This window comes from Clostridium sp., assembly GCF_051278035.1.
Classification (GTDB): Bacteria; Bacillota; Clostridia; order Clostridiales; family Clostridiaceae; genus Clostridium_AD.
In genome coordinates this window covers 1-40,643 of record NZ_JBNMNU010000011.1, presented here as the reverse complement: position 1 = coordinate 40,643, position 40,643 = coordinate 1, and the positions used below count along the sequence as shown (strand labels likewise).

Genomic DNA, 40,643 nt, shown 5'->3' with positions numbered 1-40,643 from the left:
TAGTCCATGTTTTCTCGTTTGCTTATATTCCTTTTGAAGCTAGCTTTCTTCATTCCCTCATAAGCCTGCGGCTTTATAAATGTGTTTTGATCATTTTTATCTAAATAAACATAGTTTTCTTCACTTTCATATCCGGCGTCAGCCACTATGTTACTATACTTTTCAGGTAACCCCTTGTTTAATTTTTCAAGAAAAGGTATCAGCGTGAGTTGATCGGATCTTTCACTGGATATGTCTATTCCCACAACATATTCTGCCTCTACACCAATTTGAACATTATATCCTGGCTATTTATATTCTATTTCTCCAAACTCTCCGAGTTTTATAACTAGTTGATTAAACAAATAATCTATAACATGGGCAAGTCTTTTAGTCCTGAATCTTGCAATTGTATTATGATCAGGGGCCTGACGGCCTTGAAGAAGCCAGATGAAATTTATATCTCTTTTACAAGCCTGCTCAATTTTTCTGCTTGAGTAAATATCATTCATATATGCATAAACTAATACCTTAAAAAGTATCTGAGGTGGAACTGCTGAATTTCTACCTTTTGTAGAGTAAGCCTTTATTAAAATCGTATAATCTAATTCCTCCATTACTTGGCTTAGCAATCTCACTGAGTCATTTTTCGGTATTAAAATCCCTGTATCAAGAGGTAAAACCAGTTGATAAAAGTTATAATTACTGTTATAATCTTTGTGTGTAATTTTGTTATTTGTCATATATAAATTATACAACAAAAGCGAATTCTTTGGAATTCGCTTTTTCATTTAAAAGATGAAAAAGGGCTATCTCAAAATAGAAAGTAATTTCTATTTTGAGACAGCCCCTTTTTAGAGTGAATTCTATAAATTGCGGTTCCACATAATTACTGCATCTTCACCATTATCTTCATAGTAATGGGGTCTAGTGCTTACCTTCTCGAAGCCATGTTTTTCATATAAGTTTATAGCAATAAAATTAGAACTTCTAACCTCTAGAGTTATTGCTGTAACCTTTTGCTTTCTGCAAAATCTAAATAGTGCTTCCATAATTATGTCACCAGCACCAAGACCACGAGCCTTGGGGTGAACTGCAATATTAGTAATATGTGCTTCATCTATAATTATCCACATTCCTCCATAACCTACTATAGAATCACCCTTTTTTAATATTACATACTTAGCAAATTTATTATCTAATTCACTTTGGAGTGATTCTAAACTCCAGGAAATAGGAAAGCTTAATTGATTAATGTTTATTATGGATTTAACAGATGAAGCATCCATTGGGAATATTTTAAAATCACTATTCATTTTGTTTACGCCTCATTTTTTCTTCGTATTCTCTTTCGGCTTGAGGCTTTCTAAGGTAAATAGGTACTGATGCGTATATATCGTCCTCGATGCCACTTAATAGAAGGTTAAGCCCTAATTCTCCAAGTGAAGAAGCCTTAGCTAAATTTAAATGTGTTGGCGCAAAGGTTACGTCGGATAATTGTGATATAAGTCTTTCTTTGAATTTTAAAGTCCCGGCACCTACAAAGGATATACTGCATTTTTTTTCCTTGAGCATATTTATTAGTTCATCTAAAGATACATTTATATAATCGCTTATTCTATTAAGTTTGTTATCAGAAAATGTATATAATGCTGTATAAACATTATCTCTTAAAGCATCTAGTATAGGACAAATAATTCCATCTGTATATGCTAAATTATATGCTAGCGAATCTAAGGTTGAGACAGTTACAAAGGGTTTATTTGAACCTTGGCATAAACCTTTAATTGTAGCAAGTCCTATTCTAAGGCCTGTAAAAGAACCGGGACCTTTCGATGCTACAAATCCATCAATATCACTTATGCTAATGCTAGTGTTTTTAAGTAATTCATCAATAATTGGCAAAAGTAGCGCGGCATGCTGTTTTTTACAATTAAAAGTTATTTCAGAAAGTACTGTGCTATCATCAAGAATAGCACAGGTTGCTGATTCTGTAGCGGAATCTAAACTTAAAATTTTCATTATTTTATCTCCTTTATGTAATCATATCTTATATGGTCATATTGGATGTTGATTTTTCTATAATCATCTCCAAATTCAATTGATTTTTCAATGGTAATAGTTAAATTATCAGGTGGAATCAATTCTTCAATATAATTAGCCCACTCAATAATGCTGACCGCATCGCTAAATATATATTCATCAAAGCCTATAGCGGCTATTTCATCAGGGTCATTTACTCTATACACATCAAAATGATACAATTTTAAACGACCTGCGTACTCATTTACAATTGTAAAGGTAGGGCTTGTAATATGCTCTTCAATACCTAAACCTTTTGCAATTCCTTTAGCTAAATGAGTTTTGCCGGTGCCTAAATCACCAATTAAGCATATTATATCACCAGAATTTACAAGTGATCCTATTTGTTTTCCTATTCTATAAGTGTCATCTACTGACGTTACTATAAATTCCATAAGTTTCACCTCACTAGTTAGTTTATCCTAAAAAATAAAAAAAGAAAAGGCAATCTGGTTAAAATTAAAAAATACTTGCATTACTTAAAAATACATGATATAATTTGGATGTATTTTAGGGGTATAGCTCAGTTGGTAGAGTAGTGGTCTCCAAAACCATTGGTTGTAGGTTCGAGCCCTACTACCCCTGCCATTTTAAAATTTAATACGCAAATAAAGGGGTATGGCTCAATTGGTAGAGTAGTGGTCTCCAAAACCATTGGTTGTAGGTTCGAGTCCTACTACCCCTGCCAAACAAAACCCGTGAAATTAATTTCACGGGTTTTTGCGTTTTTAAATTTGAATCATAATAGATTGGTCTAATTTAATACTATAACACTGGAGGGTATGTAATGCAGCAATATGATATAGTGGTAATTGGCGGAGGCCCAGCAGGGCTTGCAGCAGCCATATCAGCTAAAGAGCATTATGATGGTAAGGTTTTGATTTTAGAAAGAGAAGAGGAACTCGGTGGTAATTTAAATCAGTGTATTCATAATGGATTTGGCATGAATATTTTTAGTGAAGATTTGACGGGACCTGAATTTGTGCAAAAATTTACAGATAAAATAAGAGAGCTAAATATTTCGTATAAATTAAATACTACTGCATTAAATCTAAGTCATGATAAAGAAATCGATGCTGTTAATGCAGAGGATGGAATTTTTAAAATAAAAGCGAAATCTATAATAATCGCTACAGGTGTAAGAGAAAGACCAAGAGGATTTTTAAATATACCTGGTAGTAGATGTGCAGGTATATATACTGTAGGGACAGCACAAAAATTTATAAATATAGAAGGATATATGCCAGGTAAGGAAGTAGTTATATTAGGTACTGGCGATATTGCATTAACAATGGCTAGTAGGCTTTCTATTGAAGGAGCTAATGTTAAAGCGGTAGTTGAAAATAAAGAAAGTATTGTTGCAACTGATAGAAAACTAGGAGCTATCCTGAATGATTTTAATATACCATTACGAACAAAGCATAAGATAGCTGCTATTATGGGGAAAAGTAGAATTAAAGGCGTTACTTTAGTAAAGCTCGATAATAATAATGAAGCTATTGAAAATAGCGAGGAATATATTACTTGTGATGCATTACTTTTATCTGTAGATTTATACCCTGATAATGAACTGGCGATTAAAGCAAATATATTAATTAATCCACTTACAGGTCGAATTACATTAAATGAAAAGTTTCAAACTAATATAGATGGATTTTTCGCCTGCGGTAATGTAGCTTATGGGTATAATTTTTCTGAAGATGTAGTAACTAAAAGCATTAATGTTGGTATTAGCACTTCACAATACTTAAAGGGTTGTGAACTGAAAATTTGATAGTAAAACATTAAAAAGTATTGACATATCTTAATGCTGGGAATATAATATAATAAAGTAAAAGTAATTCATACTAAAATACTAGGAAATACTTAGAAGAAGGAAAGTAATATAAGAAGAGCATACAGAGCGAGAGTCTAAAGCTGAGAAGATTCTTATGAAAAACTTATATGAAGTGCCCTTTGGAGTTATGCACCGAATTTAGTAGGCTGCATCGGGATTCGCCCGTTATCGTGATAGAGTATACAGTTGTACTCGAAAAAGTGGCTTTATAATCATAAAAGTGGTTATGAATTAGAGTGGGACCACGAAGCAAAACTTCGTCTCTAAAATAGAGGGAGTTTTTTTTGTATCCAAAAATATTTAAAATAAAATATAAATGTTGTTTTAAATATTTTAATAGGTAAGACTAACTTAAAAGTAAAAACAGATATTATAAGATGAAATATAAATTTGGAGGGATATTATTATGATGTATAACAATGTTTTAGACATGATAGGAGCTACACCGGTTTTAAAATTAAATAAATTAGTTAAGGGTAACATGGCTGATATTTTTGTTAAACTGGAGAAGTTTAATCCAGCTGGTAGCATAAAAGATAGGGCGGCTCTTGGGATGATAGAAAAAGCTGAATCTATAGAGTTATTAAAAGAGGGGTATACTATTGTTGAACCAACTAGTGGAAACACAGGAATAGCGCTTGCTATGATTGGAAGAATTAAAGGATACGCGGTAATTATTGTTATGCCGGATACTATGAGTGTTGAAAGAAGAAATTTAATTAAGGCATATGGAGCACAACTTGTCCTTACAGATGGATCAAAAGGTATGAAGGGTGCTATAAATAAGGCGAAGGAAATAGCAGATGGAAAGCCGGGATTTTTTATTCCTCAGCAATTTGTTAATTTGGCAAACCCAGAAAAACATTATGCGACTACTGCAGAAGAAATTATGCATGATGTAGAAGACGTAGACGTTTTTGTAGCAGGAGTAGGTACTGGTGGAACAATTACTGGTGTAGGTAAAAGGCTTAAAGAAATTAAGAGTGATATTAAAGTAGTTGCAGTTGAACCAGAAAAATCTCCAGTGTTATCAGGTGGAGAACCTGGCCCGCATAAAATACAAGGAATAGGAGCAGGATTTACACCAGATATTTATGATAGCGGTGTGGTTGATGAAATAATGAAAATATCTGATGAAGAATCTTTTGAAATGGCAAAACTAATGGCAAAAGAAGAAGGTGTATTAGTTGGAATTTCAACAGGTGCGAATGTTGCGGTAGCTATAAAAATTGCTAAAAGACTAGGGAAGGGTAAAAATGTTGTTACAGTTTCTCCTGATGGAGGAGAAAAATACATTTCCATGGGAATATATGAATAAAGTAACGTCACTTTATAGGGGGAACTGATTTGAATGCTTAAAATGCTAAAATATGAGATAAAAAATATATTAGATAAGGATCCAGCAGCTAATAATTGGCTTGAAGTAATATTATTGTATCCCTCCATTCATGCTATAATAATATATAGAATAGCGCATTCTCTATATAAACGTAAATGTTATTTTATCTCAAGAGCTATCTCCCAATCAGCTAGGTTTTTTACTGGAATAGAAATTCATCCAGGGGCTACAATAGGCAAAGGATTATTTATAGATCATGGAACGGGGGTAGTTATCGGAGAAACTACAGAAATAGGAGATAATGTGACTTTGTATCAAGGAGTTACGCTAGGTGGAACAGGTAAGGATAAAGGGAAAAGACATCCTACTATTGAGAGTGATGTAGTGGTAGGAGCTGGAGCAAAGATTCTTGGCCCTATTAGAATTGGAGCTGGTAGTAAAATTGGTGCTAATGCTGTAGTACTAAAAAATGTATTAGCTAGGTCAACTGCTGTAGGTATACCAGCTAGAGAAATTTTCGAAAAAACTGTCACTATAATAGAAATTAAGGATTACATGGGGAATACTAAAAGAATGTACAATGATATGATAATATAAAAAGGACTGACGATATGAGTATCAAGGAAGAAATAATTGAGTTTTGTAGAATACAAGGCTTGGACACAATTGGATTTAGCGAATGTAGAATTTATCATGAGCTAAATCCTTATTTTGAGAAAAGAAAAAATCTTGAGCTAGAGAATGAGTTTGAGGAACATAATATAGATAAAAAAATAAATCCGTTTTTTTATATGAAAGAGGGAAAAACTATAATTTCTATAGCGTTTCCATATCTATATAAATATGATTTTAATGAAAATGCTAGTTTTTCTAAATATACTCTTGGTAGAGATTATCATGATGTTACAACGGAGTATATGAATAAAATCTGTGAATTCATTAAGTCAAAGGGCGGGAAAGCTATAAGTTTTGTGGATAGTAATGCACTGCCAGAGAGATACATTGCATGGAGCAGTGGGGTGGGGTTCATAGGAAAAAATAATACACTAATAACAGAAAAGTATGGATCCTATGTTTTTTTAGGAGAAATTATAACTGATTTAATAATGGAGCCAGATAAAAAAAACATGCAAAAATGTGGTGATTGTGAATTGTGTTTAAAGGCGTGTCCTACAAATTCTATAGTTGAAGGTCCCTTTGGAATTAATAACAATTCAAATATATGTCTAGCATATATTACTCAAAAAAAGGATATAGAAGACTCTTGGTTTGAAAAATTAAATGGTAGATTATTTGGTTGCGATACTTGTCAGGAAGCCTGCCCGTATAATAGTGGAAGAAAATTTAGTAATCTTAGTGAATTAAAACCTTATGAACATATGATGCACATTAATCTTAAAGAGTTAATGGAAACTAATAATCAAGAATTTAAGGATAAATATAAATTAACTTCTTGTGGCTGGAGAGGTAAAAATATTCTTAAAAGGAATGCGATTATTAATGCCATTTCTGTCGAAAAAGTTAGAAATAAAATGGTAGAGAAGGATACATCTCCTTATATAAAGGATTATTATTATAGACTTTTAAAGATTTTCAAACTATAATACTTTTATAAAGATTTTTTTATGAAAGGTGGAATTTTGATGATTTCTAAACGATTATTAAAAATAATAGACGTTTTGCCAGATAAAGCAGTAGCCTTTATAGCAAATAAATTAATCGACTCATATATTAATAAATATGCAAACATAGAAACTAGCGGAATGGATAAAATAAAGGAAATAAATTCTCCTATAATTTTCATATGCAATCATTTAAGTAATGCGGATGGTATAGTTATGAATAAGTTATTAAAGGAACATCATGTAACCTTTGTTGCAGGCCTAAAACTGACGGATAATAAGCTTACTAAATTAGGGTTTCATGTGGCAAAGACTATAAATATAAAACCTAATTCTGCCGATAAGGATGCTATATCTAAAATTGTGAATACGCTAAAGCAAGGTAATAATATTATGATTTTTCCAGAAGGAACTAGGAGTAGAAATGGAAAAATGATAGAGGGTAAGAAGGGCCTTATATTAATGGCTAAATTATCAAAGGCGACAATAATTCCAATGGGTATTTGGGGAACAGAAAAATTATTACCTATTGATGCAAATGATATGGCCTCTGAAAGATTTCATCATGCGGATGTACATGTAAACTTCGGTGACCCTATTCTGCTTCCAAGTAAAAGTGTAGATGAAGATAAAAATCAGTATCACGATAGGACTATGCATGAAATAATGCGCAGTATCGCTATACTGCTACCAGAGCAGTATAGAGGAGTATATTTGGACTAATACTTTAAAACAAGAATTCTAGTGTAAAAACTGAAATCTTGTTTTTTTTATCGAAATATGTAAATACTAAAATGAATAAATAATTATTAAAAATGGTGGTAAAATTTCATTGAACAATAACAATAAAGGAATTAATTCTCTTTATATGTAATTTTAATAGAAATAAAACAAATATAATTATCAAATACAATAAAATATGACGAATTTTATAATATAAATAAGTAAATTGTACTTAAGTAAGTTATAATAGAAGTATGTTTAAATATAAAATTCTCATAAATCTTATGAGAATTTACAAAATAAAAGGTTGGAGGTATGTTATCATGGGAAGTAAAATGCTGGGAAAATACTTAAAAGAAAATTTAGAAGATTTAAAAAGTAAAGGTTTGTATAATGAAATAAATGTTTTAAAAAGTTCGAATGGGCCTGTTATTACAATAGGTGATAAAAAATTAATAAATCTTTCTTCAAATAATTATTTAGGTCTTGCAACCAATTCTAGACTTATTGAAGCTACCATTGCAGCAACTAAGAAATATGGTGCAGGAGCAGGTGCTGTTAGAACAATTAACGGTACTTTGGAAATTCACACAGACTTAGAACAAAAACTTGCTAAATTTAAACATACTGAAGCAGCTATTGCATTCCAGTCAGGATTCAATTGTAATATGGGTGCAATTTCGGCAGTAATGAGTAAAAAAGACGCAATTCTTTCGGACTCGCTAAATCACGCATCAATAATAGATGGATGTAGATTATCAGGTGCGAAAATTATAAGAGTGGAGCACTCTGATATGCTAGATTTAAGGAATAAGGCAAAAGAAGCAGTAGAATCAGGTTTATATGAAAAAATCATGGTAATTACTGACGGTGTATTCTCTATGGACGGTGACATAGCTAAACTTCCGGAAATTGTTAAAATAGCTGAGGAGTTTGACTTAATTACATATGTAGATGATGCTCATGGTTCAGGAGTGCTTGGGAGTGGTGCAGGTACTGTACATCACTTTAACTTATCAGATAAAATAGATTTCCAAATTGGAACATTATCGAAGGCAATTGGAGTTGTAGGCGGATATGTAGCCGGATCAAAAGATTTAATCGATTGGCTTATGGTTAGGGCAAGACCGTTCTTATTCTCAACATCATTAACTCCTGGATCTGCAGGTGCAGCTATAGAGGCTATTAACATTCTTACAGAAAGTACTGAGCTTAATGATAAACTTTGGGATAATGCTAATTATTTGAAAAAGGGCCTAAAAGAACTTGGTTTTGATATTGGAAATAGTGAAACTCCGATTACTCCATGCATAATAGGAGATGAAGTTAAAACTCAAGAATTTAGTAAAAGACTTTTTGAAGAAGGCGTTTACGCAAAATCAATAGTATTCCCAACTGTTAGAAAAGGAACTGGAAGAGTAAGGAATATGCCTACAGCAGCTCATACAAAGGAAATGTTAGATGAATCATTATCTATTTATGCAAAAGTTGGTAGAGAAATGAAAATAATAAAATAAATACGTTATTATACTATTAATGGTATAAGACATATATTATAGATGGAGGGAATAGGATGAAAAAAATATTGGTAACAGGTGCCTTAGGACAAATAGGGTCAGAACTCGTAATGAAGATGAGAGAAGTTTATGGTAGTGACAATGTAATAGCTACAGATTTAAGGAAAATAGAGGAGAGCCCAGTAGTTACAAGTGGGCCTTTTGAGATACTGGATGTAACTGATCATAAAACTATGCTCTTTCTTTGTAAAAAGCATAAAGTAGACACTCTCGTACATTTAGCGGCTCTATTATCAGCAACGGCTGAAACAAAGCCACTACTTGCTTGGAATATAAATATGGGTGGGCTTGTAAATGCTTTAGAAGTTGCTAGGGAACTTAAGCTTAAGTTCTTTACACCAAGTTCTATAGGTGCATTTGGACCAACAACTCCTAAAGATAATACTCCTCAAGATACGATACAAAGGCCTACAACTATGTATGGCGTAAATAAAGTTGCAGGAGAATTATTATGTGATTATTACTTTAAGAAGTTTGGAGTTGACACAAGAGGAGTACGTTTTCCAGGGCTAATTTCTTATGAAGTTCTTCCAGGTGGAGGAACTACTGATTATGCTGTGGATATATATTATGAAGCATTAAAGTCAGGTAATTACACTTCCTTTATTGATAAAGGGACTAAGATGGATATGATGTATATGCCAGATGCAATAAACGCAATAATTGATTTAATGGAAGCTGATGGATCAAAATTAATTCATAGAAATGCATTTAATATTGCAGCTATGAGTTTTAAACCAGAAGAAATAGCAGCTGAAATAAAAAAACATATACCAAAATTTAAAATGAAATATGATGTGGATCCAGATAGACAAGGAATTGCTGATTCATGGCCAAATTCGATTGATCCAACGTGTGCTAAGGATGAGTGGGGCTTTGATGCTAAATATGATTTAGCAAAAATGACTACTGATATGCTCCAAAAATTAAGGGATAAAAGAATAGGCACTAAATGAACAAAAAAAACATCAAAGCAGTGCTAGAAATTCTTAATGAGACATATGCTGGAGCGAAGTGTGGACTTGATTTTACAAATCATTATGAGCTTTTAGTTTCTACCATACTATCAGCGCAATGCACAGATGAGCGAGTAAATATTGTTACAAAAGAGCTATACACTAAATACAATACGCCAGGAACTATGATTACATTATCCCAGGTGGAACTTGGAGAAAAAATCAAGAGTTGTGGTTTTTATAATAATAAGAGTAAAAATATCTTAGCTGCTACAAAACTTATATTAGAAAAGCATAAGGGAGAAGTACCTAGCACTATGGAAGAATTAACAGAACTTAATGGTGTAGGTAGAAAAACCGCTAATGTTGTATTATCTAATGCTTTCGGGATTCCTGCAATAGCTGTAGATACCCACGTTTTTAGAGTTTCAAAAAGAATTGGTTTTGCCTCAGGGAAAAACGTAGAAGAGGTAGAACAGGAGCTTATGAAAAACATTCCTAAAAAAATGTGGAGTGATGCTCATCATTATATTATATGGCATGGGCGAAAAATATGTAAAGCTAGGAAGCCTAATTGCGGCGAGTGTCCTATAGCCCCTTATTGTGAATTTTTAAACGGTAAAAGTAGCTGCAATAAGCCCCAAAAGAATACGACTAAACTCGCTGGAGTTTAGTCGTATGTTTAAGCAATTTTAAAATAAACACTCTTAATATTTTCAAAATATTAAGAGTGTTTATTTTTTTGAGGATTAATTATATTAATATATCTAAAAGTGATTCTTCAATCATGTGATTATATTTTCCTTGCCTATAGTCATTGATTAGGTTTTTCTTTTCTTCAATTTTTAATGTATCCATTTTATCTAACATATTCTTCGGGAACTCTACATAAGCGCCCTTTGGATTCATTTCATTATCGAAAGTTAAAATAGTCGGAATTCTAGCATTCCCAGTACATTCTTCTAAAAAATTTTCGTACCCAGTTTTAGGGAAACAGTATAAGGTTATGTTTTTGTTTTCCTCTGCCATTCTTTTAATGAAGGGTAAGGTAACAATGCAATCAGGACAGTATCCTTCAGAAAAAACAGCTACATTAACAGTAGAATTTATACTCTTTAGAGACTCTTTGGTAATTAAAGATAGATTAGTAGAATTATATGAAGTGAGTTGAACATCACCATATTTAAGTTTTGATTGTTCTAAATAGGTTTCAAAAGTCGTGCCCTCGGATAAGTTTATCATTATTAACATCCCTGCCTTCTGTAAAATTATTACTTGTAATTCTACCATTGAATAATAAGTATTGCAAACTAGTTAATGTACATTATATATTTGAACATAAGTATAAAATGACATAGACTCCCTAACATAATGAAGATGTGAAATATCTCATGAAACCCAAAGAACTTTAGATTTATTTTGGGGCGTTTAGTTGCATATATTATAGCGCCTATAGTATAAAAGAGACCACCAGCTAGTAGCCACATAAAACCACCTAAGGAAATAGCTTTTATTATGGGTACAATAGCAAAAACAGAAATCCACCCCATTAAAATATAAAATAGAGTGTATAGCCATCTAGGGGCGTCAAACCAGATTATCTTCAAAAGAATCCCTATAAAAGCTAAAAGCCATATACCTAAGAAAAGGAAGTTTCCAATGCTACCTTTTAAAGCAATTAGGCATATAGGAGTATATGTTCCTGCAATTAGAACATATATCATAGAATGATCTACTCTCCTAAGTATTTTTATAACCTTTCGTGATGATGTGGATTTATGATAGGTAGAGCTTGCAGAATAAAGTAATATTGAACTTATCCCGAATACTGCAAGTATAACAGTGTTGTACCAATTTGAAGTATCTAGGGAAAATTTAATTAGAAGTATTAACCCTATTGTGGACAAAAGGGCACCAACTAAATGTGTAAGGCTACTTATAGGCTCTCTAAATTTTGATAACAAATGGATCACCCCTTGTAATATATCGTTAACAAGGTATAAAAGTCCTCGCCATGGATATAATTTATTATGTAACTACTAAATATATTGCGCTAATTATAACATTCTTATACGTAGTTATTAAAACTACTTGATGCATATATTAATACTACAATATAAAATAGCATATATCAATAACGAAAATAGCTATCTTTATAGTGAATAAAGGCGATAGACCCAATCGTTAGCGAATTACTTCATATAGCTCTAAAATGCTAGAAATTTTTAAATTATATATTATTGGTATAGTGTAGATTACAAGTTATCTATACTATATAATGGATGTGAGGTGAAATAAATGGATTATAACAAGGAAACTTTAGATGAATTAGTGAGAGAAATTATAGGAGCAAAAGATGTTAGTTTAACAGAAATACCTTGCGTAGATTTATATATGGATCAAGTCACAACCTTTTTCGATGAAAAACTTTCAAGCCTTAAAAGAAATGACGAAGATAAAATTCTTACAAAAACAATGATTAACAACTATACCAAAGGTAAGGTTTTAATGCCCGCAAAAAATAAAAAGTATACTAATGAACACATGATATTGTTGACTCTTATATATAATTTAAAGCAGACCATATCAATTAGTGATATTAATACAATATTTAATTATATCATTAATGTAAAAACCTCTAAAGATACAAGTATTTCATTAGAGAATTTATATAACAATTTTTTGGATATAAAGGAAGTTCAGAATCAAGATTTTGCACTTGATGTAGATAAATATTCTGAATATATAAAAGTTAAAATTAAAAAAATGGGAAAAGAAGACGGTGAATTAACAGAACTTATACTAATGGTATTATTACTTATTAATAAAGCGAATATGCAAAAAAGAATGGCAGAGAAATTAATTGATAATTTTTTAAAGACAACTTAATTATGAATGAGGAGATGAGCATATGTCAAAGGCTGTAGAAAAGTTTTTAAAATACGTAAGTTACTCAACTAAATCTGATGAGGAATCAACTACTGTGCCTAGCACAGAGGGTCAAATGGTGCTTGCAAGGGTTCTAGTAGCAGAACTAAAATCAATGGGTATACAGAAGGCTAGTGTAGATGATAATGGGTATGTTATGGCAACTATTCCATCTAACATAGAAAACCCCGTGCCAACTATAGGATTTATAGCTCATATGGATACTGCACCAGATATGTCTGGTGAAAATGTTAAACCTAAATTTATTGAAAATTATGATGGAAAAGACATAATATTAAATGAAGAGAAAAACATAATACTATCTCCAGTGGATTTTCCTGAATTAAAGAATTATATAGGGAAAACTCTTATCACCACGGATGGAACTACTTTACTTGGTGCTGATGATAAAGCGGGAGTTGCTGAGATTATGGCGGCAGCAGAATATTTAATGGAAAATCCTCAAATACAACATGGTATAGTACGTATTGGATTTACACCAGACGAAGAGGTAGGGCGTGGTGCAAACCTATTTGATGTAAAGAAATTTGCCGCTGATTTTGCATACACTATGGATGGAGGAACTATTGGGGAATTGGAGTATGAAAATTTTAATGCGGCAGGACTAAAAGTCTATATTCATGGACGAAATGTTCATCCTGGTTCAGCAAAAGGAAAGATGATTCATTCTACACTTATAGCAAACGAATTCATGAACTGTATGCCACAAAATGAAACACCGAGTACTACGGAAGGTTATGAAGGTTTCTATCATTTGACTAATATTAATGGCGAAGTTGAAGAGACGAAACTTCAATATATTATAAGAGATTTTAATAGTGAAAACTTCGAAAATAGAAATATATTCATAAAAAATATATTAGATAAACTGAATAATAAATATGGAAAGGATACAGTTGAAATAGAAATTGTAGATCAATATTTTAATATGAAAGAAAAAATAGAACCTGTTAAGCATATTGTGGATACGGCATTTTTAGCTATGAAGGAAGTAGGAGTAAATCCTATAATGGTACCTATTAGAGGTGGCACAGATGGTGCAAGGCTTTCATTTATGGGGCTTCCAACTCCAAATATATTCACAGGTGGGCAGAATTTTCATGGTAAATATGAGTTCATTCCTACATATGCCATGGAGAAAGCTGTGGATGTAATAGTCAAGATAGTTCAGCTATATGCTGGTAAATAAATTTTCTGTAATATTATTTAATAAAATTATTGGCTTATCTTAAAAGGGTAAGCCGATTTTATGTGTAATAATATAAAGCATTATTTAACATATATTCAATATATTGTTAATTGGTTAAAGGTTTGTTAATAAATTTGACATCTAACTGTAACAGAGATGTATTAATATATAATTAAAGATAAAAGAAAAGGCGGAGTTTAGAAATAAATATAAGTATTTCGCTATAGTTTAGTAGAATAACTCTTATCTGATTAACGAAAATAAAAGGAGGGAAATTATATGAATGAAAATAAGGAAAATAATAAAATAAATGAAACAGATGAAAATACAATCAGTTTTGAAAATAGTAATCTGAATGAGAACATGGATGGGTCAAGGGGAACCAGAAACGATGGAGATAACGAAAATATTATACAAGATGAACCTGTTTGCGGGGTTACGGAAAAACAAAATGAGACTCAACCTATTATATTGCAAAATAGCGATTATACAGAAATAAACCACGAAAAAGTGAAAAAGAATAAAGGCGGTATGAGAAAAAGAATAATGTCCTATATAATAGTAGGTGCAATATGCTCTACACTTGGAGGTATAGGATCAGGTATTATTACAATGAAAATGATGAAAAATTCAGATACTACTAGCACACCAAGAGCGACCACTACTAAGAGTGATAGCGAAACGAGTGCTAAACTTATTAATACGAATAGTACAGAAAAGTTAAGCGTACCTGAAATTGTAAAAAAAGTGAGTCCTTCAGTAGTTGCAATTTCTACTCAAACTTCTGTAGGTGAAGGGGTAGGAACTGGAATGATTTTTAGTAAAACTGGAAATATTTTGACTAATTATCATGTTATTAAAGGCGCAAAGAGTATTAAAGTTATGCTTAGTGATGGAAATGAAGTTTCCGCAAAAGTAGTAAATTTTGATGAAGCAGCTGATGTAGCTGTAATAAAATTACCTGACAATACTAAAATTCCAGGAGTGGTAGAATTCGGTGATTCTGATAAGCTTGAAGTAGGGGAATCAGTAGTGGCTATAGGAAATCCACTAGGGAAAGAACTTATAGGGTCTGTTACTACGGGCATTGTTAGTGCGGTTAATAGACAAGTGAGTATTGAAAATAAAGAATTGAAATTTATTCAAACGGATGCAGCAATTAATCCTGGTAATAGTGGTGGACCACTTGTGAATTCTAAAGGTCAAGTTATAGGGATAAATACTGCGAAGATAAGTTCTACAGCGGGTCAGAAAGACGTGGGCGTAGAAGGATTGGGTTTTGCAATACCAATTAATACAGTGGATCCTAAAATGGATAGTTTAACCAAACAAATTCTTAGCATAGGGATTTTAGGTAAAGCTATTCCAGAGGGTAATAATAATTTTCCGGTAGGAGTAGGTGTTGTAGAAGTTCAAAAGGATAGTTCAGCAGAAAAATATGGTATAAAGCCTCGTGATATTATTACAAAGTTTGATGGCAAAGATATTAAAACGGTGGAGCAATTGAATAAGTTAAAAAATACCCATAATGCCGGCGATATAGTTAAAGTAGAATTAGTTAGGAATGGAAAAACAATAGAGATAGATTTAACACTTTCAGAATAAATTCAATATGTAAAAAAACTTAGAATGCGATAATTCTAAGTTTTTTTATTGTTAATTATAAAATTGAATACATAAAAACTCATCTTTTGTGAAAAAACAATAATGAAGAGGTGATGAAAATGGAAATGGGTACTAGAGATACAATTATGAAAAAATTATTAGATGCACAGGAAAATACTAGAGACTATAAATCATTTGCAAAAGAAATATCTGATGAGGCGGTAAGTAATACATTTAGGGAATTTGCAGAACAATCTGCAATGCAAGCTCACACGCTGCAAGAATTATTATCCACGTATAATCAAAAATAATAAAATTATTCAAGTATGATTATGGTTGTTGTAGCCTATAGATTAAACTTTTAGAAACCACTTGGAGCTCCAAGTGGTTTCTAAAAGTTTAATAAATGTTACCGTTGTTCTTTAATAAGACCTTTTCTATATGCTGTAAGGAGTAACTCCAGATCCTTAATTTGGTCCTTGATCTCTAGGCCCACATCCGTATCTATTACGCGTTTGCGATTTGTGGATGTTTCTAGAACTATAGTAGAAGATAGGATATCCTTACCTTCATCGATAGCCCTTTGCCTAGATTCAAAAGGAGCATGGGACGCTAGAAGTAGTCCATATGAATTATAAATAAGGGTATATCCTGCTATGCCAGTTTCTGGTTGGTATGCTTTAGAAAAACCTCCATCAATAACTAAAAGTTTGCCATTAGCTTTTATAGGACTCTCCCCTTGTTTTGTCTTTACGGGAATATGACCATTTATAATGTGTGAATCAGCTATACAAAGGCCAAATTCAGTTAATATATGGTTGCATATTGTTTCATTATCCCTATATTCATAGTATGGATTTTTAATTTCTATATGAGCACTTTTATCGTCTATAAAATATCTCTCAAAGGTAGTCATTTTATCTTTACCAAATAAGGGCGAATTAGAGCCACACCACAAATACCATATGGAATCTAAAGCATAAAGTTTAGATTCAGAATTCGTTTTGCCAAAATATGCTTCTCTTGCTACTCGTTCAGTTCTATCTATATACGATTTTCCACTATAAGTAATATTATCTATTTTCATTTTCTTAAAACTACCATCTTGGTTTAATGCTATGCAACCATGATAAAGTAAATTGGAGTTGTACTTTAAATACATACTACCTTTAGAATATAAGAAGCGTACATGTTTTTGGAGCTTTTCACTGTTTGAAAAAGAAGATTTTAGTTTGTCAATAAGTTCTCTTTCATATTCAGTCAAATTGTAAGGGTTAGTGGGGTCAATAGTTGGGAAATTAGTATCATTTAGCTTATAATCTTTCCCATCAATGTTTATAGTGCCAAATTCGTGGTCTATTTCATGTAGAAGTAGCCTATCTTGCATTTCGTAATGTGGGCGCCTTTTTATTATTTGACCCTCAAGTTTAAATTGAATTATAGAAATGGCTTTATGCATTTGTGACATTAAATTAAGGTCTTTTTCTCTATAATTATTTTCTGGAAGGATTTTCGGCTTAAAAGATATGCAGGCGTCATTCTCATAAAAATCTAAAGCAAAAGTTGCTAGCGGCAATAAGTTAATACCATAACCTTCCTCAATAGTGTCCAAATTTGCATACCTTGTTGATATGCGAAGAACATTTGCAATGCAACTCTCAGAGCCAGCGGCAGCACCCATCCATAATATATCATGATTACCCCACTGTATATCAATAGAGTGGTATTGCATAAGAGTATCTAATATTATATGTGCCCCAGGACCTCTGTCATAAATGTCTCCTAAAATATGAAGTCTATCTATAGTTAGTCTTTGAATTAGGTTGGCAATAGCAACTATAAATTCTTTAGCTCTACCAGTTTTAATTATGGTCTGAATAATCTCGTTGTAGTATTCCTGTTTGTTAAAGGTGTTCTGTTGTTCATGGAGTAATTCTTCAATAATATATGCAAAATCTGCAGGTAGTGCTTTTCTGACTTTAGATCTAGTATATTTAGAGGAGACTGTCCTACAAATTTTAATAAGTTTATGAAGAGTGATTTTGTACCAATCTTCTATATCATCTTCTTCTCTAAGTGCTATGTCTAACTTTTGTTCGGGATAGTAAATAATGGTTGCTAGTTCTTTTTTTTCTGTTTCTCTAAGAGAAGTACCAAAAATATCATTAATCTTTCGTTTTATTACACCAGAAGCATTCCTAAGAACATGAGTAAAGGATTCGTATTCGCCATGAATATCTGTAAGAAAATGTTCAGTTCCTTTAGGCAAATTTAAGATAGCTTGTAGATTTATAATTTCCGTACAAGCATATGGAATCGTAGGATACTTACTGGCTAGTAGCTTAACATATCTTAAATCTTCTGCTATAGTATCAATAGAGGATTCGCTAGAAAATATCATTATTGACTCTCCTTTATAACTTTTTTAATTTTATTTGTGTAGCTTATTTAATATAAAAGATACACTTAATATTATAATACATTATTATAGAATATTGTATTAATATAAATATATTTTTATTAAATAGTAAAAGGTAGACTGGTATAAACCAGTCTACCTTTTACTATTTTAAATATACTATTGTACTTAATTTTACTTTGTTAGTAAGTAATTAGCTCTATCAATAGCTTTCTCAACATTAGTACAGAAATTTTCTTTTCCTAAAAGATCTATAAATCCATATTTGGAAAGTGCATTAAGTGGCTGATCTTGAAGGTTTAAAATTATTAATTCCGTGTGATGCTTTTTACAGAGTTCATAAAGCATTTCTAAACCATGATATCCGGTAGCGTCAATAGCAGGCACGTTGGACATTTTTATAATCAAAATTTTAGTAGGAATGCCGAGTTCTCTAACTGCATGCATAAATTTATCTGCCGCACCAAAGAAGAAAGGTCCATTAATTTCGTATACAGATACATTTTCAGGGGTTTTGATGCTATCTATAAGCTCTATTTGATCTTTATCTTCATGTTCATCAAGAATATATCTCACATCAGAAACATCTGCCATTCTTCTCATAAACAGCAATGATGCAAGCACTAAGCCTATTCCAATAGCAATTACTAAATCAAAGAATATTGTTAGAGAAAAAGTAACCAAAAGAACAAGTGCGTCACTTTTAGGAGCTTTTAATATTTGTTGGAATGATTCCCATTCACCCATATTGTAAGAAACTACAATTAATATTGCAGCCAAAGCTGACATAGGTACAAGCTTTACATATGGCATAAATATTAGGAGTATTATGAGTAGGGTCAGCGCATGAACAATCCCTGAAACAGGGGTTCTACCACCGTTTTTCACATTAGCAGCAGTTCTTGCTATAGCACCAGTTACAGGAATGCCTCCTGCAAGACCAGAGAATATATTAGCTACGCCTTGTCCTACAAGTTCCATGTTAGAACGATGTGAACCACCAATCATACCATCAGCAACTACTGCAGATAGTAAAGACTCTATTGAACCTAAAATTGCAATGGTTAGTGCTGGAAGCATTAACTGTTTAATCATACTAAAAGAAGTATGAGGAATAGAAATACTAGGCAATGCACTTGAAATATTACCAAAACGACTTCCAATGGTTTCAATATTTAAATTAAATAAAAGCGTTAATACAGTAGCTACTACTATTGCGATAAGCGTTCCTGGAACTTTTTTATTTATCTTAGGCCAAAATATAATTATTGCAAGTGAAAGAGTACCAATAAGCATACTTTGCATATTTAAACTGCTAAAACTACCCAAATAAGCAATCCATTTAGGAATGAATTCGGAGGGTACGTTTTTCATGGTTAGCCCAAAGAAATCTTTAATTTGAGTGGAAAAAATAATAATTGCGATACCGCTTGTAAATCCGGTGGTAATAGGGTAGGGAATGTATTTCAACATACCGCCAAATTTTAGAGCACCCATTATTACTAGGAAAATACCAGCAAGGATAGTGGCTATGATTAGGCCATCAATACCAAACTTCTGGACGATGCCAGCTACAATAACTACAAAAGCACCGGTAGGACCGCCAATTTGAACTCTGCTTCCGCCAAGGAGAGATACCACAAAACCACCAACAATTGCTGTATAAAGTCCTTTTTCGGGAGATACACCCGAAGCAATAGCTAGGGCAATGGATAATGGGAGAGCTATGATAGCTACAATGATACCAGCTATAAAATCTTTAATAAATTGATCTTTAGAATAGTTTTTCAAACAAGTAATTAGTTTTGGGACAAACATAAATTTCACTCCTTAACTTTAATTAGCATTCGAATGTTAAAAATAAAAGTAATTCAAGTATTATTTTACTTGAACAAAATTATTTTTAAATTCATAACTTCTTATATGTTAGTTTTTAACATTATATCTTTAATAAAATATTTCCTAGTATATAATATTTAATACTATATAACGTATTTAATAATATCATATTACAATAGAAAAAACAATGTACGATATGTCCTTTTCATATTATAAAATCCTTTTGTTGATATGATATTATTTTTTTGGTACAATCTATTGAGTGATGAATTAGCATATGAAAACAATAATCATGTAAATGTTGAAAATCATGTAAGGGGATATGTTATGGATAAAAACCTGTATTTATTTAATATACATTCACTATATAATTTATCAAGATATGCATTTTTGAAAATAGAATCTAATTATGCAAGGACGGTGGAGACTTCTGGTATAACGCTTCCTCAACTTAGAATTCTGTGGATTATTAAAGCCTTTCCAGGAATTTCACTTAGTAATGTTGCAAGGATTGGATGTTGGTCTTCACCTACTGTAAGTAATATGATCAAAATCTTAATGGATAAGGAGTTAATTTTAAAAGAAGAAGCTATAAATAAAAAGTTATATAAATTTCAATTAACAGAAATCGGTAAATATTTTATTAATATCAACAAGCAAGATAAGGAAAAAAAATTCTTTCTTTTTGACTTGATAGGTTTATTTTCACATAGTGAATTAGATTTTATTATAGAGATTTTTACTGAAATTATTATAAAAGAAGAGAAACAATTTATTTTTGAATATATTAATAAGATTAATGAAATGAATTTAAAGATTGATTTAGAAAATTTTAACAAGGATAAAGTTAGCATAATAAAGAAGATAATTAGTATATATAATTTTTTAAGAACATTTATATTAACTGTTAAAAGTAGCCATAATGAACCGCTTAAGAAGTTTAATGTGACCTATGCACAACTGAGAGCGCTGTGGATAATTGATGCATTTCCGGGAATAACATCAAGTGGATTAAGTGAAATTAGTTTTTGGTCACCATCTACAGTACATGTAATAGTAAAGAATTTAGAAAGTAAGAAATTTATTTGTAAAGAAAAAGCAACAATCAAAAATGCCATTTATTTAGATATAACAGGGGAAGGTGAGAAACTCATAATTGATGATTTTGTTAAAAATCAAAAAAGCATGTTGATTTTTAAAGAACTAAAAGATATAAATTTGGATAAACTAATAAAACTAAATTCACTTCTAAGGAGAATGAATAATAAACTCGGTAATTGTAAAACAGATGAATATATAAAAAAAACCTTTGACATCATTGTGGCTAAGGCATAAGAGGATGATTTCTATATTAAATAGAAATCATTTTTTTTATTTTGACAAATATAATTTTAGTTGATACATAATTTCAAAGAATAAATAGCAAATTAGTATAGTATCCTTATAAAATTCATAAATATATTATAAGGATGAGATTGAATTAATTATAAGCTGAAATTAGTGGTAAATACATTTTATAAAATAGAAAGGTGGTATAGATATGAATAAAACACAAAGGACCGTTGCCATTGTTATTGCAGTATTTTTAATTATAACAATGCCTATTGTTGGTGGCTACAATAAGATGGTTAGTCTAGACCAAAACGTAAAGGTATCAGAAGGGAACATAGACGCACAACTCCAAAGAAGGTCAGATTTAATTCCTAATTTGGTTGAAACAGTAAAAGGCTACGCATCTCAAGAAAAAGAAATATTTATACAAATAGCGGAAGCCAGGGCCAAACTTTCTGGTGCAGAAACCGTAGGTGATAAAGCGGAGGCGGATAGTGAACTTGGATCCGCGCTTTCAAGGCTATTAGTAATTGTAGAAAGATATCCAGATTTGAAATCTAGTCAAAATTTCAGAGATTTGACCGTAGCACTGGAAGGTACAGAAAATAGAATAGGTACAGCAAGGCAGGATTATAATAAAAGTGTTGATAATTATAACACTACAATTAAAAAATTCCCCGGTTCTATTATTGCAGGAACTTTTAGGTTCGAAGAAAAAGAATATTATAAAGCTAGTGAATCTGCTAAAGAATTACCAAAAGTTGACTTTAGTAAATAGGAGTAAAATATGAAAATTTATAAAATAAAATTTATCAGTAAAATTTGCAATAGCATAAGTAGTAAGCATGTAAAGAGAATAATAAATATGAAGAACTTTTCTGTAGCCATGCTAAGTACGTTTATATTAAGTTCAATAGTATCTGTTAACTTAGCTAATGCAGAGGTTAAATTTCCGAGTCCCACAGCATCAAAATATATTAACGATTATGTGGGCGAGATAGATGCTGAATCAGCGCAATATATTATGTCAGTAGGTAAGGAATTAGAGGATAAAACAGGATCACAAGCGATTGTTGTAGTTATCGATACACTTGAGGGTGAACCAATAGAAACTTACGCCAATGGCATATTTAGAGAGTGGGGTATTGGGCAAAACGATAAAAATAATGGGCTATTAATTTTATTGTCGATAAATGAGAGGAAGTGGAGAGTAGAGGTAGGTACAGGTCTAGAGGGTGCTGTTACGGATATATACTCCTCAAGAGTTATGAATGAATTTGCAGTGCCAAAATTCAAACAAAGCCAATATGGAATTGGACTTAGGGAGGCATACTCGGTTTTATCAGATAATATAGCCAAAGAATATTCAGTAACATTAGACAAGAACATAAATGTTCCGAAATATGCTGAGAAAATAGAAAATTCAAGCTCATCTAAAAGCGGAAATGGATTTTTAATAATAGGAGTTATTGTGATAATGATTCTGGATTTTATTTTTAATAAGGGAAGAATAACTAGATTCATGATTAAAGTGTTATTTTGGAGTGCTATTTTTGGACGTGGCGGAAGAAATGGTAGAAATGGTGGAAGTGGTGGTTTTGGAGGGTTCGGTGGTGGATCCTCAAGTGGTGGTGGTTCATCTGGTGGATATTAATTTGCTGATTTGGTAGAATACAATGAAAATATAGCAATAATTGTATTATGTTACAATGTTATTTATGTGAAATTAAATGTATAATATTAATTAAGTACATTAAAAAAATTATCATTAAGACTTGTTATTTGTTTAATGTTCTTGCCATCTACTAGTAAAATGAATATTAAAAAGCAGAAAAACATATCGTTTTCTGCTTTTTATTATTTAGAGTATACTTATTTGAAAACTATTGTAACATTTTTAAAACCCATATCTAATAGAAAGACCTTTAAAAGTAATTTGGCATTATTGTTAGCTTCATCTAAAAATCCTTTTTTTAATAAATCTTCTGCAATTATAATTTTTTCATTACTTATTTCACTTATAATATCCTGCATACTGAGTTTATTAAACATTGAGGATTTTTCGTCATATACTAATAAATCTTCATTATTTATTACATTATCAAGTATTTTAGAATTTTTTAAAGTTATGGTAACATCTTTTTCATCAACCACAATGTCTAAATCTTTTAAATCTACCCCAACTTTTATATAGCCACTATATTTTATAAAAAATGATTTTTCAGTAAATGGAATGGGCACATCTTTAAACTTTTTACTGTTTTTTAGGGCTATTATATTAGAATAATTATATTTTAGTGTAGAAAGCTCTGAAATTTTTGTTAATCGTTCTGTAATAAGAGTAGAAGTTATAGCTTGTTCATTCTTAATACTGTTTATGATTGAGTAAATCATTATGGTTGATATAGTTAGGCTTAAGAGTAAACATAAAACAATAAATTTTATTTTATGTTTTATAGGTTTAAAAATGGACCCCAAATGCATATTAAAACAACTCCTTATTGAAATAATTACAAAAGATTACTAATATAGTATATGGTAAGTTATCATGGTTTTAAAACTAAAAAATCAATTTTTAGGTTGTGGATAAAAAATAAAGGCTAGTTTGAAAACTTATATTAGTGCAATCGGTTGCACCAATACAAAAAAATATGTATAATGAATATAAGATGAATGTAGGAGGGGAAATTTAATGGATAACAATAATCTTCCAAAAGTTGCCTATTTTTGTATGGAATATGGACTGAATTCAGAATTTAAAGCTTATGCAGGTGGACTAGGAATACTTGCAGGTGACCATTTAAAAGGAGCCAAAGATTTAAAACTTCCACTAGTGGGAATAGGACTTAAGTGGAAACAAGGATATACAGAACAACACATAGATGAAAATGGGAAAGCTTATGATTCATATCATAACTATACCTATAACTTTTTAGAAGATACAGGCGTAAAAGTAACAGTTAAAATCAGAAATTTAGATGTAGTGTGTAAGATTTGGAAATTAGAGGAATTTGGCAATGTTCCATTATACCTTTTAGATACTGACATACCAGAAAACAGTGATACTTGGATAACTGGTCAGTTATATGGGTGGTTTGGGGAAGAACGAATCGCGCAAGAAATAGTTCTAGGTATAGGGGGAGTAAAAGCTTTAAGAGCTCTAGATATCCCTATAGATGTATACCATTTTAATGAAGGACATGCAGCGCTTGCTGCTACAGAGCTCATAAAAGAAAAAATGCAATCAGGATGTAGTTTTGAGGAAGCTTGGAATAAAACGCGCCAGGAAGTAGTATTTACAACTCACACTCCAATAGTTGAAGGTAATGAATCTCATGATGTTTCAAAATTAGAATATATGGGAGCATTTAATGGATTAACTAGAGAGCAAATGATTAGATTTGGTGGAGAACCATTTAACATGACGGTAGCAGGACTTAGACTTTCAAGAAAGGCTAATGCTGTAGCACAACTTCACATGAAAACTGCAAATAAAATGTGGAAAACCGTGGCTGGAAGATCTGAAATTATTGGAATAACTAATGGAATCCATAAACCATCTTGGGTAGATGCTCGTATTACTGAGGCTTATGACTGTGATGGAGACCTTTGGGAGGCTCACATAGATATTAAAAAAGAATTAATAGAATTTATTACTGAAAGAACAGGTGTGAAGCTAGCTGCAGATAAGCTACTTATCGGATTCTCAAGAAGAGCGGCACCTTATAAGAGAAGTGATTTAATATTTACTGATGAGGAGATTATTTCACCACTTCTTAAAAGTGGAAAAGTTCAAATTGTATTCTCAGGAAAAGCCCACCCACTCGATGATAACGGAAAAGAAATAGTTGAAAAGTTAGTAATAATGATGAAGAAATATCCGAGTAGTGTTGTGTTTTTAGAAAATTATGATATGAATATAGGGAGGATGTTAACTAGAGGATCAGATATATGGTTAAACAATCCAAGAAGACCTTTAGAAGCAAGTGGAACCTCGGGAATGAAAGCTGCAATGAATGGTGTGCTTAACTGCTCTATTTTAGATGGTTGGTGGCCAGAAGCTTGTAATGATGGCATAAATGGATGGCAGTTTGGAGATGCAGTGAGTCTTAATGAATTAACTCCAGAGGAATTAGATAAACATGATACGGCGGCCCTTTATGATACTTTAATAAATAGAGTTATGACTACTTACTATGACAATAGAGAAAAATGGGTAGAAATGATGAAAGAAAGTATTAAAAGTACAAATTATGCATTCTCAGTTGAAAGAATGTTAGATGAATACTATAAAAAAATGTATAAAAACTCATGATAAATCATGAGTTTTTTTGTTTTTAATAATAAATGGTGGAATTAGCATTTAAAGTAAGTTATTATTAGTTTATATACGTTAATAACTATAAATGGAGATGATATTTATGAGATTATTTGGGCCAACATATGAAGATATCTGGAAAATACTTAGTGAGGATATAGGGGCGAAAATTATTACTAATAAAGATTTAACTTTTAAAAATTATGAAGTTATAAAAGAATTTCATAATTGGATTATTATTTTAGATACTTGTGAGTCTGGTAACAGATCTAATATCGTATATACTAGAGTTTCTTGTGTGTTTTTAAACAAGCATGGTTTTAAATTTAAAATGTTTGGAGAGTATTTTAACAATTATTTTCCTAATTTTTTTGATATGCAAGATATAAAAGCAGAGTATGATGATTTAAGTGATAATTTTGTTGTTAGAAGCAATAGTGAAATAGCCATTAAAATATTTTTGGAGAATAGTAATATTAGACAACTAATAAGTATTCATCCTGATATATTGCTGGAAATAATAAGCAAAGAAGACCATGAACTTATTGCCAATACAGAAAGTACTCTGAGTGTTAAAATTCCTGGGGTAATTAAAAATAATGAGGTATTGAAAAATTTATTTGAATTAATTGCGGAAAGTCTTTTAGAGATTGAAAAGATAGAAAATGAAATTGAGAACTTACAAGTCAATAATTTTACTCATTTTGATGTAATTAAAAATAGTTTTAAAAATGGTTTGCTCCAAAGTGATCAATATATAAATCTTAAGAGAAATATAATTAATAATGTGAATAACGCGATAGGCATAACTACTAATCATTATTCACATAAAAAAAATCAAGTTAGTGAATCTGAATTAGTAAATAAAGACCAAGCTGAAGAAATATCTTATACAGAAAATAAGTCTTCCGTTTCACCAGATACAAGAATTGACAAAGCAATCGAAACTGCAAGTACTGACAAAGTAATAGAAACTGCAAGTATTGATACCAATAGTTTGAGCATTGACACTAGAAACTTAAAAATTGATGATAGTTATTTAAAAAGTGATGACAGTTATTTAAAGAATGACGATAGTTATTTAAAAGGTAAAGAATAAAAACTATAAAAAACACAACTTTCTGGTGAAAGTTGTGTTTTTTTACTATTTAACTTCTACAATCCATCCTTCAGGGGCCTTTACATCTCCAAACTGAATTCCGTAAAGAGTATCATAAAGTTTTTTGGTAACAGGCCCTACTTCTGTTTCACTGTGAAAAACTGTGAGCTCTCCTTTATATTCTATTCCACCAATAGGTGAAATCACAGCAGCGGTTCCACATGCACCAGTTTCTTTGAATTCCATCAAATTATTTATTAAAACATCTCTTTCTTGTACTTCGAGGTGTAAATATTCTTTTGCAAGATGCATTAGTGAGTATTTAGTTATGCTAGGAAGTATTGATGGCGATTTTGGAGTTACAAATACATTATCATTTGTAATTCCAAAGAAGTTTGCAGCACCAACCTCTTCAATTTTAGTATGAGTTTCAGGGTCAAGGTAAATACAATCTGCAAAGCCTTTTTCTGTAGCTTTTTTATGAGCAAGAAGGCTTGCAGCATAATTTCCTCCTACCTTTGCAGCACCAGTTCCATGAGGGGCTGCTCTATCGTAGTCCTCTGAAATTATAAAGTTTACTGGAGCAAGTCCACCTTTAAAATAAGCTCCTACAGGACAACAGAATACACTGAATAAAAATTCGGGAGCGGATCTTACTCCTAGATTATCACCAATACCTATTAAGTAAGGCCTAAGATAAAGTGTTGCACCAGTTCCATATGGGGGAACAAAAGCCTCATTTGCTTTAACAACTTGAATACATGCATCAATAAATTTCTGAACGGGTATTTCTGGCATAAGTATACGGTTACAACTTTCATTAATACGTTTGGCATTCTGATCTGGTCTGAACAGTTGAATTTTACCATCTTTTGTACGATAAGCTTTTAAGCCTTCAAAGCATTGCTGACCATAGTGAATGGCTGTTGATGATTCACTTATAGTTATATTATTATCTTCAACTAGTTTTCCATCATCCCATTTTCCATCTTTCCATCTTGAAACATAACGTAAATCTGTTTTAGTATATGCAAAACCTAAATTATTCCAATCAATATTAATATCTGTGCTCATATAAATCCTCCTATAATGTAATATTTGTTCTATATGTTATCTATAAATTGTTCTAATAATAGTATAACATAAATATAAGTATGTACTATAAGTATTTTAATAAACTAAGTCTAGAATATTTTTGGAACTTAAAAGAAACGCATTAATAAAATAAAAATTTTATTAATGCGTTTCTTTATTTAGGTTAGAGGATATTAACTTAAGCCTTCATGATTATTATTTTTATCTTTTCCCTTATTAACATTAGTAATATTATTTAAAGATTCAAAACTCGTACTATTTTTCATGTTGCTTATAGCCTCATTAACCTTTTTATTTTTAGTCTTTTTATTTTTGTTCATGAGTATTATCTCCCTTCATATTTTGTAGTTGGCGTATTAATAGCATAGCCAGATTTACCGTTAATATGTATATAAATAAAGGGATTATACTTAAAATAATTTTTTAAAACAGGTCTTACATAAAGTAGTCTTGCCCTTGTTCGCAGAGAGACAATTATCCTTTAAAACTTGTTTACCGCATATTTCACATATACGTTTTGATGAAGAACAATTAGCATTCAAAGGATTAGATTTATTTACGTTGCTACCTATAACATTTTTTTTATTAGATGGTAGATTATAATTTATAGGTTCATCTACTTCTTCTTTTTTAATTATAGAATAATTTAGAGTGTATGTACTTTCAGCAAAAAGTTCTAATTCAAATCTGGGATTTTTCGCGTCATAGAACTCTTCAATAATAAGTCTCGTAACTTGGGCATCATTTACTATAAGCCCACTTTTCTCTATACCATCGAAAATACTTTTCGTTATATTAGTTGTATCAGGATGTCTTTTTATACTTTTGTAATATACTTTTAAAATAGCAATAAGAGATTCCGTTAAAAAAATGCTGGGATTCTGGCTTCTACATTGATATGCTATCTCTTCTTCATATAAAGCATATCTATCATGGTATTTACCAGTATTGTAAGGTAAAATAGCTCTGCCATTCATGTTAGAAAGTTTAAAATTAGATTTTGTAATAGGGGAGCCTTTTATTATTACTTTTGCGTAGGTGTTACTCATAAATACCTCCTTAATATATGTAAAATATGTTGTAACGATTGATTAATTTCTTTTGAATTATAATCATATGCACAAGTATATCATAGAAAAAATTTGAATTGCTATAGTTAATAAAGTATAATTGATTTGTACAATTGATAGATACTATCATTTTAATAATGTAATCATATTTAGAATGGTTTTATGAATATAAAAAAATTATATAAACAATACTAAAGGTGGTAAAAACAATGGAAAAGGATATAAGAATACTTGCAATAGAATCAAGTTGTGATGAGACAGCGGCAGCGGTAGTTGTGAATGGTCGAGAGATTTTATCAAATGTAATAGCATCACAAATTAATATACATGAAAAATTTGGGGGTGTTGTGCCAGAAGTAGCATCTAGAAAGCATATAGAAGTAATAAGTGCTGTGGTTAAAGAGGCGTTAGATGAAGCTAAGGTTACATTAGCTGACATAGATGCAATAGGAGTAACTTACGGACCAGGACTTGTAGGAGCGCTACTTGTGGGAGTTCAATACGCTAAGGGTCTAGCGTATGCAACAGGTAAACCACTAGTAGGAGTTAACCATATAGAAGGTCATATTAGTGCTAATTTCATTCAATATAATACGCTTAAACCACCCTTTGTATGTTTGGTAGTTTCAGGAGGACACACATTTATTGTCTATATGAAAGACTATGGTGAGTTTGAAATTATGGCTCAAACTAGGGACGATGCGGCGGGAGAAGCCTTTGATAAGGTAGCCCGTGCTATTGGGCTTGGTTACCCTGGTGGTCCTAAAATAGATAAAATAGCAAAAGAGGGCAATCCAGATGCTATAGTGTTTCCAAAAGCTAAATTTCATGATGATACCTTAGACTTTTCGTTTAGTGGAGTTAAATCAGCGGTGCTAAATTACCTGAACAAAATGAATATGAAAAATGAAAAGATTAATGTGCCAGATGTGGCAGCATCTTTTCAAAAGGCAGTGGTTAGTGTCTTAGTAAATAATGCTATGAAGGCTTGCATAATTAAAGGTGTAGATAAAATAACATTAGCAGGTGGCGTTGCATCAAATTCTTGCCTTAGAGAGACCATGACAATAGAAGGGCAAAAGAAAAACATTAAAGTTTTGTTTCCAGAAATGATACTTTGCACTGATAATGCAGCTATGATTGGGAGTGCAGCTTATTTCGAACTAATTAAAGGGGAAATTTCGGGATTAACTCTTAATGCAATACCAAACTTAAAACTCGGAGAGAGATAGCAGAGAAAAAAATGAAATGCAGGTATATACCTGCATTTCATTTTTTTATATGTAAACCATTATAATTTGATATTTTTTTCTTCGAGTTTGCGGTTAATGAATCTGTTAGCTAGTAATATAATAACTGCGAGTGTTGGCGCGCCAAGGAACATTCCGAGAAGGCCAAAGGCTCCACCACCTATGAGTATGGCAAGTATAATAAGTAATGGACTTAAACCAAGAGAATTTCCAAGTATTTTAGGTCCTAAGTACAATCCATCAAATTGCTGAAGAGCAATAATGAATACAAGTACCCAAAAGGCTGCTATAGGGCTATAAAAAAGAGTGATAATAAAACAGGGAACCATTCCAATAAGTGGACCGAAATATGGAATCATATTCGTAATTCCGATTATTAAGCTTATAAGTACGGTATAAGGTACTCCGAAAATACTAAGTCCCACAAAGCACATAAGAGCAATAATAAGTGAGTCTATAGTTTTTCCTATAACAAAATTCGAAAAAATATTATTTACTTCGTCACCGAATATTATAAAATTATTTGCCTTTTCTTTCACTAAAATTGCATAAATCAATTTTTTTACATTTAATATTAAAATTTCTTTATCCTTTAAAAGGTAAATAGAAATAATAAATCCAAATAAAAACTTCATAATAGAAGAGGTAAAGCCTATGGCAGTTAGAAAGGCTACATTAATACCAACATTTAAATAATCACTTAACTTCGCAAGCAAAGTAGTGGTATTTTCATCTAAGTATTCGGTTATACCATATTTATCGAGTAATTGAATTTTGTCCATGTTTTCAGTAAACCAAATTTGAGTTTTACGTACATATTCAGGAGTTAAAGAGGCCAGCTCGCTAACGCTATCACCAATATTTGGAGTCAGTATAGTGATACTAAAATATAATAGTCCTAAAACAAATATATATATAATTAGTAAAGTGATGACTCTCCTTGTATGGAAATTCTTTTCAATAACAACCATTATTGGGTTTAATAAATAAGCTATACCGAATGCCCATATAAATGAGCTTATATATGATATAAAAACACTGATACCATCAGTTAGTAGCCCAATATCATTTACCACTCTGAACAAAACAAGGGATAATAAAATTATAGGAACTAGATTTAAATAAGGGATTCGTTTGTCTTTGAACAAGCTTAATTCACTTCCTTAATGATTGATTATTTTAGTAATAATATCATAAATATTATATATCATAAATATTAAATTTAAAAGATATTTATGATATATTTAATAATATTGTGTATTTTATAATGGATATGGCAAATATAATAGTTAAACATTACTATATTGACAGTGTTTACAATTATTGTAACGATTAATCATATAAAAATCTTATTATTTTTTTAATCTGTGTTGATGTAGCATAATGAAGTATTAACGTGTAAACAATATTTAAGGGACGATAAGAACAAGAAATTGAAGGATTATGATGAATAACGAAGAATATATAAAATATACAGATAGTAAAAATGCTATTATCAACGATATAAACATATTGGACGATTATATTTTTAAAATTTATATACAGGAGAGTGCTTATATGATTAATAATTTTGATATTGAACACGCTATGACTATTAAAATAGACGATGAATTACCAAATGTGACTGAGTTTGAAGTAGGAATAAGAAGGGCGCCAGATAGAGGGTTTACTCTTTCAAAGCAGCAGGCGGAGCTTGCACTTAAAAATGCACTTAGGTATGTTCCAGAAAAACACCATGAAAAGCTGGCACCAGAGTTTATGGAAGAATTAATTACTAAAGGAAGAATATATGGATACCGTTTTAAACCAGAAGGCAGAATTTATGGAAAACCTATAAATGAATATAAAGGTAATTGTATAGAGGGAAAAGCATTCCAAGTAATGATTGATAATAATTTGAATTCAGATATAGCATTATATCCTTATGAGTTAGTTACCTATGGTGAAACAGGTCAAGTGTGTCAAAATTGGATGCAGTATACACTGATAAAAAAATATTTGGAAAATTTAACTCAGGATCAGACTCTAGTACTCGAGTCAGGACATCCACTTGGACTTTTTAAATCATCTATTAATGCACCAAGAGTTATTATAACTAATGGGCTTATGATAGGCATGTTTGATAATTCAAAGGATTGGCACGAGGCAACTCAGCTTGGAGTTGCAAACTATGGTCAAATGACGGCAGGTGGATGGATGTACATAGGGCCACAGGGCATAGTACACGGAACTTTTAATACACTGCTAAATGCAGGTAGATTAAAACTTGGAATACCAGATGATGGAGATTTAAGAGGAAGAACATTTATAACTTCTGGGCTTGGAGGAATGAGTGGAGCACAGCCTAAAGCTATCGAAATAGCAAATGGAATTGGAATCATAGCAGAGGTTGATTATTCTAGAATTAAAACAAGGCTCGATCAGGGATGGGTAAATATTGCCTCAGATAACCTTAAGGAAATATTTGAAATTGTGGCAGAGAAGGTTGATAAACAAGAGAGCATATCTATTGCCTATCATGGGAATATAGTAGATCTACTTCAATATGTGGCAGATAAAAACATAAAAATAGATTTATTATCAGATCAAACTTCATGTCATGCACCATATGATGGAGGATATGCACCACAAGGTGTTACATTTGACCAGCGAACAAACTTATTAAAAGAAGATAGAGAAAAATTTAGACAGTTAGTTGATAAAACATTAATAAAACATTTTGAATTAGTTAAGATTATAGTTGCTAGGGGAACATATTTCTTTGATTATGGGAATGCATTTATGAAAGCTGTTTATGATGCAGGAGCTATAGAAATAGCAAAAAATGGTGTAAATGAAAAAGATGGATTTATATTTCCTTCTTATGTAGAAGATATAATGGGGCCAATGCTTTTTGACTATGGTTATGGACCTTTTAGATGGGTATGCTTAAGTGGGAATCATGATGATTTAGTTAAAACTGACAAGGCAGCTATGGGGTGTATTGATCCAAAGAGGCGTGGGCAGGATAGAGATAATTATATTTGGATAAGAGATGCAGAAAAAAATAAATTAGTGGTTGGTACGGAAGCTAGAATACTTTATCAGGATGCTCAGGGAAGAATAGATATTGCACTTAAGTTTAATAATATGGTTAGAACCGGAGAAGTTGGGCCAATAATGCTAGGACGTGATCACCATGATGTAAGTGGAACCGACTCTCCATTTAGAGAAACTTCTAATATAAAAGATGGTAGTAATGTAATGGCAGATATGGCGGTGCAATGTTTTGCAGGAAATGCTGCTAGAGGAATGAGTTTAATCGCTCTTCACAACGGTGGAGGAGTAGGAATAGGCAAATCTATTAATGGTGGGTTTGGGCTTGTACTTGATGGTAGTGATAGAGTCGATAGTGTTATAAATTCTTCAATAGCATGGGATGTAATGGGTGGTGTGGCTAGGCGTGCTTGGGCTAGAAATCCTCACTCAATAGAAACAAGTATAGATTATAATAAGAAAAATACTGATGTTGATCATATTACATTACCATATTTAACAGATGAAAAAATCATAACTAAAACAATAGAACAAGCTTTTACAAAATAGGAAGCAAAAGGACATCTTTTTTTAATAAAAAGGATGTCCTTTTGTTCTTTTTATACGTATAATAGTAGATGTGTAAAAAAAATGACAAATAATAATTTTTACAACTATCATTGAGGAGAAAAATTATGAGTATCCATGAGAATAGAAAAAAGGAAGTTTCCAAGCTATGTATTATTGGTTTGTGTTTAGCTTTAAGCACATCGACATTAATAGCTTGTTCAAATAAAAACATAATAAAAAACGAGCAAAATATAAGCGAAAATGATCAAAATATAATAACTAAAGATAGCGAAATTAAAGATGGTGGACAAATTGAAACCAACAAAACTACAAAAATTGCCTTTGAGAAAAATGATAATGTTTATATTTATGATGAAATAAATGAACAAATTGAATCGTTAGGAGATAATTTAAAATCAAAGGATTTATTAAATATTTCGCCGGATAACACAAAACTAATATTTAGGGAATTTAATAAAGGAGAGCCAGTATATCCTCCACATGTAACTGTTTATGATATTAAAACTGAAGTGTTTACAGATATTGTTATAGATAATAAAAATGTTCAACAAATAGTTGATATGGAATGGATAGATAATGAAAATATTTTGTTTACGGGCCATATTAATCCATCCTCTTCAGGATATTCTGTATATAATATTGAAAGCAGAAAAGAACTTATTTCTTGTGTAGGGACTGTAAGAGATATCACAATAAGTAAAAAAAATATTCTTTATAGTAATACGCCTCATGTATTCCCACAAATCAGTGCTAATTTATATATTAATGGTAATAAAGTTTTTGAATCCCAGGATGTTAATGAAAAAATACTCGATGGCGTGCTATCGGAAGATGGTAAATCACTTGCCTTCAGAAGTTGGGTGGCAAATGAAAATGAATTAAATAGTGAAGTAACTGCTTATCTAAATGTAGCTAAAATTAATAGTCATGGAAAATCATTAAGCGATTTAAAAAGGATAAATATAGGTGGTGATATAAGCGGGGATATTAAATTTGATGATAAAAATAATTTAACCATTATAGGTGATGAATACATATATAAATTAAAAGAAAATACTCTATTTAAAGAGGAAAATATTTTGCCCCAAAAGGAGGCAATTCCAAATGATAGTCTTCAAAAGTTTAAACGAATTTTGGCGGAACAATTTCCTGAAGAATTTATCTCAGAGCAAACAATATTAGATGACATAGGAATATACAATTTAATTGTTTTTCAATTAAATTAAGCACACTAAAAGTGATTCGCTTACAATATATAAAAAAATTTGTTATAATAACGTTAAGACTTTTGGAAAAAAATATGGAAGAAGGGTTATTATGAAAAAGAAAAGTACGTCCAGGCCACGCAACACAAAAAATAGACGAAGGACTATACCAAAATCAATTATTAACAAAGTAGCTATGTTAATTGGTTTTATTGTGCCAATAGCTTTATTTATATCTTATTCTATGGATGTAAATTTTTTCTCTATTACAAAAATCATATCTATTTTTCTCCTAATTATATGTATAGTTGCTTATTTAAAAGATGAAGTTATTTATCCTAGGTTTAAAGTAGTACATCGTGGTGATAAAGTAGGCATTAAAAAAAATGCGGTGAGCCAAGCACATAAAACAAAATTTTCATTTTCATTGAGCAAGGGTACAGTTCAAATGGTATTATCAATATTAATGATTATAATATGTACTTATTTAGGAGAAATAATATATAATGCAATTGGATAATTAGCATCTTATATAAGTCGAAAGTGTAAAAGGAAATGGGACAATGGGGGTAAAAAGTGAATTTCTACTAGTGGGTGTTATCTTTATGTTCATAATAGTAATATTACTATTAATTTTTGCTTTAAGACGTGAACAAGATATGTTAAAGAAAAGTAAAAAAGAACATGATTTTCTGAGGATACTCTTAGATACAATACCAAATCCAATATTTAGCAAGAATGTCTATGGGGGATATATCGCTTTTAATACAGCTTTTGAACAATATTTGGGACTTGAAAAGGAACAAATTATTAATAAAACAGATTATGAAATAATAAAAGAAAAAACAACGGAAATATATGATGAATCTAACTTTGAATTGATGCAGAGCAGAGGGAAACAGTCTTATGAGTCCAAGGTGAAATATGCAAATGGCGAAGAACATGATGTGTTATTTAATAAGGCTACACTTATAGATAAGGATAATAGAGTTGTGGGGTTAGTTGGAGTTATGCTGGATATCACAGAACGTAAGATGTTTGAAAAAAAAATAAGAAGAGCATTAAATTTAAACAAAGCTATGCTTAAAGTAAGCCAATCTATCACTGTCATAAATAACATAGATGAATTATTTGGACTTATACTAGAAAAAGCAATAGGTATTATTAAAAATGCAAAATTTGGTAGTGTTTTGATTTTGGACGAAAATAAAGTGTTAAAAATTGTTGCATCAAAAGGTTACGATATAGATGCAGCAAATGATTTTAGCATACCCTTAGATCGTTCCTTCCAATGGTTAAAAACCAATGGAAATATAGAGAAAACAATTATTATTAATGATATTGATGAGTTGCAGGGCATTAGACTAGTGAATATTTCTAAGGATAAAAATTTGTATGATGTGAAATCATGTATTAGTGCACCTATCATGATTGAAAACAAACTTTATGGACTGGTTAATGTAGACAGCAACTATACCAATGTATTTAGTGATGAAGACTTAGGAAGTTTAGAGCATCTTAGAAGTCAAATTGAAATAGCTATTAGTAAACACAAATTGTATGAAGAAACAATTTATTTATCTAGATATGATAAGTTAACTAATATATTTAATAGAAGATATTTTGAGGAGATTTTTGATTTATACTTTAATAAAGCAATTAGGTACAGTGAGGAATTCCAGTTGGTTATTTTTGATCTAAATGGACTTAAGATTGTTAATGATAGTTATGGTCATTTAGCCGGAGACAAGTATATTAAAATATTCGCCAACAAGTTAAAAAACAATGTGCGGGCTTCTGATATTTTAGCTAGATACGGTGGAGATGAATTTATTGCTATATATTGGGGTACAAATTTAAAAAATTTAGATATAAAACTTGATGAACTATTGCAACAATTAAAAAACAACCCATTTAGTTTCGAAGGAAATGAGATTGAATGTAGTTTTAGCTATGGAATTGCAAGCTACCCGCAGGAAGCACAAAGTTATAATCAGTTGGTAAAAATTGCTGATGATAGGATGTATGAAAATAAAAGAGAAATAAAGAGTGCTATTCAATATGCAAGATGTAAGGTTTAAATAGTAAAAAGGGCAATCAAAAGGTGAAAACATTTTGATCGCCCTTTTTTAGAAGGAGATGACGACTTATGGAAATTAAACAATTTGAACTATTAGCTGTTGTACAGAAAAAAGAGTTATACGATTTTATTAAAAACACTGATTTAACTTATAATAAATCATTTATAGAAATGAATAATATATATGAAAGTGATACCTTCAATGATGGAAGTAGTGTGTTTATATTGTTTCACAAGGGCGGAATAATAGGAAGTGCTGCTGTAATAACGAAGGAGATCAGCATTAAGGGGGAGGCGTTTGTTACAGATGTTTATGTTTCAAGGGAAAATGTTGAAGTTAATTTATGTTATCTAATGCAAAAAATAGTGGAGTATTGCAAAACTTGTACTGCTAGAAGTGTGAAAATAGGTATCCGTGAAAGTGAAACGCATCTTATTCCATATATTAAAGCTATAAATTTTACTCATATATATGATGCTGTAATAATGAAACATAAAAGATGTGTAGACAAAATAGGTGGGGCATATAGAAAAATAGAACTCCAACCACTTTCTCTTTCGAATTCTCTTGAATATATGAATATACAAAATGAATCTTTTAGAAATAGTCCTAATGGAGCAACTATAGATGAGGTGGAAGTAAAGGATTATATAGTTCGATATGCAAATGATGAAGATTTGATAGGAATATGTTTTGCCGAAAATAGTGCATGTGGGGTATATGAGCTATCTATAGATGGAAATATAGGATGGGTTAATACCTTAGGAATTGCCCCTAAATATCAAAAAAAAGGATTGGGAAGTGCATTAGTTTCCAAATGCATTAAAAAGTTATATGCGCAGAATTCAGATGAAATCAAACTTTTAGTAATTACTTCTAATGACAATGCAGTAAAGATTTATAAAGAAAATGATTTCGAAGAAGAAGAAATATTTTCTTCTTGGTTTGAAAGAATAATATCATTGTAAAATAGTAAGAATATATGTATAATTATAACTAGGGCATTTGTGCTAAAAATGTAACTATTTAAAACTGGAAAGGAGATGTAATATGTCAGAGTGGTGGAGTACTATTGGATATTTTGAAAGAATATTTTGGTTTTTTGCGTTTCCATCCACGACAGTATTTATTTTACAGATGATTATGACATTACTAGGTCTAGGTGATAATGGAGATATAATTGACGATATCCAAGATACTATGGATGAAATACCAGAGGATATAATAGATCTAGAGATTAATGATAGTGCAGGAGAAGTTTTAGACTTCAAGTACAAGTTTAAGTTATTTACTATAAGAAGTATAGTAGCATTCTTTACTGTATTTTCCTGGACTGGAATTGTGGCAACAACATCAGGTATAGGTAAAATATTCACGGTCCTAATAGCCTTAATTTCAGGCTTTGTTATGATGTATATAGTATCTTACATCTATTATTTTCTAACGAAGTTCGTAGAAGATGGAACTATGAATAAAAAAAACGCAATTAATAAAGAGGGTCTAGTTTATTTAACTATTCCAAAAGGAAGAAAAGGATCTGGGAAAGTGGAAGTGGTGGTACAAGGTGCATTAAGAACACTTGATGCGGTAACAGATGGGGATGATATACCTACAGGAAGTAAAGTAGTAGTTATAAGCATTGCAGAAGATAAACTCTTGCTCGTGGAAAAAATAGATTAATTTAAGGAGGAATTATTATGACGTCAAGTATTTATGGAATCATTTTGCCAATTATTATTGTTTTAATTGTTTTTATAACAGTGATTGCGGTGTTTGCAAGATATAAGAAATGTCCATCAGACAAAGTTCTTGTTGTTTACGGTAAAACAGGGAGAGGAACAGATGGAGAATCTAGATCTGCTAAATGTATACATGGTGGAGCAGCATTCATATGGCCTGTAATACAAAATTATCAGTTTTTAGATTTAACTCCTATATCTATAGAGGTCAACCTAACAAATGCACTTAGTAAGCAAAACATTAGAGTGGATGTGCCTTCTAGGTTTACAGTAGGTGTTTCTACAGAAGAATCCATTATGCCTAATGCAGCCGAGAGACTACTTGCGCTAGGTCTTAAGGAAATCCAAGAACTAGCCAAAGATATAATATTTGGTCAATTAAGGCTCGTTGTTGCTACTATGGATATTGAGGAAATAAACTCTAATAGAGATAAATTTCTAATAAATGTTTCGCAAAATGTAGAATCAGAGCTTAAGAAGATAGGATTAAAGCTTATAAACGTTAATGTTACTGATATTAGAGATGAATCAGGATACATAGAAGCTCTTGGTAAAGAAGCAGCAGCTAAAGCTATAAATGATGCTAAGAAAACTGTGGCTGAAAAAAATAGAGATGGTGCTATAGGCGAGGCAGATGCAAAGCAGGATGAAAGAGTCAGAGTATCAGCAGCTAATGCTAAGGCCATAGAAGGAGAAAATTTAGCTAAGATAACTGTTGCTAATTCCGAGGCAGAAAAAATGGAAAGACAAGCAGAAGCAAATAGAAGATCAAATGCATCACAAAAGGTTCAAGCAGCTAAAGCTCTTGAAGAATCGTATGTAGCGGAGCAATTAGCAGAAAAAGCTCGTGCGGACAGAGAAAAAGCTACAAAAGAAGCGGACGTAATAGTTCACGCTGAAATTGAAAAGAGAAGAGTGGAAATTGATGCGGAGGCAAAAGCTGAGACTATTAGAAGAATAGCCAAAGGTGAAGCAGATGCAACATTAGCTAGAATGGAATCAGAAGCTAAAGGTAACATGGAGATATTAACTAAGCAAGCAGAAGGTCTAAAGAAAATCGTAGAAGCATCAGGCAATAGCGCAGAAAATGCAGTAATGCTTATGATGACTGATAAAATTGAGCAACTTGTTACATTGCAAGTGGAAGCTATTAAAAATATTAAAATTGATAAGATCACTGTTTGGGATACGATGGGCGGAAATGGTAATGGAACCCCAACTACAGCAAACTTTTTATCAGGCATGTTAAAATCAGTACCACCACTACAAGATGTATTTAAGTCAGCAGGTATGGAACTACCAAATTATCTTAAAGGTAATTTCACTAAAGAAGATACAAATATAGGTGAACAAGAAGTAGAATCAGTAGAAAAATAAATATATTTAATATTCTGAAATAGTATTGCTTTTGATTTATTTACGGATTATAATTAAATTACAAATGAACAGTAAAATTAAATAAATTCGCATAGATAGAGGCGCAAAAAAAGAGGTAGTTTTTGAATGCTAAGGATAGGAACATCCGATATCAAAAATGAAGTATTTATTTGCCGAAAGAGTATTTTGGTTCTTAAAAATATTCTTGGGGATAGGAAGTAGTATTTCTATCACTGCCATAATTTTTTTATGGAGAGCTATTTATGTAATGAAAAGGTAATTTTCATTGCATTAATAGTTAGGTATTTTTGTCTATTAGGCACTGAAAATTCAGTGCCTTTTTTTGTGCTAAAAA

Annotated in this window: 38 protein-coding genes, 2 tRNA genes, 1 pseudogene, 1 riboswitch and 1 other annotated feature; of the genes and pseudogenes, 27 read left to right on the top strand and 14 right to left on the bottom strand. The window is 31.3% G+C overall.

The window, feature by feature from the left end:
* The 5 genes and pseudogenes from ACJAX4_RS03285 to tsaE all read right to left on the bottom strand — a co-directional run.
* A pseudogene (locus ACJAX4_RS03285) lies at positions 1 to 245 on the bottom strand (hypothetical protein); the annotation flags it as partial.
* Positions 246 to 287: 42 nt separating this feature from the next.
* On the bottom strand, positions 288 to 722 hold the full coding sequence (locus ACJAX4_RS03280) for a transposase (protein ID WP_435788025.1): 435 nt from the start codon (positions 720 to 722) through the stop codon (positions 288 to 290).
* A 123-nt stretch (positions 723 to 845) separates the two neighbouring features.
* A complete protein-coding gene (rimI, locus tag ACJAX4_RS03275; protein WP_435788024.1) occupies positions 846 to 1,295 on the bottom strand; it encodes a ribosomal protein S18-alanine N-acetyltransferase in 450 nt (149 codons plus the stop codon).
* Positions 1,288 to 2,001 (bottom strand): tRNA (adenosine(37)-N6)-threonylcarbamoyltransferase complex dimerization subunit type 1 TsaB, encoded by a 714-nt coding sequence (gene tsaB, locus ACJAX4_RS03270; RefSeq protein ID WP_435788023.1) that lies wholly within the window; start codon positions 1,999 to 2,001, stop codon positions 1,288 to 1,290. Before tsaB ends, rimI begins: the two co-directional genes overlap by 8 nt.
* A complete protein-coding gene (gene tsaE, locus ACJAX4_RS03265; RefSeq protein WP_435788022.1) occupies positions 2,001 to 2,456 on the bottom strand; it encodes a tRNA (adenosine(37)-N6)-threonylcarbamoyltransferase complex ATPase subunit type 1 TsaE in 456 nt (151 codons plus the stop codon). The genes tsaB and tsaE overlap by 1 nt, the downstream gene beginning before the upstream one ends.
* 117 nt (positions 2,457 to 2,573) lie before the next feature.
* Here tsaE and ACJAX4_RS03260 point away from each other — a divergent pair.
* The 10 genes from ACJAX4_RS03260 (at position 2,574) to nth (ending at position 10,789) form a co-directional block, all read left to right on the top strand.
* A tRNA-Trp gene (locus tag ACJAX4_RS03260) sits at positions 2,574 to 2,649 on the top strand.
* A gap of 24 nt (positions 2,650 to 2,673) precedes the next feature.
* Positions 2,674 to 2,749, top strand: a tRNA-Trp gene (locus ACJAX4_RS03255).
* Positions 2,750 to 2,848: 99 nt separating this feature from the next.
* Complete coding sequence (locus ACJAX4_RS03250; RefSeq protein WP_435788021.1) at positions 2,849 to 3,835, top strand: NAD(P)/FAD-dependent oxidoreductase; 987 nt, start codon at positions 2,849 to 2,851, stop codon at positions 3,833 to 3,835.
* 84 nt (positions 3,836 to 3,919) lie between these two features.
* Positions 3,920 to 4,166 (top strand) — a binding site (T-box leader).
* Between the two features lie 138 nt (positions 4,167 to 4,304).
* The gene (cysK, locus tag ACJAX4_RS03245; RefSeq protein ID WP_435788020.1) at positions 4,305 to 5,216 is read left to right on the top strand and encodes a cysteine synthase A; all 912 of its coding nucleotides are present in this window, start codon (positions 4,305 to 4,307) and stop codon (positions 5,214 to 5,216) included.
* A gap of 33 nt (positions 5,217 to 5,249) precedes the next feature.
* Complete coding sequence (gene epsC, locus ACJAX4_RS03240; protein WP_435788019.1) at positions 5,250 to 5,834, top strand: serine O-acetyltransferase EpsC; 585 nt, start codon at positions 5,250 to 5,252, stop codon at positions 5,832 to 5,834.
* A 14-nt stretch (positions 5,835 to 5,848) separates the two neighbouring features.
* Positions 5,849 to 6,841 (top strand): tRNA epoxyqueuosine(34) reductase QueG, encoded by a 993-nt coding sequence (queG, locus tag ACJAX4_RS03235; protein WP_435788018.1) that lies wholly within the window; start codon positions 5,849 to 5,851, stop codon positions 6,839 to 6,841.
* Positions 6,842 to 6,880: 39 nt separating this feature from the next.
* Positions 6,881 to 7,582, top strand: coding sequence for a lysophospholipid acyltransferase family protein (locus ACJAX4_RS03230; protein WP_435788017.1), 702 nt, complete (start codon positions 6,881 to 6,883; stop codon positions 7,580 to 7,582).
* A 323-nt stretch (positions 7,583 to 7,905) separates the two neighbouring features.
* Positions 7,906 to 9,099, top strand: coding sequence for a glycine C-acetyltransferase (locus tag ACJAX4_RS03225; protein WP_435788016.1), 1,194 nt, complete (start codon positions 7,906 to 7,908; stop codon positions 9,097 to 9,099).
* 56 nt (positions 9,100 to 9,155) lie between these two features.
* Complete coding sequence (locus tag ACJAX4_RS03220; protein ID WP_435788015.1) at positions 9,156 to 10,115, top strand: L-threonine 3-dehydrogenase; 960 nt, start codon at positions 9,156 to 9,158, stop codon at positions 10,113 to 10,115.
* The gene (nth, locus tag ACJAX4_RS03215) at positions 10,112 to 10,789 is read left to right on the top strand and encodes an endonuclease III (protein ID WP_435788014.1); all 678 of its coding nucleotides are present in this window, start codon (positions 10,112 to 10,114) and stop codon (positions 10,787 to 10,789) included. Before ACJAX4_RS03220 ends, nth begins: the two co-directional genes overlap by 4 nt.
* A gap of 79 nt (positions 10,790 to 10,868) precedes the next feature.
* On the opposite strand, the gene ACJAX4_RS03210 is transcribed toward nth, so the two are convergent.
* Positions 10,869 to 11,357, bottom strand: coding sequence for a thioredoxin family protein (locus tag ACJAX4_RS03210; protein WP_435788013.1), 489 nt, complete (start codon positions 11,355 to 11,357; stop codon positions 10,869 to 10,871).
* A gap of 68 nt (positions 11,358 to 11,425) precedes the next feature.
* The gene (trhA, locus tag ACJAX4_RS03205) at positions 11,426 to 12,079 is read right to left on the bottom strand and encodes a PAQR family membrane homeostasis protein TrhA (protein ID WP_435788012.1); all 654 of its coding nucleotides are present in this window, start codon (positions 12,077 to 12,079) and stop codon (positions 11,426 to 11,428) included.
* 334 nt (positions 12,080 to 12,413) lie between these two features.
* Between trhA and ACJAX4_RS03200 the strand changes: the two genes are divergently transcribed.
* From ACJAX4_RS03200 to ACJAX4_RS03185, 4 genes are all read left to right on the top strand, one after another.
* Complete coding sequence (locus tag ACJAX4_RS03200) at positions 12,414 to 13,004, top strand: DUF1836 domain-containing protein (RefSeq protein WP_435788011.1); 591 nt, start codon at positions 12,414 to 12,416, stop codon at positions 13,002 to 13,004.
* Positions 13,005 to 13,026: 22 nt separating this feature from the next.
* Positions 13,027 to 14,253: a peptidase T gene (pepT, locus tag ACJAX4_RS03195; protein ID WP_435788010.1), complete on the top strand. Its 1,227-nt coding sequence runs from the start codon at positions 13,027 to 13,029 to the stop codon at positions 14,251 to 14,253.
* A gap of 279 nt (positions 14,254 to 14,532) precedes the next feature.
* Positions 14,533 to 15,858, top strand: coding sequence for a S1C family serine protease (locus ACJAX4_RS03190; RefSeq protein ID WP_435788009.1), 1,326 nt, complete (start codon positions 14,533 to 14,535; stop codon positions 15,856 to 15,858).
* Positions 15,859 to 15,977: 119 nt separating this feature from the next.
* A complete protein-coding gene (locus tag ACJAX4_RS03185) occupies positions 15,978 to 16,169 on the top strand; it encodes a hypothetical protein (protein ID WP_435788008.1) in 192 nt (63 codons plus the stop codon).
* Positions 16,170 to 16,267: 98 nt separating this feature from the next.
* On the opposite strand, the gene ACJAX4_RS03180 is transcribed toward ACJAX4_RS03185, so the two are convergent.
* Both ACJAX4_RS03180 and ACJAX4_RS03175 read right to left on the bottom strand, forming a co-directional pair.
* A complete protein-coding gene (locus tag ACJAX4_RS03180) occupies positions 16,268 to 18,259 on the bottom strand; it encodes a fructose-1,6-bisphosphatase (protein WP_435788007.1) in 1,992 nt (663 codons plus the stop codon).
* Positions 18,260 to 18,451: 192 nt separating this feature from the next.
* A complete protein-coding gene (locus ACJAX4_RS03175) occupies positions 18,452 to 20,095 on the bottom strand; it encodes a SulP family inorganic anion transporter (protein WP_435788006.1) in 1,644 nt (547 codons plus the stop codon).
* A 348-nt stretch (positions 20,096 to 20,443) separates the two neighbouring features.
* Here ACJAX4_RS03175 and ACJAX4_RS03170 point away from each other — a divergent pair, with 348 nt between their 5' ends.
* The 3 genes from ACJAX4_RS03170 to ACJAX4_RS03160 all read left to right on the top strand — a co-directional run bounded on the left by ACJAX4_RS03170 (position 20,444) and on the right by ACJAX4_RS03160 (position 23,102).
* Positions 20,444 to 21,451 carry a MarR family transcriptional regulator gene (locus ACJAX4_RS03170; protein WP_435788005.1) on the top strand — a complete coding sequence of 336 codons (1,008 nt, stop codon included), beginning with the start codon at positions 20,444 to 20,446 and terminating at the stop codon, positions 21,449 to 21,451.
* Positions 21,452 to 21,656: 205 nt separating this feature from the next.
* Positions 21,657 to 22,226, top strand: a complete 570-nt coding sequence (locus ACJAX4_RS03165) for a LemA family protein (protein ID WP_435788004.1) — start codon at positions 21,657 to 21,659, stop codon at positions 22,224 to 22,226.
* A gap of 9 nt (positions 22,227 to 22,235) precedes the next feature.
* Positions 22,236 to 23,102 (top strand): TPM domain-containing protein, encoded by an 867-nt coding sequence (locus ACJAX4_RS03160; RefSeq protein WP_435788003.1) that lies wholly within the window; start codon positions 22,236 to 22,238, stop codon positions 23,100 to 23,102.
* 218 nt (positions 23,103 to 23,320) lie between these two features.
* On the opposite strand, the gene ACJAX4_RS03155 is transcribed toward ACJAX4_RS03160, so the two are convergent.
* Positions 23,321 to 23,932 (bottom strand): DUF4230 domain-containing protein, encoded by a 612-nt coding sequence (locus ACJAX4_RS03155; protein ID WP_435788002.1) that lies wholly within the window; start codon positions 23,930 to 23,932, stop codon positions 23,321 to 23,323.
* 208 nt (positions 23,933 to 24,140) lie between these two features.
* On the opposite strand from ACJAX4_RS03155, the gene glgP reads away from it, so the two are divergent.
* Positions 24,141 to 25,763: an alpha-glucan family phosphorylase gene (glgP, locus tag ACJAX4_RS03150; RefSeq protein WP_435788001.1), complete on the top strand. Its 1,623-nt coding sequence runs from the start codon at positions 24,141 to 24,143 to the stop codon at positions 25,761 to 25,763.
* A 106-nt stretch (positions 25,764 to 25,869) separates the two neighbouring features.
* The gene (locus ACJAX4_RS03145; RefSeq protein ID WP_435788000.1) at positions 25,870 to 26,865 is read left to right on the top strand and encodes a hypothetical protein; all 996 of its coding nucleotides are present in this window, start codon (positions 25,870 to 25,872) and stop codon (positions 26,863 to 26,865) included.
* A 45-nt stretch (positions 26,866 to 26,910) separates the two neighbouring features.
* Here ACJAX4_RS03145 and ACJAX4_RS03140 read toward each other — a convergent pair whose 3' ends face one another.
* From ACJAX4_RS03140 to ACJAX4_RS03130, 3 genes are all read right to left on the bottom strand, one after another.
* Positions 26,911 to 27,939: a branched-chain amino acid aminotransferase gene (locus ACJAX4_RS03140; RefSeq protein WP_435787999.1), complete on the bottom strand. Its 1,029-nt coding sequence runs from the start codon at positions 27,937 to 27,939 to the stop codon at positions 26,911 to 26,913.
* Positions 27,940 to 28,133: 194 nt separating this feature from the next.
* Positions 28,134 to 28,280, bottom strand: a complete 147-nt coding sequence (locus ACJAX4_RS03135) for a hypothetical protein (protein WP_435787998.1) — start codon at positions 28,278 to 28,280, stop codon at positions 28,134 to 28,136.
* 90 nt (positions 28,281 to 28,370) lie between these two features.
* Positions 28,371 to 29,009, bottom strand: coding sequence for a RusA family crossover junction endodeoxyribonuclease (locus ACJAX4_RS03130; protein ID WP_435787997.1), 639 nt, complete (start codon positions 29,007 to 29,009; stop codon positions 28,371 to 28,373).
* Between the two features lie 230 nt (positions 29,010 to 29,239).
* Between ACJAX4_RS03130 and tsaD the strand changes: the two genes are divergently transcribed.
* Entirely contained in the window at positions 29,240 to 30,262 is a 1,023-nt protein-coding gene (gene tsaD / locus ACJAX4_RS03125) for a tRNA (adenosine(37)-N6)-threonylcarbamoyltransferase complex transferase subunit TsaD (protein WP_435787996.1), read from the top strand.
* Positions 30,263 to 30,321: 59 nt separating this feature from the next.
* Here tsaD and ACJAX4_RS03120 read toward each other — a convergent pair whose 3' ends face one another.
* Positions 30,322 to 31,428, bottom strand: coding sequence for an AI-2E family transporter (locus tag ACJAX4_RS03120; RefSeq protein WP_435787995.1), 1,107 nt, complete (start codon positions 31,426 to 31,428; stop codon positions 30,322 to 30,324).
* Between the two features lie 409 nt (positions 31,429 to 31,837).
* Between ACJAX4_RS03120 and ACJAX4_RS03115 the strand changes: the two genes are divergently transcribed.
* The 7 genes from ACJAX4_RS03115 to ACJAX4_RS03085 all read left to right on the top strand — a co-directional run bounded on the left by ACJAX4_RS03115 (position 31,838) and on the right by ACJAX4_RS03085 (position 40,288).
* Positions 31,838 to 33,865, top strand: coding sequence for a urocanate hydratase (locus tag ACJAX4_RS03115; RefSeq protein ID WP_435787994.1), 2,028 nt, complete (start codon positions 31,838 to 31,840; stop codon positions 33,863 to 33,865).
* Between the two features lie 125 nt (positions 33,866 to 33,990).
* A complete protein-coding gene (locus ACJAX4_RS03110; protein ID WP_435787993.1) occupies positions 33,991 to 35,112 on the top strand; it encodes a hypothetical protein in 1,122 nt (373 codons plus the stop codon).
* A 91-nt stretch (positions 35,113 to 35,203) separates the two neighbouring features.
* Entirely contained in the window at positions 35,204 to 35,611 is a 408-nt protein-coding gene (locus ACJAX4_RS03105) for a hypothetical protein (protein ID WP_435787992.1), read from the top strand.
* 85 nt (positions 35,612 to 35,696) lie between these two features.
* Entirely contained in the window at positions 35,697 to 37,172 is a 1,476-nt protein-coding gene (locus ACJAX4_RS03100) for a sensor domain-containing diguanylate cyclase (RefSeq protein ID WP_435787991.1), read from the top strand.
* Between the two features lie 68 nt (positions 37,173 to 37,240).
* Positions 37,241 to 38,140 (top strand): GNAT family N-acetyltransferase, encoded by a 900-nt coding sequence (locus ACJAX4_RS03095; protein ID WP_435787990.1) that lies wholly within the window; start codon positions 37,241 to 37,243, stop codon positions 38,138 to 38,140.
* 82 nt (positions 38,141 to 38,222) lie between these two features.
* A complete protein-coding gene (locus ACJAX4_RS03090) occupies positions 38,223 to 38,852 on the top strand; it encodes a hypothetical protein (protein WP_435787989.1) in 630 nt (209 codons plus the stop codon).
* A gap of 17 nt (positions 38,853 to 38,869) precedes the next feature.
* Positions 38,870 to 40,288, top strand: a complete 1,419-nt coding sequence (locus ACJAX4_RS03085; protein WP_435787988.1) for a flotillin family protein — start codon at positions 38,870 to 38,872, stop codon at positions 40,286 to 40,288.
* Positions 40,289 to 40,376: 88 nt separating this feature from the next.
* A riboswitch (Lysine riboswitch) is annotated at positions 40,377 to 40,556 on the top strand.
* Positions 40,557 to 40,643 lie beyond the last annotated feature (87 nt).

What these genes read in the sequence shown, in the direction of transcription:
- ACJAX4_RS03225 (WP_435788016.1), top strand. Translation starts at nt 7,906, where the DNA reads ATGGGAAGTAAAATGCTGGGAAAATACTTAAAAGAAAATTTAGAAGAT.
- ACJAX4_RS03180 (WP_435788007.1), bottom strand. Translation starts at nt 18,259, where the DNA reads ATGATATTTTCTAGCGAATCCTCTATTGATACTATAGCAGAAGATTTA.
- ACJAX4_RS03145 (WP_435788000.1), top strand. Translation starts at nt 25,870, where the DNA reads ATGAGATTATTTGGGCCAACATATGAAGATATCTGGAAAATACTTAGT.
- ACJAX4_RS03090 (WP_435787989.1), top strand. Translation starts at nt 38,223, where the DNA reads ATGTCAGAGTGGTGGAGTACTATTGGATATTTTGAAAGAATATTTTGG.
- ACJAX4_RS03110 (WP_435787993.1), top strand. Translation starts at nt 33,991, where the DNA reads ATGAGTATCCATGAGAATAGAAAAAAGGAAGTTTCCAAGCTATGTATT.
- cysK (WP_435788020.1), top strand. Translation starts at nt 4,305, where the DNA reads ATGATGTATAACAATGTTTTAGACATGATAGGAGCTACACCGGTTTTA.
- ACJAX4_RS03160 (WP_435788003.1), top strand. Translation starts at nt 22,236, where the DNA reads ATGAAAATTTATAAAATAAAATTTATCAGTAAAATTTGCAATAGCATA.
- ACJAX4_RS03185 (WP_435788008.1), top strand. Translation starts at nt 15,978, where the DNA reads ATGGAAATGGGTACTAGAGATACAATTATGAAAAAATTATTAGATGCA.
- ACJAX4_RS03190 (WP_435788009.1), top strand. Translation starts at nt 14,533, where the DNA reads ATGAATGAAAATAAGGAAAATAATAAAATAAATGAAACAGATGAAAAT.
- tsaB (WP_435788023.1), bottom strand. Translation starts at nt 2,001, where the DNA reads ATGAAAATTTTAAGTTTAGATTCCGCTACAGAATCAGCAACCTGTGCT.
- ACJAX4_RS03165 (WP_435788004.1), top strand. Translation starts at nt 21,657, where the DNA reads ATGAATAAAACACAAAGGACCGTTGCCATTGTTATTGCAGTATTTTTA.
- ACJAX4_RS03175 (WP_435788006.1), bottom strand. Translation starts at nt 20,095, where the DNA reads ATGTTTGTCCCAAAACTAATTACTTGTTTGAAAAACTATTCTAAAGAT.
- ACJAX4_RS03115 (WP_435787994.1), top strand. Translation starts at nt 31,838, where the DNA reads ATGATTAATAATTTTGATATTGAACACGCTATGACTATTAAAATAGAC.
- ACJAX4_RS03085 (WP_435787988.1), top strand. Translation starts at nt 38,870, where the DNA reads ATGACGTCAAGTATTTATGGAATCATTTTGCCAATTATTATTGTTTTA.
- epsC (WP_435788019.1), top strand. Translation starts at nt 5,250, where the DNA reads ATGCTTAAAATGCTAAAATATGAGATAAAAAATATATTAGATAAGGAT.
- ACJAX4_RS03250 (WP_435788021.1), top strand. Translation starts at nt 2,849, where the DNA reads ATGCAGCAATATGATATAGTGGTAATTGGCGGAGGCCCAGCAGGGCTT.
- ACJAX4_RS03230 (WP_435788017.1), top strand. Translation starts at nt 6,881, where the DNA reads ATGATTTCTAAACGATTATTAAAAATAATAGACGTTTTGCCAGATAAA.
- ACJAX4_RS03220 (WP_435788015.1), top strand. Translation starts at nt 9,156, where the DNA reads ATGAAAAAAATATTGGTAACAGGTGCCTTAGGACAAATAGGGTCAGAA.
- queG (WP_435788018.1), top strand. Translation starts at nt 5,849, where the DNA reads ATGAGTATCAAGGAAGAAATAATTGAGTTTTGTAGAATACAAGGCTTG.
- nth (WP_435788014.1), top strand. Translation starts at nt 10,112, where the DNA reads ATGAACAAAAAAAACATCAAAGCAGTGCTAGAAATTCTTAATGAGACA.
- ACJAX4_RS03170 (WP_435788005.1), top strand. Translation starts at nt 20,444, where the DNA reads ATGGATAAAAACCTGTATTTATTTAATATACATTCACTATATAATTTA.
- rimI (WP_435788024.1), bottom strand. Translation starts at nt 1,295, where the DNA reads ATGAATAGTGATTTTAAAATATTCCCAATGGATGCTTCATCTGTTAAA.
- ACJAX4_RS03130 (WP_435787997.1), bottom strand. Translation starts at nt 29,009, where the DNA reads ATGAGTAACACCTACGCAAAAGTAATAATAAAAGGCTCCCCTATTACA.
- ACJAX4_RS03095 (WP_435787990.1), top strand. Translation starts at nt 37,241, where the DNA reads ATGGAAATTAAACAATTTGAACTATTAGCTGTTGTACAGAAAAAAGAG.
- ACJAX4_RS03135 (WP_435787998.1), bottom strand. Translation starts at nt 28,280, where the DNA reads ATGAACAAAAATAAAAAGACTAAAAATAAAAAGGTTAATGAGGCTATA.
- ACJAX4_RS03105 (WP_435787992.1), top strand. Translation starts at nt 35,204, where the DNA reads ATGAAAAAGAAAAGTACGTCCAGGCCACGCAACACAAAAAATAGACGA.
- ACJAX4_RS03155 (WP_435788002.1), bottom strand. Translation starts at nt 23,932, where the DNA reads ATGCATTTGGGGTCCATTTTTAAACCTATAAAACATAAAATAAAATTT.
- ACJAX4_RS03200 (WP_435788011.1), top strand. Translation starts at nt 12,414, where the DNA reads ATGGATTATAACAAGGAAACTTTAGATGAATTAGTGAGAGAAATTATA.
- ACJAX4_RS03100 (WP_435787991.1), top strand. Translation starts at nt 35,697, where the DNA reads ATGTTCATAATAGTAATATTACTATTAATTTTTGCTTTAAGACGTGAA.
- ACJAX4_RS03140 (WP_435787999.1), bottom strand. Translation starts at nt 27,939, where the DNA reads ATGAGCACAGATATTAATATTGATTGGAATAATTTAGGTTTTGCATAT.
- pepT (WP_435788010.1), top strand. Translation starts at nt 13,027, where the DNA reads ATGTCAAAGGCTGTAGAAAAGTTTTTAAAATACGTAAGTTACTCAACT.
- tsaD (WP_435787996.1), top strand. Translation starts at nt 29,240, where the DNA reads ATGGAAAAGGATATAAGAATACTTGCAATAGAATCAAGTTGTGATGAG.
- tsaE (WP_435788022.1), bottom strand. Translation starts at nt 2,456, where the DNA reads ATGGAATTTATAGTAACGTCAGTAGATGACACTTATAGAATAGGAAAA.
- ACJAX4_RS03280 (WP_435788025.1), bottom strand. Translation starts at nt 722, where the DNA reads ATGACAAATAACAAAATTACACACAAAGATTATAACAGTAATTATAAC.
- ACJAX4_RS03210 (WP_435788013.1), bottom strand. Translation starts at nt 11,357, where the DNA reads ATGATAAACTTATCCGAGGGCACGACTTTTGAAACCTATTTAGAACAA.
- glgP (WP_435788001.1), top strand. Translation starts at nt 24,141, where the DNA reads ATGGATAACAATAATCTTCCAAAAGTTGCCTATTTTTGTATGGAATAT.